Source organism: Novosphingobium sp. AAP93, from assembly GCF_001296055.1.
GTDB lineage: Bacteria > Pseudomonadota > Alphaproteobacteria > Sphingomonadales > Sphingomonadaceae > Novosphingobium.
Genome location: NZ_LJHZ01000092.1, coordinates 57,156 through 105,324, shown reverse-complemented (window position 1 = coordinate 105,324; position 48,169 = coordinate 57,156). Strand labels below are relative to the sequence as shown.

Annotated in this window: 40 protein-coding genes, 1 tRNA gene and 2 pseudogenes (1 of these 43 running past the window's edge); 18 read left to right on the top strand and 25 right to left on the bottom strand. The window is 66.0% G+C overall.

What is annotated here, in order from left to right:
* Positions 1–7: 7 nt before the first annotated feature.
* The gene (locus IP83_RS14165) at positions 8–460 is read right to left on the bottom strand and encodes a GatB/YqeY domain-containing protein (protein WP_054122872.1); all 453 of its coding nucleotides are present in this window, start codon (positions 458–460) and stop codon (positions 8–10) included.
* Between the two features lie 160 nt (positions 461–620).
* On the opposite strand from IP83_RS14165, the gene carA reads away from it, so the two are divergent.
* A complete protein-coding gene (gene carA, locus IP83_RS14160; RefSeq protein WP_054122871.1) occupies positions 621–1,790 on the top strand; it encodes a glutamine-hydrolyzing carbamoyl-phosphate synthase small subunit in 1,170 nt (389 codons plus the stop codon).
* Positions 1,787–2,119, top strand: a complete 333-nt coding sequence (locus IP83_RS20325; RefSeq protein WP_156309731.1) for a hypothetical protein — start codon at positions 1,787–1,789, stop codon at positions 2,117–2,119. Before carA ends, IP83_RS20325 begins: the two co-directional genes overlap by 4 nt.
* Positions 2,120–2,321: 202 nt before the next feature.
* Here the strand turns inward: IP83_RS20325 and IP83_RS14155 are convergent, their stop codons facing one another.
* Entirely contained in the window at positions 2,322–2,687 is a 366-nt protein-coding gene (locus IP83_RS14155; RefSeq protein ID WP_054122870.1) for an endonuclease domain-containing protein, read from the bottom strand.
* Positions 2,688–2,752: 65 nt separating this feature from the next.
* On the opposite strand from IP83_RS14155, the gene carB reads away from it, so the two are divergent.
* Entirely contained in the window at positions 2,753–6,112 is a 3,360-nt protein-coding gene (gene carB / locus IP83_RS14150) for a carbamoyl-phosphate synthase large subunit (protein WP_054122869.1), read from the top strand.
* Positions 6,113–6,223: 111 nt separating this feature from the next.
* Positions 6,224–6,700: a transcription elongation factor GreA gene (gene greA / locus IP83_RS14145; RefSeq protein ID WP_054122868.1), complete on the top strand. Its 477-nt coding sequence runs from the start codon at positions 6,224–6,226 to the stop codon at positions 6,698–6,700.
* A gap of 104 nt (positions 6,701–6,804) precedes the next feature.
* On the opposite strand, the gene IP83_RS14140 is transcribed toward greA, so the two are convergent.
* The 5 genes from IP83_RS14140 to IP83_RS14120 form a co-directional block, all read right to left on the bottom strand.
* Positions 6,805–7,029, bottom strand: a complete 225-nt coding sequence (locus tag IP83_RS14140) for a DUF4170 domain-containing protein (RefSeq protein ID WP_054122867.1) — start codon at positions 7,027–7,029, stop codon at positions 6,805–6,807.
* A gap of 88 nt (positions 7,030–7,117) precedes the next feature.
* Positions 7,118–7,555 carry a hypothetical protein gene (locus IP83_RS14135; RefSeq protein WP_054122866.1) on the bottom strand — a complete coding sequence of 146 codons (438 nt, stop codon included), beginning with the start codon at positions 7,553–7,555 and terminating at the stop codon, positions 7,118–7,120.
* A complete protein-coding gene (locus tag IP83_RS14130; RefSeq protein WP_054122865.1) occupies positions 7,552–7,854 on the bottom strand; it encodes a hypothetical protein in 303 nt (100 codons plus the stop codon). Before IP83_RS14130 ends, IP83_RS14135 begins: the two co-directional genes overlap by 4 nt.
* Complete coding sequence (locus tag IP83_RS14125; RefSeq protein ID WP_054122864.1) at positions 7,851–8,231, bottom strand: phage holin family protein; 381 nt, start codon at positions 8,229–8,231, stop codon at positions 7,851–7,853. Before IP83_RS14125 ends, IP83_RS14130 begins: the two co-directional genes overlap by 4 nt.
* A gap of 9 nt (positions 8,232–8,240) precedes the next feature.
* The gene (locus IP83_RS14120) at positions 8,241–8,906 is read right to left on the bottom strand and encodes a hypothetical protein (RefSeq protein ID WP_054122863.1); all 666 of its coding nucleotides are present in this window, start codon (positions 8,904–8,906) and stop codon (positions 8,241–8,243) included.
* 202 nt (positions 8,907–9,108) lie between these two features.
* Here IP83_RS14120 and eno point away from each other — a divergent pair, with 202 nt between their 5' ends.
* From eno to IP83_RS14105, 3 genes are all read left to right on the top strand, one after another.
* Complete coding sequence (gene eno / locus IP83_RS14115) at positions 9,109–10,392, top strand: phosphopyruvate hydratase (protein ID WP_054122862.1); 1,284 nt, start codon at positions 9,109–9,111, stop codon at positions 10,390–10,392.
* Between the two features lie 197 nt (positions 10,393–10,589).
* A complete protein-coding gene (locus tag IP83_RS14110) occupies positions 10,590–11,684 on the top strand; it encodes a phosphotransferase family protein (RefSeq protein WP_054122861.1) in 1,095 nt (364 codons plus the stop codon).
* A complete protein-coding gene (locus IP83_RS14105; RefSeq protein WP_054122860.1) occupies positions 11,678–12,742 on the top strand; it encodes a hypothetical protein in 1,065 nt (354 codons plus the stop codon). Before IP83_RS14110 ends, IP83_RS14105 begins: the two co-directional genes overlap by 7 nt.
* Before the next feature lie 145 nt (positions 12,743–12,887).
* On the opposite strand, the gene IP83_RS14100 is transcribed toward IP83_RS14105, so the two are convergent.
* Entirely contained in the window at positions 12,888–13,946 is a 1,059-nt protein-coding gene (locus IP83_RS14100) for a peptidylprolyl isomerase (RefSeq protein WP_054122859.1), read from the bottom strand.
* Positions 13,947–14,025: 79 nt separating this feature from the next.
* On the opposite strand from IP83_RS14100, the gene IP83_RS14095 reads away from it, so the two are divergent.
* The 6 genes and pseudogenes from IP83_RS14095 (at position 14,026) to IP83_RS14075 (ending at position 18,190) form a co-directional block, all read left to right on the top strand.
* Positions 14,026–14,116: transfer RNA gene (locus IP83_RS14095), tRNA-Ser, on the top strand.
* 157 nt (positions 14,117–14,273) lie between these two features.
* Positions 14,274–15,560: an integrase arm-type DNA-binding domain-containing protein gene (locus IP83_RS14090; RefSeq protein WP_054122858.1), complete on the top strand. Its 1,287-nt coding sequence runs from the start codon at positions 14,274–14,276 to the stop codon at positions 15,558–15,560.
* A gap of 52 nt (positions 15,561–15,612) precedes the next feature.
* A pseudogene (locus tag IP83_RS20320) lies at positions 15,613–15,786 on the top strand (chromosome segregation ATPase); the annotation flags it as partial.
* Positions 15,787–15,924: 138 nt separating this feature from the next.
* Positions 15,925–16,134: pseudogene (locus IP83_RS14085) on the top strand (integrase core domain-containing protein); the annotation flags it as partial.
* 408 nt (positions 16,135–16,542) lie between these two features.
* Positions 16,543–17,322 (top strand): SDR family NAD(P)-dependent oxidoreductase, encoded by a 780-nt coding sequence (locus IP83_RS14080; protein WP_054122856.1) that lies wholly within the window; start codon positions 16,543–16,545, stop codon positions 17,320–17,322.
* Between the two features lie 19 nt (positions 17,323–17,341).
* Positions 17,342–18,190 (top strand): enoyl-CoA hydratase/isomerase family protein, encoded by an 849-nt coding sequence (locus IP83_RS14075; protein WP_054122855.1) that lies wholly within the window; start codon positions 17,342–17,344, stop codon positions 18,188–18,190.
* Between the two features lie 27 nt (positions 18,191–18,217).
* Here the strand turns inward: IP83_RS14075 and IP83_RS14070 are convergent, their stop codons facing one another.
* The 7 genes from IP83_RS14070 to IP83_RS14040 form a co-directional block, all read right to left on the bottom strand.
* Positions 18,218–20,212: a DNA/RNA non-specific endonuclease gene (locus IP83_RS14070; protein ID WP_156309730.1), complete on the bottom strand. Its 1,995-nt coding sequence runs from the start codon at positions 20,210–20,212 to the stop codon at positions 18,218–18,220.
* Between the two features lie 41 nt (positions 20,213–20,253).
* Positions 20,254–21,591 (bottom strand): hypothetical protein, encoded by a 1,338-nt coding sequence (locus IP83_RS14065; protein ID WP_197274380.1) that lies wholly within the window; start codon positions 21,589–21,591, stop codon positions 20,254–20,256.
* 55 nt (positions 21,592–21,646) lie between these two features.
* Positions 21,647–23,404 (bottom strand): hypothetical protein, encoded by a 1,758-nt coding sequence (locus tag IP83_RS14060; RefSeq protein WP_054122854.1) that lies wholly within the window; start codon positions 23,402–23,404, stop codon positions 21,647–21,649.
* Entirely contained in the window at positions 23,401–24,765 is a 1,365-nt protein-coding gene (locus tag IP83_RS14055; protein ID WP_054122853.1) for a hypothetical protein, read from the bottom strand. The genes IP83_RS14060 and IP83_RS14055 overlap by 4 nt, the downstream gene beginning before the upstream one ends.
* A gap of 4 nt (positions 24,766–24,769) precedes the next feature.
* A complete protein-coding gene (locus tag IP83_RS14050; RefSeq protein WP_082364706.1) occupies positions 24,770–25,915 on the bottom strand; it encodes a trypsin-like peptidase domain-containing protein in 1,146 nt (381 codons plus the stop codon).
* 30 nt (positions 25,916–25,945) lie between these two features.
* Positions 25,946–26,698, bottom strand: coding sequence for a hypothetical protein (locus IP83_RS14045; RefSeq protein WP_054122851.1), 753 nt, complete (start codon positions 26,696–26,698; stop codon positions 25,946–25,948).
* Between the two features lie 368 nt (positions 26,699–27,066).
* Complete coding sequence (locus IP83_RS14040) at positions 27,067–28,152, bottom strand: nitronate monooxygenase family protein (RefSeq protein WP_054122880.1); 1,086 nt, start codon at positions 28,150–28,152, stop codon at positions 27,067–27,069.
* A 107-nt stretch (positions 28,153–28,259) separates the two neighbouring features.
* Between IP83_RS14040 and IP83_RS14035 the strand changes: the two genes are divergently transcribed.
* A complete protein-coding gene (locus IP83_RS14035; RefSeq protein WP_054122850.1) occupies positions 28,260–29,783 on the top strand; it encodes an acyl-CoA carboxylase subunit beta in 1,524 nt (507 codons plus the stop codon).
* A 19-nt stretch (positions 29,784–29,802) separates the two neighbouring features.
* On the opposite strand, the gene IP83_RS14030 is transcribed toward IP83_RS14035, so the two are convergent.
* The 6 genes from IP83_RS14030 to IP83_RS14005 form a co-directional block, all read right to left on the bottom strand.
* Positions 29,803–31,098: a TolC family protein gene (locus tag IP83_RS14030; RefSeq protein WP_082364705.1), complete on the bottom strand. Its 1,296-nt coding sequence runs from the start codon at positions 31,096–31,098 to the stop codon at positions 29,803–29,805.
* A complete protein-coding gene (locus tag IP83_RS14025; RefSeq protein WP_054122849.1) occupies positions 31,091–34,165 on the bottom strand; it encodes an efflux RND transporter permease subunit in 3,075 nt (1,024 codons plus the stop codon). Before IP83_RS14025 ends, IP83_RS14030 begins: the two co-directional genes overlap by 8 nt.
* Before the next feature lie 13 nt (positions 34,166–34,178).
* On the bottom strand, positions 34,179–35,291 hold the full coding sequence (locus tag IP83_RS14020; RefSeq protein WP_054122848.1) for an efflux RND transporter periplasmic adaptor subunit: 1,113 nt from the start codon (positions 35,289–35,291) through the stop codon (positions 34,179–34,181).
* A gap of 29 nt (positions 35,292–35,320) precedes the next feature.
* A complete protein-coding gene (locus IP83_RS14015; RefSeq protein WP_054122847.1) occupies positions 35,321–36,346 on the bottom strand; it encodes a cell wall metabolism sensor histidine kinase WalK in 1,026 nt (341 codons plus the stop codon).
* Positions 36,343–37,017 carry a response regulator transcription factor gene (locus tag IP83_RS14010; protein WP_054122846.1) on the bottom strand — a complete coding sequence of 225 codons (675 nt, stop codon included), beginning with the start codon at positions 37,015–37,017 and terminating at the stop codon, positions 36,343–36,345. The genes IP83_RS14015 and IP83_RS14010 overlap by 4 nt, the downstream gene beginning before the upstream one ends.
* Before the next feature lie 63 nt (positions 37,018–37,080).
* Complete coding sequence (locus tag IP83_RS14005; RefSeq protein WP_054122878.1) at positions 37,081–38,529, bottom strand: helicase HerA domain-containing protein; 1,449 nt, start codon at positions 38,527–38,529, stop codon at positions 37,081–37,083.
* 144 nt (positions 38,530–38,673) lie between these two features.
* Here IP83_RS14005 and IP83_RS14000 point away from each other — a divergent pair, with 144 nt between their 5' ends.
* From IP83_RS14000 to IP83_RS13990, 3 genes are all read left to right on the top strand, one after another.
* The gene (locus IP83_RS14000) at positions 38,674–40,233 is read left to right on the top strand and encodes an AMP-binding protein (RefSeq protein ID WP_197274379.1); all 1,560 of its coding nucleotides are present in this window, start codon (positions 38,674–38,676) and stop codon (positions 40,231–40,233) included.
* A 90-nt stretch (positions 40,234–40,323) separates the two neighbouring features.
* Positions 40,324–40,728: an MAPEG family protein gene (locus IP83_RS13995; protein WP_054122845.1), complete on the top strand. Its 405-nt coding sequence runs from the start codon at positions 40,324–40,326 to the stop codon at positions 40,726–40,728.
* A gap of 4 nt (positions 40,729–40,732) precedes the next feature.
* Positions 40,733–42,454, top strand: coding sequence for an amidohydrolase family protein (locus IP83_RS13990; protein WP_054122844.1), 1,722 nt, complete (start codon positions 40,733–40,735; stop codon positions 42,452–42,454).
* Here the strand turns inward: IP83_RS13990 and IP83_RS13985 are convergent.
* Entirely contained in the window at positions 42,451–43,239 is a 789-nt protein-coding gene (locus IP83_RS13985) for an SDR family oxidoreductase (RefSeq protein ID WP_054122843.1), read from the bottom strand. The two genes, IP83_RS13990 and IP83_RS13985, sit on opposite strands and share 4 nt — an antisense overlap.
* Before the next feature lie 80 nt (positions 43,240–43,319).
* Positions 43,320–44,240, bottom strand: coding sequence for an NAD-dependent epimerase/dehydratase family protein (locus IP83_RS13980; protein ID WP_054122842.1), 921 nt, complete (start codon positions 44,238–44,240; stop codon positions 43,320–43,322).
* A gap of 202 nt (positions 44,241–44,442) precedes the next feature.
* Between IP83_RS13980 and IP83_RS13975 the strand changes: the two genes are divergently transcribed.
* Entirely contained in the window at positions 44,443–45,303 is an 861-nt protein-coding gene (locus IP83_RS13975; RefSeq protein ID WP_054122841.1) for an enoyl-CoA hydratase, read from the top strand.
* Here IP83_RS13975 and IP83_RS13970 read toward each other — a convergent pair.
* Together IP83_RS13970 and IP83_RS13965 are read right to left on the bottom strand one after the other, a co-directional pair.
* Positions 45,300–47,474 (bottom strand): GH92 family glycosyl hydrolase, encoded by a 2,175-nt coding sequence (locus IP83_RS13970; RefSeq protein WP_054122840.1) that lies wholly within the window; start codon positions 47,472–47,474, stop codon positions 45,300–45,302. The two genes, IP83_RS13975 and IP83_RS13970, sit on opposite strands and share 4 nt — an antisense overlap.
* Positions 47,471–48,169, bottom strand: partial view of an alpha-amylase family glycosyl hydrolase gene (locus tag IP83_RS13965; protein WP_231625056.1) — the end only. 822 nt of this gene lie beyond the right edge of the window; the window shows 699 of its 1,521 coding nt (coding positions 823–1,521); its start codon lies off the right edge, out of view; its stop codon occupies positions 47,471–47,473. Before IP83_RS13965 ends, IP83_RS13970 begins: the two co-directional genes overlap by 4 nt.

Here is a 48,169-nt window from a genome sequence, read left to right as displayed (position 1 = left end):
GGGGAGCCTATGCCAGCGCCGCCTTCACGAGTCCGCTGGCTTTGCCCATGTCGAGTTGGCTGCCGTGGCGGGCCTTGAGCGTGGCGACGACTTTGCCCATGTCCTTCATGCTGGTTGCGCCGAGTTCGGCCTTGATGGCTTCGATTGCGGCCTTGGTGTCGTCCTCGCTCATCTGCTGGGGCAAGAACTCCTCGATCACCACGAGTTCGGCCTGTTCGATATCGGCGAGTTCCTGACGGCCACCCTCTAGATAGAGCGTGATCGATTCGCGGCGCTGCTTGGCCATCTTCTGGAGAACGTCGACGACGAGCACGTCGTCATCGGGCACGTTGGACGCCGTGCGCAGCTCGATATCCTTGTCCTTGAGCTTGGCGAGGATGAGGCGGACGGCGGCGAGGCGCGGCTTGTTGCCGGATTTCATGGCACTGATCTGGGCGGCCTTGATCGTATCGCGGATCATGGGATTCGTATTCCTGTGGATGGAGCGCGCACGAGGGCGCGAAGCAGTGTCACTTAGGCGAAACTTTCTGCCTTCGCTAGGTTGACGGGAGGGGGCGAGGGGCCTAGCGACCGAGCCTTAGCGACATCGCCAGAACCCTGCCAACGGAGCGCCCCCTATCATGGCCGACCCCGCCCACACGCATGCGCCGAAACCGGCTGGAGCGACCGGCGTTCTTGTCCTTGCCGATGGTTCGGTGGCGTGGGGCCGCGGCTTTGGCGCGGCGGGCAAGGCTGTGGGCGAAGTGTGCTTCAACACCGCGATGACCGGCTATCAGGAAGTGCTGACCGATCCCTCCTACGCGGGGCAGGTGGTGACCTTCACGTTCCCGCATATCGGCAATGTCGGCACAAACCCTGAGGACATGGAAAGCCACGATGTGCCAGGCGCCATCGGCCTCGTGGTGCGCGAGGATGTGACCGATCCGGCCAACTTCCGCAGCGTGGAGCCCTTGCAGGCGTGGCTCGCGGCACGGGGCAAGATCGGGCTTTCGGGCATCGACACCCGCGCGCTGACGCGGCGCATCCGCCTTGGCGGCGCGCCCAACGCGGTGATCGCGCATGATCCCGATGGCGATTTCGACATTCCGGCACTGCTCGCCGAGGCGCAGGTCTGGCCCGGCCTCGAAGGCATGGACCTCGCCCGCGTGGTGAGCCGCGAGGAGCAGGACGAGTGGGAAGGCGGCGTCTGGCGGCTGGGGCAGGGCTATGCCCGCTCGCCGCACGATCCGCGCCCGCATGTCGTGGCGATCGACTATGGCGCGAAGGACAACATCTTCCGCAATCTGGTGAGGGCCGGGGCGCAGGTGACGGTGGTGCCCGCCGAAACTTCGCTGGAGACGGTGCTGGCGCTCTCGCCCGCGGGCGTGTTCCTCTCGAACGGGCCGGGCGATCCGGCGGCGACGGGGGCTTACGCGGTGCCGGTGATCCAGGGCCTGCTGGAGCGCGACATTCCGGTCTTCGGCATTTGCCTTGGCCACCAGATGCTCGGCCTCGCGGCGGGGGCGAAGACGATCAAGATGCACCAGGGCCACCGCGGCGCGAACCACCCGGTGAAGCGCCATGCCGACGGCGTGGTCGAGATCACCTCGATGAACCACGGCTTTGCGGTGGACAACACCGCGCTGCCCGAGGGCGTGGAGGAGACGCATGTCTCGCTGTTCGATGGGTCTAACTGCGGGATTGCGGTGAAGGGCAAGCGGGCGTTTGGAGTGCAGTATCATCCCGAGGCGTCGCCGGGGCCGCAGGATAGTTTTTATCTGTTTGAGCGGTTTGTGGGGATGTTGGGGTGACCTTCGTCGCTGACCAATCATTGATGGAGACCCGCGACGTTGCCCTTGGGGCGAGCTTGCACGTGATTTCCGGGGGCAGTGACGGCTCAAAGGAGTTCGAGATTCGGTTCCCTGATAACATCATCAGATTTTCGGCCGAATTGGACGCTAATGTTTGGCGAGTCCGACTCAGTAAAATTGAGGAACGAGCGATCATTTCTAACGCGCTACTCGCTTTTGGTTATGGACACGGTCTCTGGGCGGATAAAATTTCAGACGTTCTTTTTCTTGAAGAACGCAGAAGACTTTTTAAAATTTCATACAGGTGGGTTAATGCCCAATCGCACTGACATACCCTCGATCCAATCCACCGCCGCCGGGACTTCCCTCCCGCGCGGCTGTGCTTGGGCTGGGCGGCGTCTGCGCTTTCGGGGGCGGTGCACCCCCACCCAACCCTCCCCCGAGCGGGGGAGGGCTTTTTCGGTTGTGCGGTGTTCTGGCGTATTGCGCGACCTGCCCCTCCCCCGGTCGGGGGAGGCCGGGTGGGGGTGCTCAGCGCTCGAATGGGTCAATCCGGTTTCGGGCCAAGGCGATTTCATGCGCTATGGTCAGCAGTACGCCATCGGTGTTGGCGAGGACATCGTTGTTCCAGAAGCGGATTACGCGGTAGCCATGCGCTTCGATCAGGCGCGTGCGCACCGCATCGGACTCGCTGTCAGCGTGCTGCCCACCATCCAGCTCGATGGCGAGGCGCAAGGATCGGCAGGCGAAATCGGCCACGGCGTTGCCGATGGGATATTGCCGGGTGAAGCGCGCGCCCAGTTGATCTCCTCTCAGCCGCGACCACAGCCGCTTTTCCGCTTCCGTAGGATCCTTGCGCAGTTTGCGCGCAACCGGCGTCAGGCGTTTGTTGCTCATACGTCTTGCACCCCCACCCAACCCTCCCCCGAACGGGGGAGGGCTTTTATAGCGAAGTCCGCATAATGCCCAAACGCACTGACATCTCCTCGATCCTGATCATCGGCGCCGGGCCGATCATCATCGGCCAGGCTTGCGAGTTCGATTATTCGGGCACGCAGGCGGTGAAGGCGCTCAAGGAAGAGGGGTACCGGATCATCCTGGTCAACTCGAACCCCGCGACGATCATGACCGATCCGGACATGGCGCACGCGACTTATGTCGAGCCGATCACGCCCGCGGTCGTCGCCAAGATCATCGAAAAGGAGCGCCCCGATGCGGTGCTGCCGACGATGGGCGGGCAGACCGCGCTCAATACCGCGCTGGCGCTGGCGCGCGATGGCACGCTGGAGAAGTTCGGCTGCGTGATGATCGGCGCGGATGCCGAGGCCATCGACAAGGCCGAGGACCGCATGAAGTTCCGCGATGCGATGGACAAGATCGGGCTGGAATCCGCCCGCTCCGGCATCGCGCATACGGTCGAGGAAGCGCTCGCGGTGCTGGAACGCACCGGGCTGCCCTCGATCATCCGGCCGAGCTTCACGATGGGCGGCACCGGCGGCGGCATTGCTTACAACCGCGAGGAATTCGTCAGCATCGTGCGCGGGGGCCTCGAAGCCTCGCCGACCACCGAAGTGCTGATCGAGGAATCGCTGCTGGGGTGGAAAGAGTACGAAATGGAAGTCGTCCGCGACCGGAACGACAATGCCATCATCATCTGCTCGATCGAGAACGTCGATCCGATGGGCGTGCACACGGGCGATTCCATCACCGTCGCCCCGGCGCTGACACTGACTGACAAGGAATACCAGATCATGCGCAATGCATCGATCGCGGTTCTGCGGGAAATCGGTGTCGAAACAGGCGGTTCGAACGTGCAGTTCGCGGTCAACCCGAAGGACGGGCGCCTCATCGTCATCGAGATGAACCCGCGCGTCTCGCGCTCCTCGGCGCTGGCGTCGAAGGCCACCGGCTTCCCGATCGCCAAGGTCGCGGCGAAGCTCGCCGTGGGCTACACGCTCGACGAGATCATGAACGACATCACCGGAGCGACCCCGGCGGCGTTCGAGCCGACGCTCGATTATGTCGTCACCAAGATCCCGCGCTTTGCCTTCGAGAAGTTCAAGGGCGCCGAGCCGCTGCTCGGAACCGCCATGAAGTCCGTCGGCGAAGTCATGGCAATTGGCCGCAATTTCCAGGAATCGATGCAGAAGGCGCTGCGCGGTTTGGAGACCGGGCTTGACGGGTTCAACCGTGTGGTCGAGCTGGAAGGCGCCACCCGCGACCAGATCGTCGCGGCGCTGAGCCGGGCGACGCCGGAGCGGCTGCTGGTGATCGGGCAGGCCTTCCGCGAGGGGCTGTCGGTCGAGGAAGTGCACGCCGTCACCAAGTACGAGCCGTGGTTCTTGCGGCAGATCGAGGCGATCATCGCCGAGGAAACGAAGATTGCAAGCGAAGGCCTGCCGATCGATGCGGCAGGGCTGCGGCGCCTCAAGGCCATGGGCTTTTCCGACAAGCGGCTGGCGACCCTGGCGGTTCGCTCGGTGGGGGTGGCCGGAGGGCTGGGCGAGACGACGGCGCGTCGCTCCGGGCTGCTCCATGACGTGCTGAACGCGATGGCGGGGGCGACGAGCGAGGAAGAAGTGCGCGCGCTGCGCCACAAGCTGGGTGTGCGCCCGGTGTTCAAGCGGATCGACAGCTGCGCGGCCGAGTTCGAGGCGGTGACACCCTACATGTACTCGACCTACGAAGGCGGCCTGTTCGGCGAACCTGAGAGCGAGGCTGCGCCGACCGACCGGAAGAAGATCGTGATCCTCGGTGGCGGGCCCAACCGCATCGGGCAGGGCATCGAGTTCGACTACTGCTGCTGCCACGCCTGCTTTGCGCTGGGCGAGACGGACGCCGCGAGCGGCGAGCCGGGCGCCGGGTTCGAGACGATCATGATCAACTGCAACCCCGAGACGGTCTCGACCGACTACGACACCTCGGACCGGCTCTATTTCGAACCGCTGACCGCCGAGGACGTACTCGAAGTGCTGGAGGCCGAGAAGGCCAACGGCACGCTGGTCGGCGTGATCGTGCAGTTCGGCGGGCAGACGCCACTGAAGCTCGCGCAGGCGCTCGAGGATGCGGGCATTCCGATCCTTGGCACGTCGCCCGATGCCATCGACCTGGCCGAGGACCGCGAGCGTTTCAACCGCCTCGTCGAGAAGCTGGGCTTGCGCCAGCCGGCGGGCGGCACTGCGCGGAGCCGCGACGAAGCGGTCGCGGTGGCGGCGCGCATCGGCTATCCGGTGCTGATCCGGCCTTCGTACGTGCTGGGTGGGCGGGCGATGGAGATCGTCGACAGCCAGGCGCAGCTCGATGACTACATCGCGACGGCGGTGAAGGTTTCGGGCGAGAGCCCGGTGCTGATCGACCAATACCTGCGCGATGCGATCGAGTGCGATGTCGATGCGCTGGCCGATGGCGACGATGTCGTCGTCGCGGGCGTGATGCAGCATATCGAGGAAGCCGGCATCCATTCGGGCGACAGCGCCTGCACGCTGCCGCCCTACAGCCTGCCCGCAGAAATCATCGCCGAGATGGAGCGGCAAGCGGTGGCGCTGGCCAAGGCGCTGGGCGTCAAGGGCCTGATGAACATTCAGTTCGCGGTGAAGGACGGGCTGGTTTACCTCATCGAGGTCAATCCGCGCGCCAGCCGCACGGTGCCGTTTGTGGCCAAGGCCATCGGGCAGCCGATCGCCAAGTATGCCGCGCGGATCATGGCGGGCGAGAAGATCCGCAACCTGCCGCCGATCAAGCGCGACGTGCCCTATATGGCGGTGAAGGAAGCGGTATTCCCGTTTGCGCGCTTCCCCGGCGTCGACCCGGTGCTTTCGCCCGAGATGAAATCGACCGGCGAGGTCATGGGCATCGACAGCGGCTTCCCGCTCGCCTTTGCCAAGGCGCAGCTGGGGGCGGGCATGGTGCTGCCGGTGGGCGGCACGGTGTTCGTTTCGGTCAAGGACAGCGACAAGCCGGTGATCCTGCCGGCGGTCCAGAAGCTCGATGCCATGGGCTTCCGCATCGTGGCGACAGGAGGGACGGCGACGTTCCTGACCGCAGCGGGGGTCAAGGTCGAGCGGGTCAACAAGGTGGCGGAAGGGCGGCCGCATATCGTCGACCGGATCATCGACGGCGAGATCGCGCTGATCTTCAACACCACCGAGGGCTGGCAGAGCCACAAGGACTCGCAGTCCATCCGCGCGTCGGCGCTCTATGGCAAGGTGCCCTACTTCACCACGGCGGCAGCCTCGGTCGCAGCTGTGGAGGCTATCGAGGCGCTGCGCAGCACCGACCTTGCGGTAAGGTCACTGCAGGATTATTATCAATCTTCCACGTGATCCCCATCATCGCGGCGACTGGGGCCCGGTTTGGCGCATTGCTGGCCGGGACGGAACGGTTTTCCCTTGGCGATGTTTGGTCAAGGGATTGAAAGGTAAGAAGGACTAAGGATGGCAAGTGTTGAGAAGCTGCCGATGCTGGCCGAGGGCTACGAGAAGCTGACGGCGGAGCTGAAGGCGCTGCGTGAGGAACGTCCGCTGATCGTCGACGCGATCGAGGAAGCCCGCGCGCACGGCGATCTTTCCGAAAATGCCGAATATCATGCCGCCAAGGAGCGTCAGGGCCAGGTCGAAGCGTCGATCGGTGATCTGGAAGACAAGATCAGCCGCGCGCAGATCATCGACCCGACGACGCTTTCGGGCGACCGCATCGTGTTTGGCGCGACCGTGACGCTGCTTGACGATGACGACAAGCCGGTGCGCTACCAGATCGTCGGGCAGGCCGAAGCGGATGCCAAGCGTGGCCGGATCAGCTACAATTCGCCGCTGGGCCGCGCGCTGATCGGCCGGCGCGTGGAAGACGAGATCGAAGTGACGGTGCCTTCGGGCGACCGGTTCTATGTGGTCGAGAAGATCGAGTTCATCTGAGACGGCTGCGTATTACCGCGGGACCCTTCGACAAGCTCAGGGTGAGCGTTCTTTGAGAAAATGCAAAAAAGGCTGCGGGTCTATTCCCGCAGCCCTTTTTGCATTCACTCTGGCTTGTGCAGCTCGGGCTCGAGCAGGCGGTGGAGGTGGACCACCACGTAGCGCATTTCCGCGTCATCCACCGTGCGCTGGGCGCAGCTGCGCCAGGCTTCTTCGGCGCTGGCATAATCGGGATAGACGCCGACGAGGTCGATCTTCGAGAGATCGGTAAATTCGAGGTGCTGCGGATCCTTGACCCGCCCGCCCATGACGAGGTGCAGCTTCTGCATGACTGGGTATCCATTCCTTGGGGAGGAAGCCCAGCCACTGGCAAAATGAAGAGGGGCGCGCAAGCCCCTGACCTTGCGGAAAAGCCCGTTATTCCGCCTTCTTGCCCGGCAGATGGCGGGTGATGACCGGCGCGAGGGTCCGCAGCGCCTTGTCGGCGAGAGCAGGAAGGCGTGCCTTCTCCGGCTTGGCGGGCGCATCTGCCTCTTCGCTCACGGCGGCGGCAGCCCTCTCACCGGCAGCGCCCGCAACATAGGCGGCCGCAATTTCCAGGCCCACGGCTGCAAGGTCCGCCGCGCGGCGGGGGAGGGACATGCGGGACAGGGTGCCCTTGCGCGTCGCCTTGTCGCCGGTAACACCGCTGCCGGCGCGGGACAGCGCTCCGGCGACCAGCGCCCCCAGAACGATCCCGCCCGCGACCATCGCTACCGGATGCTCCTCGACGAAGCCCTTCACCATGCCGAGCGGATCGGCGGGCTTTTCGGCTGTTGGCGCTTCGGTTTCCGGTGTGGGCGTTTCGTCGGTCATGTCACGTCCTCGTCCGCTTCGGACGGTGCGAAGCGGTTCCTGATGAGATTGATCAGCGGGCGGCGGAAGAACCACGCCGCAAGCAGCGCCAGCGTGCCGCCGATCACCGGGATATTGTCCTTGGCGACCGCCTTGGCCTCGTCGACCGTATCGATCACGCGGTCCACTGCCGCTTCCTTGATCCGCGTGGGGATCGACTTTTCGGCAAGGCCGGTCTGCAGCGCGTTTCTCTGGCCGTTGAAGCGGGCCCAGGCGGCATCGCGGCGGGCGCGGGCTTCCTGCAAGCTCTCGTCGCTCATGCCGCGCGGTCCTGTCCCTTGAGCGCGCGCAGGGTGCCTTTCACGCGGCGCAGGATGCCGAAGACGCTCAGGCCCGTCAGCGCGAGCAAGCCGAGGAACACGACTGCGAGCGCGCCCCACGGCCCGATCAGCGGGGCGAGGGCGAGCAGCAGGCCGACGACCAGCGCCATCAGCGCGAAGAACAGCAGCGCCAGCGCCAGCGCGGCGAGGGCGAGGATGCCTTTGGCGCGGCCAAGCAGGAAGCCGGCGCGGGCCTTCTGGAATTCGAGCTCGGCCGCGATCAGCGACTGGCCATCCTCGAGCAGCGCGCGCGCACCGCCGAGCAGGGACTCATCAGCCCCCGTGTCCTGCCCCGCTTCTGTCTTCGTCTCGGTCACGCGCTGAGATCAGGCTTCCGTGGTTTCGGCGCTCTCCGCAGCAGCCGGTGCGGGCTTGCGGCGCAGCATGCGCGAGAGGACGAAGCCGGTGACCGCCGCGATGCCGAGCGCCTTGACCGGGCTCTTCTTGACGAAGGTGACGATATCCTCGCCGATCTCGGGAATGTCCTTGGCCTCGAGGCTGGCGGCGGTGGACTGCAAAGTATGCGCGGCACCGCGGGCATAATCGCCATATTGCACGCCAAGCTTCTCGTCGATTACGCCGGCGTTGCTCTCGATTGTCTCGCCTAGGGTGGACAGCGCGGCAGTTGCCTTGCCCTTGCCCTGGCGGGCGAGATCGAGCGCGACGACCTTGGCTTGCTCGGCGTATTCGCTCGCCTTTTCGGTATATTCGCTGGCGGTCGAGGTCACCGTTTCCGTGAGCGCGGCGGTACGCTCGCGGGCTTCGCCGGTGAGGTTGGCGGCACTGGCCTTGGCGTCCTCGATCGCCTTGCCGAAACGAGTGGTGACGGCAGTGGCTGTGTCGCTGACCGTCTCTTCGATCTGCGCGATCTCGGCAGGCACGGCTTCGGCCACGGCCTCGACGGCGGTTTCGACAGCCTTGAGCGCGGCCTTCTTGCGGCTCTTGGGTTTGGTATCGGCTTCGGGAGCCGCGTTGTCAGGGGTATCGGCCATGGTGCGGGTCCTTTTTCGGGGCGATTCTGAATTGATTTCCGGTCCTAGCCCAAATGCCGCAAGTGCGAAAGCGTGGCGGGGCCGCATTTGCCTTATGCTTGGGACGGCCTAGCGGTTCCACGCATAGCTAGGCGCACTTGTCACTCTGGCCAACCGCCGATAGGGCGCGCGTCAGGATACGTCACCATACGAGGAAGCGCTCATGACCGCGATCATCGACATTCACGCCCGCGAGATCCTCGACAGCCGGGGCAACCCGACCGTCGAAGTCGATGTCCTGCTGGAGGACGGCTCGTTCGGCCGTGCTGCCGTGCCTTCGGGCGCTTCGACCGGTGCGCATGAAGCGGTCGAGCTGCGCGATGGCGACAAGGGGCGGTTCCTCGGCAAGGGCGTGCTGCAGGCGGTCGGCGCGGTGAACGGCGAGATCGCCGGTGCGCTTGTCGACATGGATGCCGAAGACCAGCGCGACATCGACATGGCGATGATCGCGCTCGACGGGACCGAGAACAAGGGCCGTCTTGGCGCCAACGCGATCCTCGGCACCAGCATGGCGGTGGCGAAGGCGGCGGCGGATGCGCGCGGCCTGCCGCTTTACAGCTATGTCGGCGGCGTCTCGGCGCACCTCCTGCCGGTGCCGATGATGAACATCATCAACGGCGGCGAGCATGCCGACAATCCGATCGACTTCCAGGAATTCATGATCATGCCGGTCGGCGCGCCGACGCTGGCCGAGGCCGTCCGCTGGGGCGCCGAAGTGTTCCACACGCTCAAGAAGGCGCTGCACCAGAAGGGCCTCGCCACCGGCGTGGGCGACGAGGGCGGCTTTGCGCCCAACATCGCCAGCACGCGCGATGCGCTCGATTTCGTGATGGCCTCGATCGAGCAGGCCGGGTTCAAGCCGGGCACCGACATCGTGCTCGCGCTCGATTGCGCGGCGACCGAGTTCTTCAAGGACGGCAAGTACGAGATCAGCGGCGAGGGGCTCTCGCTTTCGCCGGACGCGATGGCGGACTATCTCGCCGCGCTCACCGATGCCTATCCGATCCGCTCGATCGAGGACGGCATGAGCGAGGACGATTTCGAAGGCTGGGCCGCGCTGACCGCCAAGATCGGCAAGAAGGTGCAGCTGGTGGGCGACGATTTGTTCGTCACCAACCCCAAGCGCCTGACCATGGGCATCGCCAAGGGCCTCGCCAATTCGCTGCTCGTGAAGGTCAACCAGATCGGCACGCTGACCGAGACGCTGGAAGCGGTGAGCATCGCGCAGCGCAATGGCTACACGGCGGTCATGTCGCACCGTTCGGGCGAGACCGAGGATGCGACCATCGCCGACCTCGCGGTTGCCACCAACTGCGGCCAGATCAAGACGGGTTCGCTTGCCCGGTCCGACCGGCTTGCCAAGTACAACCAGCTCATCCGGATCGAGGAAGAGCTGGGCCAGTCGGCGCGCTATGCGGGTGCGGCGGCGTTCGGGCGGCTCGCGTAAGGCCTGTTCAACCGCCGTTCGTCCCGAGCGAAGTCGAGGGACTTGTTCGAGCGTAGCTGAGAACCAGCGCCGCGCCAGGTGTCTCGACTGCGCTCGACACGAACGGGTGGGTGGGAGGCGGCAGGATTTAAGCGGCCGCTTAAAGTCTCTTTCCAATGCAGCCGCTCTCTGCCAGTCTTGCTGGCGGAGAGTGATGCATGGGTGAGTTTCCAAGCACGGCTGCGGCGGTAACGCCGGGCTGGATCGAAGCGCAACTGGCGCGCGCGGGCCTGCTGGTCGATGCGCGGATAACCGGCCTCGAATGGAAGGCCATCGGCACCGGGCAGGTGGGTGATACTGCCCGCTTCACGATCACCTATGACCGGCCCACTGCCGCCCCTGCGACGCTGGCAGGCAAGTTTGCTTCCGCCGATCCGACCAGCCGCGGCACGGCGGCGGCGATGATGCTCTACGTAAAGGAAGTGGGTTTCTACCGCGAACTGGCGGGGATGCTCGCGGTGCGCACGCCCAAGGTCTACGCCGCCGAAATCAATGCCGAGGGCACCGATTTTGTGCTGCTGTTCGAGGATCTGGCGCCCGAGCGCGGCGGCAACCAGCTCGAAGGCTGCGGGCTGGCCGATGCCGAAGCGGCAATCCGGCAGGCAGCGGCGCTGCATTCCGCGACCATCGGGCATCCCAAGGTCTTGGGCGCGGACTGGCTGCATGGGCGCGAGGGACTGCTGGAGCAGATCGGGCAGCTTTACCATCAGGCCCACGCGATCTTCCGCGAGCGTTATGACGGCCAGTTGGCGGCGGATGCCCTGGCGCTGTGCGATGAGCTCGACAAGCGGGTGGAGCATTGGCTGGCACGACAGCCGGAGGAGCCCTGCCTGATCCACGGCGATTTCCGGCTCGACAACATGCTGTTCGGGGTCGGGTGGGGGGCGGAGCCCATCGCGATTGTCGACTGGCAGACCTGCGCGATCGGCTGCGCGATGACCGACGTCGGCTATTTCATGGGCTGCGGCATCGGCAGCGAGTTGCGGCGGCCCAACGAGGCGGCGCTGCTTGCGCTCTATGCCGAGGAAATGGCGCGTCACGGCGCGCCCATTTCGCACGACGTGATGATGCGGCGCTACCGGATCGGGGCGCTGCACGGGCTGTTCACCGCGGTGTTCAGCGCAGCCTTCGTGGTGCGCACGGAACGGGGCGACGCCAACTTCCTTTCGATGGCGCGGGGTGCAGCCGAACTCGCGCTCGATCACGACAGCATCGGCGCCCTGGACGCCATGATGGAGAGTGCACAATGCTGACCAATGGCGACGATTTCCCGCTGCACCAGACGCCCGAGCCGATCGCCTATTCCGGTACCGACCGCAATTTCTACGACCGCTATTTCTTCAACGGCTATGCGGCGGACGGGAGCGATTTCTTCGCTGCGGCTTTCGGCATCTATCCGCATCTCAACGTCGCGGACGCGCATTTCTGCTTCATCAAGGACGGGGTGCAGCATTCGCTCCACGCCTCGCGCGAGCTCAGGATGGAGCGGCTGGACCTGACCTGCGGCCCCATCGCCATCCGCGTGGAGGAGCCTTTGAAGCGCCTCTCGATCAGCGTGGAGGAGGAGGGGATCCGCGCGGAGATCGTCTTCACCGGGCGCGCCTTTCCCATCGAGGAGCCGCGCTTCATCCACCGTATCGGCCCGCGCACCTTCATGGACTACACGCGGCTGACGCAGAACGGACACTATACCGGCTGGGTCGAAATCGACGGAGTGCGCACGGTGCTGAAGCCCGGAACCGCTGGTACGCGCGATCGCAGCTGGGGCGTGCGCCCTGTCGGCACCAGCGACACGCAGCCGCACGGGCACGGCGTGGTTCCGCAGTTCTTCTGGCAATGGACGCCGATCAACCTGCCCAGCCGCAGCGTGTTTTTCCACATCAACGCCGATGCCAACGGGAGCCCATGGAACACCCGCGCGGTGATCGCGCCAGATGGGGCGGGGCATGACGGGTTTTTCGAGACACCGTCTGCCAAGCTCGATGCGCCGCTACAGCCGGGAACGCTGTGGCCAGCAGGCGGCGAGCTGGTGATCGGCGGGGATGATCCGCTAACGCTGACGTTCGAGCCGCTGCAGCGCTTCCAGATGCGCGGGCTGGGGTATACCTCGCCCACATGGGGACACGGCCTCTACCATGGCGTGCTGGAAGTGGAGCGCGAGGATATCGTGCTGGCCGACATCGACCCCAAGCGGATGGACAACTTTCACGTCCAGATCGTCAGCCGTGTGACGACGAGCGCGGGCGAGGTCGGCACCGGCGTGTTCGAACAGCTGATTTTCGGTGCCTACAAACCGCTGGGGCTGGGATAACTCTTCCCCAACGCCGTTCGTCCCGAGCGAAGTCGAGGGACCGGTTCGAGCGGAGCCGAAAACGAGGCGCACGCAACGGCCTCGGCTGCGCTCGGCCTTTATCCCTCGACTTCGCTCGGGACGAACGGGGTAAGGTGGTGCGGGCCTACTTTACCCGCCGCACTGGCACCGGCACGTTGCAGATATCCACTCCGCCTGCAGGCTTGATGTAGAACGCATCCCGCCGGTTCGCGCGGGCATCGGCATAGGCGGCAAAGCTCTTGCTCTCGGTTGATAGGTACTCGTAGCGCGGCAGGCCGGGCACATCGGTGCCGATGCGTATGCTGAGGATCGGTGTGCGCTCCTCAGCCGTCTTGTAGAAGCCGATATCGCCGGTGCCGCGCGGTAGGCTGGAGAGGTTCTCAATCCCCTCGATCACCCGGCCGACGACGGCGATGTTCCGGTCCAACTGGCGCGGGGCCTGCCCGATGACGGCATAGAGCTCCGCGCCCGAGCCGGTATCGGGCGGATAATCGCGGCCCACGCCGACGGTGCCGTAGCAGTGGATGGGCCATGCTTTCGTGAAGTCACTTGCGACCGGCCATCCACTTTCCCAGCCGACGTAGGCGGCGTAGCTGTCGCCAGCCGAGCCGACCGTGTGTGGCGGCGCGCTTTTGGCTTTTGACGACGCGCCTGGAATCTCAAGGTTGCGAAGCACCTGATATACGTAGGCTGCGCCCCCGCTACGGTCGCGATATCGCGCCGATTTGATGACGGCATCCGCCTGCTCGTAATCCTCCGCCGGCACAACCTTCAACCCCGCCGGCAGTGGCTTGGCCTTCGCCTTGTCCTCACCGTCCGGATCGCCCCATTGCACGACATAGCCATCCTGCACGCGATTGACGCTCGTGCCGTCCCACCACTTTGCGGCGGCGAGCTTGCGGATATTGCCGATCCATCCTTGCGAGAACGGCGCCGGTAGCAGCTGGATCACCACCCGCCGAGCGGCGCCCTTGGCATCGGGCGCAAGGTCCATGACGAGCAGATCGGACGGCGCAATCGCCGCCCAGTCCGCCGCCGGGGCCGCCGCAACGATTTCGGTCGGCGCCAGCGCTGACGTCTTTGCGGGAGAAGCGGCGGGTGCAGACTCCTTCGTGGGAGCAGGGGCGGGCGCGGGGTTGCAGCTGGCGAGCAGGGCGACGGAGAGCAGAAAGGGATGTTTCATCACAAACGACTTGTGCCAGCCTTCGCAGCCTTGCGGAAGTGGTTGCTTGCCGTTAGGGGCAACGCCTTCCAGTGCATGCGGAGCGGTGGCCGAGTGGTCGAAGGCGCTCGCCTGGAAAGTGAGTATACGCCAAAAGCGTATCGAGGGTTCGAATCCCTCCCGCTCCGCCAGCCACCCTGCCAAGTGGCTCCAAAAAACGCTGAAATTCCTTGATTTTCGGCCATTTTGCGCTAGAAAGCGTTCTCTATTTGTACCGATTTATCCGGGGGCATCCAAGCTGTTTGGGGGCATTCCTGGGGGCATCGGACAGCAAATCTGGGGGCATCGATGCTCAGTGATACGGCGGTCCGCCAAGCCAAGGCGCGAGACAAGGATTACAAGCTTTCCGACTCCGAGGGACTCTACCTTTATGTGACGAAGGCCGGCCATCGCAGTTGGCGTTTCAAATACCGATTTGACGGCAAGGAACGCCGGCTCATGCTCGGCTCTTACCCGGAGGTGTCCCTCAAGGTTGCCAGAGAGCGCAAGACCGAGGCGCGGCGTTTGCTCGTCGAGGGAAAGGACCCCGCGCTGGAGGCGAAGAAGGCGGCTATCGAGCGGAAGCTTGCGACATCAAACACCTTCGAGGTCGTGGCCCGCAACTGGTTCGAGCTACAGAAGGATCGGTGGACGCTTGTGCACGCAAACGACGTGATCACGAGCCTGGAGAACGATGTCTTTCCGACCGTCGGTGCTCTGCCGGTCACCGAGATCGATGAGCCGATGGTGCTGCTTGTTCTCCGAAAGATTGAAAAGCGGGGCGCCATCGAGACAGCGCATCGCACCCGGCAGAGGATGTCAGCCGTGTTCGTTCACGGCATTGCCGAAGGCGTGGCTGCTCGCGATCCTGCGGCTGTCGTCGGCAAGGCGCTGAAACCAGTGCCGCGCAGTCGCAAGCGACCGGCGATCCTTTCCATCGAAGGGCTGCAGGATCTCTTTCGGCGGACAGAGGTCGAGGGCGCGGCCGCCCTTACCAAGCTCGCCTCGCGCTTCATTGCCTTGACTGCGCAGCGGCCAGGGACTGTCCGAAGGATGGCATGGACCGAGCTGGAAGGGATCAACTGGTATGATGGTAGCGATGCACCTGACGCCCTTTGGAGAATTCCTGCGGATCATATGAAGCTTGCCAATGAGCTGAAGCAGGATGAGGAATTTGAACATCTGGTACCGCTTGCACCTGAAGCGGTTGCTGTTCTGCGCGCAACCTGGTGTCTGACCGGGGCTGGTCCGCTTGTTTACCCCAGCAATCGCAATGCCCGGGTTCCGATGAGTGAAAACACCTTGAGCTACTTCTACAATCGCTGCGGTTATCAAGGCCGGCATGTACCGCATGGCTGGCGCGCATCGTTCTCGACGATCATGAATGAGTGGGCGCTGCGCAATGGGACGCCTGGAGATCGAAACGTCATCGACATGATGTTGGCTCACATCCCGGAAGGAGTTTCGGGATCAGAGGGGGCCTACAATCGTGCGGCGTTTCTCGAGCGCAGGCGAGAAATTGCGAGTATTTGGGGAGCAATGCTCTTTGACTGTCTGCCGGCGCCGCACAAGCTTTTGAGTTACAGGCTGCGTTAGGCTGGACCGATCCAGTCGGCGCGAAGTCGATCTGTCGCGACCGTGATGCCCTCAGCGCAACGAGCGGATGCTCAGCCTTGATCCACGCTACGTCGTCGCATTCCCCGGCAACGGTGTTCTTGAGCGCCTTGTGATCGAGGCCAAGGTGCGGCGGATCACTGTTGTGGATCGCCGTGGGCCGCTGGGCACGTCCCCCAAGGCCGGGGCTGGTTTGGCTGCCACCTGACAGGGTGCCGCCGATCGCCAGCGCTGCTCTGCGGCGCTGGCGATGATCTCTTGTCGATGGCGCTCTGATGTTCGATCCTTGATGCCCATTTCGAGCGGAGTTGCTGTCTTGGCGGATCTCAATCAACTGGCGGCTGTCATGAGCCTTGCCCATGCTCGGGTCGAGATAGCGGCCTGGGTCGAGGATTATAACCGGGAGAGGCCGCACTCGTCACTTGGCTACGCAACCCCGGCGGCGTTCGCCGCCGAACTGGATAAGCAATGGCCTGGTTCGCTACGCCCTACGGGCTCCGCTACGCAGGCCATTGCTTCAACCGCGCTGATGCGCAAAACAACCACCCGGCTCTAATCCCAGCTGGGGGAAAGTTGGGGGTCACGTCACCGCACTGGTCGGGATCGTTACCCAGGCGATCTTCGACCCCGACAGCTGGCCCTCCGCTCGGCAGACCGAAGCCGTCGACGCGGCCATCGCGCTCCACGCGGCGCAAGGGAACCCATAGGCTCCACCGGGCCTGCCGGGGCCGACCGGTCAACCGCTCGCAGCACGATGAGGGAAGCCAGGCCCAGACGCTCGCCTCGTCAGGCAGCGGCGATGCCGATTTCGCACTCGAGGACAGCGAACAGGTTGCAGCGACGGGGGCGCAACCGGATGGCATCTCCCTTTGCCCTAGCATTTTGCACAAGTGGACTGGTTCGGGCATCTGGGGGACCTTGACGGGCAAGGCGCCCGCCGAGCGCCGCTTGAGGAACCCGTGCCATGCCCTACCAGCCTTTCGATCTTGGCGGAAAAGTCGCGCTCGTGACCGGGGGCAACGGCGGCATCGGCCTCGGCATGGCGGAAGCGCTGGCGCAGGCGGGCGCCTCGGTGATCATCTGGGGGATGAACCCCGCCAAGAATGCAGAGGCGAAAGCGCAGCTGGAAGCAACCGGGCAGCGCATCGCCAGCGAGATCGTCGACGTTGCGGACGAAGGCGCCGTGATCGCGGCGATGGACAAGGCGGTCGCCGAGTTTGGCCGCATCGATACGGTGATCGCCAATGCCGGAGTCGGCGGCGGTGCGCCCTTTGCGGAGTTCCCGACCGAGCAGTGGCGCAAGGTCATGGCGGTCAATCTCGACGGCGTGTTCTTCACGCTGCGCGAGGCTTGCAAGCACATGAAGACGCGGGCCGAAGCAGGCGATCCGGGTGGTTCGCTGGTCGCGATCTCGTCGACATCGGCGATCCACGGCGCGGCCCGCAACCAGGCCTATGGCGCCGCCAAGGGCGCGCTGTGCTCGCTGGTCCGGGCAACCGCCGTCGAGTTCGCCCGCTATGGCGTACGCTGCAATGCGGTGCTGCCGGGCTGGACGGTCAGCGAAATGACGCAAAGCGCGCAGGAGAACGAGAAGTTCAACCGGCAGGTGATCTCGCGCGTGCCGTTCCGGCAGTGGCTGGAGCCCAAGGACTTCGGCGGGATCGCGGTCTACCTCGCCTCCGATGCTGCGCGGTTCCACACCGGCGACAGCATCGTCCTCGATGGCGGTTACACGATCTTCTGAGCCTGCTGGAGCTGCGGTCATGGAACAGGCGTCCCCGTCACTCGTGCTGAGCGACACCCCGCTGGCAGGCATCCGCCGGTTGACGCTGAACCGGCCGGACAAGCGCAACGCGCTCTCGAACGATCTCAGGCGGCAGCTGTTTGCAGCGCTCGAGGCGGCAGACCGGGATCCGGAAGTTCGGGTCATCATCCTGCGCGGGGCCGGGCCCTGCTTTTCTGCGGGCTATGACCTCTCGCCCGAGGCCGGGACGCAGCCGCCCCCCTATTACACCGCTGATGGCCCGGGCTTCTGGCCGCGCCATGTCGTCGAGGGGGTGTTCCGGATCTGGGACCTGGCCAAGCCCGTCATTGCGCAAGTCCACGGCTGGTGCCTGGCCGGGGCGACCGAACTCGCGACCGCCTGCGATCTTGTCTACCTCGCCGACGATGCCCGGATCGGCTATCCGCCGGTGCGCGGGATGAGCCCGCCCGATACCCAGTTCCATCCGTGGCTGTGCGGCTTCCGCTCGGCGATGGAGCAGATGCTGACCGGGGATGCGCTGACAGCGGACGAGGCCGTCCGCGTGGGCTTTGCCAACCGTGCGTTCCCGGCGGGCGCGCTCGAACGCGAAGTTCTCGCCATTGCCGAGCGCGTCGCCAAAGTCCCGCCAGAAGTGCAGCAGATCAACAAGCGTTCCGTGCACCGGGCGATGGAAGCGATGGGGCTGCGCTCTGCCATTCGCGCCGGCACGGAAATGCAGGCGCTGGCCATGACGACGGAGGCGTCGCGGCAGACTTTCGCCGGTTTTCGCGCGGGCGACGTGCGCGGGGCGCTCGATGCGCGGGACGGGGCGTTTGGCGATTATCGCACCTCGGGCAAGGACAGCTAGCACCGCGCGCCGCGCAGCGGCCGGACGTCAGGTCACAATATCTTCCAGCGAATCCAGCGGCATATAGGTCACAGCGGAAACCGCCTCGTTGCCATGCGGAGCGAGCGGATCAGCGCCGTCAAGCGCGGGCCAGCGCAGCCCGGTTGCCTGCTCGATATGCTTGATGGCCAGCTGGAACGTGCGAAACTCGCCAAGCTGGAAGCCCTCGTTGGCGGATTCGTTTGCTGAGCTTTCCGTTTTGCGCTGTTCCAGCAGACTGCGGATCATGTCGCCCTGGCTGAGCAGATAGCCGGTGGCATGGAGCCCGCCGTCGGTGCGCGGCATGACCACGACCTTCCAGAACTCCATCGGTATCTGCACATTCTCGATCCCGAGCGCGGGATCGTTGTCCGTCAGGACAGGGCCGGTGAAGACACAGGCGCGGAAGCCCATCGTGCGGGAGCTGTCGAGAATGTAGTTTTCCAGCCCCTGCCACTGGGTTTTCGCCCGGTTCAGCAGGGCGTGCTGCAGCGCTGCGTTGGTGTAGTGGAACGTATCGTCATTCGCGAGCTGGGCATTCTCGCCCCAGTTCGGGTCCTCGCGCCGGACCATGTGGCCGCGGTCGAGATCGCCGACGTAGTAGTGCTTGCCGAGCTGAAGGCTGCGATCGATGCGCTCGTCGAAGAACCAGATGTCCGGCGAGACGCGCTTGATCCGCTTCGCCCGTTCGCCATCGATGTTGACTGCAGTGAACAACGGGGTCCGCCGCGAGCGGGAGTAATAGACCCCGAAATGCGTGTAGCGCAGCTCGCGCGGCTTGTCGGCTTGCTCGTCCGCCGGCGTCGCGAGGTCGCCGATCACGGCATCAAGGTCCGGGATCGGCACGGGCGGCGCATTGTCGAGGAACGCGGGTTCATAGCCGGCACGGCCGGCAAAGTGATCGGCCGTGTGCGATCCATCGGCGGCCTCGGCTTCCGGCGCCACATGCGCTTCACTGGGCGCATTGACAACAAACAGCCGCCCCGTCTGGAGCTGGCGCAGCGTCTCGACGCTGACCGCGCTGTTCGCTACCCCGAAACTCCCGGAGAAATGCAGGCCGACGACGGCGTCCTGATCGACGCTGAGCAGGCAGGAACCGGAATTGCCGCCAAGCGTCGTGCAATCATGCATCAGCAGCAGCCCTGAACCCGATTGCGTGACCAGCCCGGGCGAGAAGCGCTTCACATTGAAGAGATCGCCGAAATAGTGCCGCATCGCCGATTGCTCGTTGCGATCATCATAGGCGGGATAGCCGATGACACCGATGGTTTCGCCAACTTTGGCTCGGTGCTCTGCCAGCGGCAGCGGTGCAGGCTGGCACGTGGCGGTGACGCTGATCTCCAGCAGCGCGCAGTCGGCCTCTGAATCGTCGGCAAGATAGACGATCCGCTCGACCGGGCACTCGCGCTCCCCATTCTGCGGCGCACCCACTTCCTCGCGCGTGTCCAGCTTCATGCCGTAGAGCGGTCCAGCAACCGAGCGCAGGAACACGCCGCTGCCATCCCACTTGCGGCGGGCGACGAGCTTCGCGACATGGCGGTTGGTCACGACCCAGCGGCGATCCCCTTTTTCCTCGATCACCCAGCCGGTGCCGCCCCATTGCATCTGGTGGTTGAGGAACTCGACCCGCCCGATCGAGGGCAGGAACCGGTTCATCCGTACGATCGCGGCCGCATCGAGGGCTTTGAGATCCGTGTCCGGCGCCAAGGCGATCTCGGCAATCGGGTCGATCACGATGGCGTCGTTGCGCACGAGCAGCGGCGGCCTTCCGGTGCGCAGTATGATCGCTTCGAGACCGACCGCGCTGCCGACCATCTCGAGGTTTGGCCTTTGCTCGGTGATGCCGGCGGGATTGACCCCGAAGAAGCCGGGATCGATCAGCCCTGCATCGACAGCCCGCTGGGCGACGGCACGCATTCCTCCGGGCATCTGGTGGACGCGGCCAAGCGCGGCTTCTTCAAACGTGGTGCGCGGTGAAGCGGGCGGCAGTTCAGTTTCGGACATGACAGGCACTCCCGAAGAGGGATTTCAGGAAAGGATCAGGCTCAGATCGTGATGTCGCCGCTATCCAGCAGCGCGCGCAGCATCACCGCCGCACCGCATTGCTTGGATACCGCATTGGGATCGAACACACCGTCGCGGACATACTTGCCCTTGGTGTAATGGTTGGAGAAGCTCCACAGGTAGGGCGAGTTGATGTTCTTCGAATAATAGCCGTAGCCGTTGTAGCTTTCGAAACGGTACAGCGCACGTGGCACTTCCCAATCGGTCTTGCCGACGTAGCCTTTCATCTCGAGCGCGTCATAGGCGCTGGAGAGCCAGTCGCTTGGCGGGTTCCACTTCAGCGGCCGGTCCTTGGGGATCTGCACCGTGCGCGCCGTGAGCGGGTCGCCGTTGTGGAGATGGCCGCTGAAGCTGAAACCGGCTTCCATGGCGTGGACGATGCCAACGAACCACCATGGAACCTTGGTCTTGGCGGCCACTTCCTCATAGCGCGGGCGGCCAGTGCGGAGCCGTTTGAGGTACCACGCCACTTCGCCCTTGCGTGCGGACGCCACCTTGGCGGAGGCGAACAGCGCTTCGTAGTTGGCCTTGAGCTGATCGTAGGTGAAGGCCGCTTCCTCGGTGGATTCGGCGAGGGGCTGACGCAGCGCGTAAGCAGATATCTGGCCGAGCGCGTCTTGCAGATCGACGATCTGCTCAAGCAAGGGTGTGGTGTCTGATGGTGCAATGCCCAGCGCTGCAAGTGCGGCACGGGCATCTGCCTCGTCATCGGGCATCTCGGCCACGGCTTCCTCGGCCGAGCGGAACGACCAGTCGGCTTCGCTGTCGTACCGCGGCTTGTCGGATTTTACCGAGAGATGCACATGGTGGTCGTGCGGGTTCTTGCCGGTGTAAGTCCGCCATGTCCACGCCGGTACGCTGCCGATCGCCGAGGCGTTGCAGATGCGCTTGTTCCAGATGATGTACTTGATGCGGGCATCGGCGCTGGCGCGCAGGGCTGCCGAGAGCTGGTTGCCGTCGCAGCCGTGTGCGGGATCGTGGGTGATGTCCATGGCGGTGACCACGCCGGTCGCCCCGTCCACCACCCAGGGGTTGTGGTCCGAGGCGCGCGACTGGTGCGCCGCATCGCCGATCGTGCCGTCCCAGCCCTTGGCCCGGTTCGGATAGGCTGCATTCACCTGCGCCAGCAGACGCTTGAGCGACTTGGCCACACGCCACGGGCGTACCGCTTCCTCTCCGGCATCCGCGAACGCGGCGGCTTCGGCGGAGCCTGCATCGCTTTCATCGTTGTGTCCGTCGAGCGGGTCGAGCGAGGTCTGCCACTCCTGCTCTTCGGCGTCACGGCGGGTGGTGGGTGCTTGCGCTGCTTCCTCGGTCATGCTGGCTCTCCTCTCGATGGTCTGAATTGCGGGGTCGTCGGCTGTCCTTGATCACCTAGCGGCAGGTCGGATCGCGCCTTTCGCTGCGCAGCGGCGGATCGAACCAGAACTCGAGCTTGAAGTTGACTGGCGCGGTCGTGGCAGGGGCGATCTTCTGGCAAGTGATCGCACCGGCCGCATGGATGTCGGCGAGCTGCCCGAGCCTGTCTCGCAGCATGGCGGCGACTTCGCGGTCCTCCGGGCGCTGGTAGCGCACTTCGGAAAGCCCGCTGAAACCGGTGATCAACTGCGCGGCGGGCGTTTCGAACCCGGCTTCGGCAAGCGAGCGGCGGATCGCATCGACCTGCGCCTTGGGCAGGCTGTGGTACTGCACATAGACCTGCGGAATCACGCGCACGGGTGCCCAGAAGAAGCGGCTGCCCGCAAGCGTGACGATGCGCGGGACGGCTTGCAGCACGATCTGGCCGCCGGTCGGTATGGTCGCCTTTGCGTCAGGCGGATTGTACTTGTTCTTGCCCGCGGGCATTTCGGTGAACAGCGCGCTTGCGCCGCGCATTCGCAAGCGTGAGCCCTCGGCAAGGCCGCCAAGCCCGGGGATCGGGCTGCCCTTGAGGTCGCTGACGAGCATGCCCTTGTCGGTTCCGAGCAGGACGGCCCCGTTCACGATGGCAAGCTTGCCCAGCAGATCATCTTCCGGCTTCGGTGCGTCTGCGGTGGCTGTGGCGATCTGCTTCAGTTCGGCTTCGCTGTTGCCGAGCAAGACCTTGTTAAGATATTCAGCAGTCTGAGTGGTTTCCGCTGCGCGGTGCTCGTCGAATGCTGCCTTTGCCGACTGCCTCGCAGCGCGCGCGATTTCTGCTTTTGCCTCTTCCAGACGGTCGTTGGCCGTGTCGTACATGAACCAGAGGCCAACCAGCGCGGCGGCCTGGACGACGACTACAACTGAGACGATTGTCAGGATATTGCGGCGCTTCTGCCAGAATGTCCGCTCGCTTTCCTTGATATAGGCATCCAGCGTCTCGTCCTCGCCCATGAACCTGAGCGCATCGTGCGCAGCCTGTGGGGTCGACAGCAGCAGGGCCGGTTCTCGTCCGGATTGCCACCAGCCAATGGCGAACTGCACCAGCCGATCGCGCTCGGTGTTGTAGGCCGCAGCATCCTTCAGCCACCTGGCCAGATCGGGCCAGTTCTCCTGATCGGCCACATGAACGTCGGCTACTTCGAAACGGTCGTCGTCGGGCGTCTCGCCCGCCCGGCGTACGATCGAACCGGTTGCCACGAGCTTGGCGAGCAGCGCATCGAATGCGGCCTTGTCTTCGGCTTGCTCGCCCACGCCGGCGCTTCGGCGCAGGGCTTCCCGGTCCTGCGCGCGTCTGCGTTCGACGGTGCTGTCTTTAAGAACCAGAAGGTTTTCCATCACCTTGCGGGCGATCGGCTTCATCTCCGGCGGGTCGAGCGCTTCGTAGACCTGGCGGATCGACTGCGCCGCGGCGGCGGCGCGGAGGCCGCTGTAATCCGCCACGACCAGAAGCTTGGGATAGACGGCGCCCTTGAGGCCCGAAATGGCCGACGCCCAGTAGTCGATGATCCCCTGCGCCTCGTCGCGCTCGCCCGGGCTTTCGAGGTCTGTGCCGCAGGCGGCGACAGCTTCGCGAAAAGCACCCGCGCGGGCCGCGCGCACCGCGTCGTCGGGCAGTGACCGCCACTGCTGCATGAGCGCGAGGTGCTCGTCGCGGATCATGCCGATCGTCACCGGCCCGGAGCGGGGTTCACGCGACGCAAGAAGCGGCGGCGCAGGCATATCCTGTGTCATGACAGCAAGGCCTTCAGTGGGTCGTTCAATTGGCGCAGCAAGCCGCAGTCCTCGAGCAGGGCGGTATCGGCGCGCTGGAAGCGGACGCGGGCAAAGCTCGTGAACATGCTGAACGCGAGGCGGAAACTCTCGTCGCGCACTTGGGCGGGATCGATCTGGGCCGCCACATCGATGCCCGATTGCGAAAGGACGCTTGTCACATCCGGTTCAACGGGAAACCGCGCGATATCACCGATTAGCGACTGGATGTTTTGCCAGTGAAACTCGATCTCGATCTCGCGGCCGGAGCCCGCCAGCAGTTCCTCGACATTGAAGATCGTGGCGTCGATCTGCTGCCAGTAGCGGTGCACCGACTGGCGCATGACGAGGCGGTTGGCGACGTCCTGAAACCCGCTTTGGATGTTCGCGATCAGGACCGGGTCTTCCTTCAGATCCTTGTTCACCGGGATTGTCGCCGGCTGCGGAAGCCGGGCGATGGCGGACGCAAACGCGCCGAATGGGATCTGTTCGGAGGTGGTCACCAGCAGGCTGTCGAACTGCGCCATCTGCTGGCGCAGCAGGCTGCGCAGAACGCTCGCGGCAGTCTCTGCGCTTTTTGGGTTCTCGCGGTCGAGCCTCCCGATCAGGCTGATGATCTTCTCGATCTGATCGATCAGGACATTCCGCGCCTGCGCCGCCGCCGGACTGATGCCCGCAAAGCTCATCCTCGCCCGGATCGCATCGCCTGCCGTGCGCAGGTTTTCGAGCTGCAGCAGGATGCTCATCGCGCGGATTGCGGGAGGCGTTGTCCCAGCAGCCACACGCTGGAGTTCGGCAAGCGCCGTCATCTGCAACTGATGCAGCGCGTCGTGCGCGCCCTTGAATCCGTCGAGTTCCTGCAGGCGCTGGATGATATCGCGCGCCACCTGCTTGTCTGCTGCGTCGAGCGTGAGCGCCGTCCCGAACTTCTCGAAGTTGCGCTCGATCGACTGGACTCGCCGCTGCATCCGATCGGCTTCATAAGCCGGCCGCACGGTTTCGAATGTCGCTTGGGGCACCAGTGGCAGCAGATCCGGCACATGCTGCCCTGTCCATGTGCGCAGTTCGCTGTTGCCCGGCAGCTTGACGAACAGCGCCTCAAGCGTCTGGCGCTGCATTCCTTCGCTCGTGATCGTCTCGCGGACTTTGTAGATGACAGTCCGCATCGGCAGATCGTAGGCGCCGATTTCCTCGAAGAGGTTGAGCCGGATCGCCTCGAAAATCGTGTTCAGCTCAAGATATCCGCCGAGAATGCCGAACGCGCGCGCGAGAATGGCATCAAGGCCATTGTTGCCGCCATCATCCCATGCGGCGATGGCTGGATCGGGCGGCGCACTGGCCATCGCGCTACATCGCCCCGAAGTCGAATGCAGCATCGATCAGCGCGCGGCGGATACGGCTGATCGGAATGCCCTGGTTGAACCGGGGGTTGGTGCCCGGGTCCGCCGCGTGATGCAGGCCGACGAGACGGAGCGCAAAGTCGAGGACCGGCGAGCCGGAGCTGCCGGGCTCGGTGGTGACGTCGTAGCGATAGCGCAGCCCTGAGCCCGGGATGTCGACCACCTGACCCACCGCGAGCTGGGCTTCTTCGCCATCGGGGTGCTGGGCGATATAGACAAAGTCGTGCATGCCGATGATCGGCGGGGTGAATGGCAACTCCAGCGCGACGCGGTCCGGCTCGACCGGCTGGTCAAGGTGAATGATCGCGAAATCGAGCTCGTCGGGGCCGGGCACGCCGACCCCCGTCAGGTCGCTCTGTGAATAGTGTTTGCACGGTCCGAGCCAGCCCGTTCCGCCACGGCCGAACCGGCGGACGGGCACGCTGTTGCGCTCGAAAAAGTCGAACTCGCAGACAATGTCGGCGCCGGCACGCTGCTCCTCGACAGCTTTTTCCACCACATGGAAGTTCGTGAGCACGGTCCTCCGCCCGATCAGGAAGCCGGTACCGGCAACCGCAGGCGTGCAGATCCGGCACAAGGCGTGCCGAACGCGGTCGATGCCTCTGAAGAAATCGCCGAGATTGACCGGCTTGGAACTGGCGTTGACCAGCCGCTGCAAGGCCGATCTGGACAGGCCCGTGGCTTCGGTTCCAGCAGCAGGAGCGATCCCTGCTCCCTTGAAGATCTGCGGCGGCGGCGCAGGCGGTGCATAGCGCGCGATCACGCCCGTCTGGTCGGTCAGCCAGGCATCGGCCAGCGCCTTCAGCTTCCGGTTGCCCGGCTTGTCGCTCCACGCGAGCCCGAGCAGATCGAGCAGGCGTCCCTCAGAGCGGGCATACTCCACGATGCGGCGGACGATGAGCCGGCCCGGACCATCGGTGCCGACGATGTCGTCCGCCACCCGCACGGCCCATTTGTCGGCCAGGCGGATATAGAGAAAGTCCTTGTCCGGATAGGCCGAGAGCAGCGCGTCGACGAGTTCGGGCACTTGCGCATCGGCGACCTCCACCTCGCGCGGATAAAGCTCGTCCAGCAATTGTGTCGTGTCCGCCATGCCCCGCCCCCGCGATACCCGGCTCCCTGATCAGATCTCCGCGCCCGCGATCGTGTCGTCGATGATGCTCAGCAGCTTTGTCCTGAGCTTTGGCTCGATCGACGCCAGCAGCCCGTTGTCGGCGGTGAGCGTGGTCGATGTGCTGTCGAAACGCGCGCCGGTCTCGGACAGCTTGAAGAAGAGGATCGTGGTCTCGCCGGTTTCGACATGCAGCCGGGCAATGGCATACTGGATCGTGGTATCGACCGCAGAGGCGTTGACGGCGGCGAAGTGCATCTCGCTGACATCGAAGCGGCGGGTCTGCCGGTCGAACAGGGTGATCCAGGGCGATTGCTCGTCCATCTCGTCGAGCGATTTCAGCGCCTGCAGAATGACCGGTCCGACCGCAGCCCCGCCGAATGCGAGGGTCAGCAGGGGCAGGATCGCCTTGTGCACCGAGACGTTCTTCTTCTTGATCTCCGAGTGCACGATATTCATGCCCGAGATGCGGAAGCCGATCCCGGTCAGCGCCTGCGTATACTGCGCCAGCCAATCGTCCTCATCACCATCCCCGGGCGTAACGGCCTTGGTCGCCACCCGGCTCGCAAAAAGCAGCGCGAGCGAGATCGAGGAGCGCAGGACCACGTCCGGGGTGTTCTTGAAGTCGATCAGGGCAGTGCCTGACACGACGAGGTCCGGCAGCTTGGTGAGATCGAGCTGGCTGCTCTGGAGCTCGACCCCCTCGAGCGTGGCATCGATGCCGACATCGGTCATCTCGATGGATTCAAGCGGATTGATGGCCATTGTGACTGCTCCTCTCCACACAGGTCCCCGTACGGCAGCCGATGAGCCGCGAAGCGGAAGTTGTTCTTGCGCGCACAGCACCATGATCGGCCGCGCCGGGCTGTGCTGCAAAGATGGTCGCCAATTGCGAGAAGTTGCTGGTCGCACCGCTGTCCCGAGCAAGCCCAAAGGCCGAAGGTGACATGCAGTTGCGCGAGCGCCGGGCCATTAAGCGTGGCCTTGAGGGCGTTTCGAATCTCAAAATGCATTGATTCTGACGCCGCAGACAAATCATGCCTCAAGCATAACTCGTGTCAAGGACTCAAAATTGCGAGATGCCATCGTAAACAAGGCAGTAAGGAGCGGACAGGATCTTGCCGGAAGCCGTGTCAGCCGGGCAGGTTCTCCGCTGCGATAGCTTGCGCCAGCTCCGCGACCAGGGTTCTGACCAGTTCCGCCGCAGTCATGCTGCGCAGCAGAGGCGCGCCTTGTCCGGCCCAGTGGGCGCCATAGCCCTGTTCGCCGCGTGCCTTGGCGGCGACATGGAGTGCTTTGCCGAGATCGTAGGCGATCGGATAGGCGGGGACCATTGCCTCTTCGCAGCTGCCGTTCTTCGCCGCGAAGCGGTTGGGCAGGATTCGCGCCGGGCGACCGGAGACCATGCGTGTCATCACGGTGCCTGCTCCGCCGCCTTGGACCAGCGCGGCGCGATACCCTGCGTCGGCCAGGCTTTCGTCGCAGGCGATAAACGCCGTGCCCAATTGTGCGGCCGAGGCCCCCAGCGCGAGCGCGGCGGCAATCCCGCGCCCGTCCATGATGCCACCCGCCGCGATCACCGGGATATCGAGCGCGGCGGATACAAGGCGGACAAGTGCGAACGTGCCGAGCATTTCATCTGGTACATCGGGATCGAAACTGCCGCGATGACCACCCGCTTCCCACCCCTGCGCGACAACTGCATCGATACCCGCGGCTGCAATCGCGCGGGCTTCAGCAAGGTTGGTTGCGCTTGCCAGCAGTACGATACCGGCCTCCTTGAGCGCCGCAACGGTCGCGGCCGGGGGCAGGCCGAAATGAAAGCTCACCACCGCCGGGCGCTCTTCCAGAAGAACGCACAGCATTGCATCATCCCCTTGAAAGCTGCGGTAGATTTCGCGCAGCTCTGCCGGGGGGCGCGCGCCATATTCAGGGAACAGCGGCGCAAATCGCCTGATCCACGCCGCTTCCTTCGCCGGATCGGCCTGTGCGGGGGCATGGCAGAACAGATTGACGTTGAATGGCCGCTCCGTCCGTGCCCGCACTGACCGGATCATCCCCCGTGCAGCCTCTGCGTTGCCAGCGCCAGCCGCGATAGAGCCGAGTGCGCCTGCATCGGATACGGCAGCGGCCATGTCGGGCGACGAGACGCCTGCCATCGGGGCCTGGATCAGCGGCACGCTGATGCCGAGCAGCGGAAGAAGGCGGTTCGCGGGCATTGCCGCATACTCGTAGGCGCCGCCGGGCCAGACAGCAATGACCGGCAGACAGCCCCTTTCACCGCGCCGCCGGACATGGCACATCGCTTGGCGGGAGAGCGTAAACAATGACATGGCAAGCCGAGATCGATGAACTGCGCCGCCGCGAGGCGCTCGCCGAAAAGATGGGCGGGCCGGACAAAGTCGCGCGTCAGCATGCGCGCGGCAAGCTCGATGCGCGGGCGCGGATCGCAGGGCTCGTCGATGCAGGATCGTTTCGCGAGATCGGCAAGATCGCGGGCAAGGGGCACTATGACGCCGCGGGTGATCTCGCGGACCTCAGCGCCTCGAACCTGATTTTCGGCCGCGCCGATATCGAGGGCCGACCGGTCGTGGCCTCCGCCGACGACTTCACCGTGCGGGGCGGTGCCGCCGATGCGGCGATCCACCGCAAGTTCGTCCAGTGCGAGAAGATGGCGCACACTCTGGGCATCCCCATGATCCGCATGATCGACGGCACCGGCGGCGGCGGCTCGGTGCGTACGCTGGAGGACATCGGCGCGACGTATGTGCCGGCCGTTCCCGGCTGGTCGGACGTGATCCGCAATCTCGATACCGTGCCGGTCGTCGCGCTGGCGCTCGGGCCGACGGCGGGGCTGGGCGCTGCACGGGTGGTGGCGAGCCATTATTCCGTGATGGTGAAGGGCCTCTCGCAACTCTTCGCCGCCGGGCCAGCCGTGGTCGAGGCACTGGGCGAGGCGAGCGACAAGGAAAGCCTCGGCGGCAGCGCGATCCACACCCGCAACGGCGTGGTGGATGACGAAGTCGCCAGCGAAGCCGAAGCCTTCCAGCGCGCGCGCCGGTTCCTCTCCTACCTGCCGTGCCGCGTCGGCCAGCCCGCGCCGCGCACCAGGCCGCGCGACCCGGTTGACCGCCGCGAGGAATTCCTGCTGTCCGCCGTCCCGCGCGATCCCAAGCAGGTCTATTCGATGCGCCGCGTGGCCGAGGCCGTGGCCGACAAGGGCAGCGTGTTCGAAATGGGCCGCCAGTGGGGGCGCGCCGCGATCACCGCGTTCGCCCGGCTGGACGGCTGGCCGGTCGCGCTGCTCGCCAGCGACCCGTCATTCCTCGGCGGATCGTGGGAAGCGCGCACCTCTGAAAAGGTCGAGCGTTTTGTCAAGCTCGCCGACCAGTTCCGCCTGCCGATCGTGCACCTTGTCGACAACCCGGGCTTCATGATCGGCCTCGCTGCCGAGACCAGCGGCACGATCCGCTACGGGGTGCAGGCGATGAACGCGATCTACCGCGCCACCGTCCCGCTCGCCTCGGTGATCGTGCGCCGCGCCTATGGCATTGCCGGCAGCGCGATGAGCAATGCGGACGATTTTCAGTACCGCTTCGCCTGGCCTTCGGGCGATTGGGGCAGCCTGCCCATCGAAGGCGGGATCGAAGTGGCCTACAAGTCCGAACTGGAACAGGCGGAGGACCCGGCAGCGCATCTCGCATTGATCCGCGACCGCCTCAACCGGGTCCGCTCGCCCTTCCGCACTGCAGAGCGCTATGCGGTGGAAGACATCATCGATCCGCGCGATACGCGCCCGCTGCTGTGCGAGTTCGCCGAGCTCGCGTGGCGCAAGCTGGGCGCGGCCTGAAGTTCAGGGCGGGCCGGGCTCACCGTGCCGACTCACCGTGATCATCCGCATCGATCCACACGACGTGGGAGTCGATCTCGAGCTTGAGGATCGCGCGCAGCGCCGCCATGCGCGCGGCGATTTCCTCGCGCCGCGCGTCGCCTGCCTGCCGCTGGGCGAGCAGCACGTCGGCCAGATCGATGGCGCCCAGTTTGCCGCCAGCAATGGTGCGCTCCGCGACGGCATTGGCCGCATCGGCGGACTGCGCCAGCGCTTGCCAGCCCGCCAGCCGCGTTTCGGCCAGCGCCTTGTCTGCGGCCGCCATGGCAGCCACGGAGCGCTGCACCCCGGCCAGGTCCTGCGCAGCCGCGCGGGCATTGGCAGCGGCTTCCTCGGCCTGATAACGCCGGTAGCCACCGCCCAGCGGCATCGTTGCGACGACGCCGAGACCCTTCTCCATCCCGCCGCGCTCGCTGAAGGCGCGCACGCCGAACGAGGGATCGGCGCGGCGTTCGGCGCGGGCGCGGTCGGCGGCAAAGCCTTCGCGGTCGGCCATCGCCTGCGCCGCGCCGATCTCGTGGCTGCGTTCGATGACCAGTTTAGCCAGCATATCGAAGCCGATAGCCGGTTCGGCCGGCGCGGTCGGGGCAGGGGGAGCCGGGGGCAGGGGAATACCGGGAAATGTTGCTGCCAACCGCGCGCGGGCCTCTGCGGCGCGGGCCAGTGCATCAGCCCGCTGGCCCTTGGCGCGGGACAGCGCGGCCCGCGCCTGATCGACATCCAGCGCCGCCGCATCGCGCAGCGCGGCCCGCCGCTCGACCGCACCGAGCGCGCGTTCAAGGTAGGCGATATTGGCGGCATCGCTGGCGGCCAATGCGCCAGCCTCGACCCAGTCGAACCACTGCTGGGATAGCGCCAGCGCGGCCTGGTGGCGGGCATCGGCCATTTCGTTCTGCGCGAACCTGATTCCCGCAGCGCCCGTCTTGCGATCAAGCGAAGCCTTGCCGGGGAGGCGGAAGGGCCGCGAGAGGGTGGCGTCGAACTCGGCGAAGTTGCCTTCCCGATCGACTGCTCGGCGCAGCGCAGTCGCCTGGATCGAGATTTCCTGCGGCCCGCGCGCCAGGGCTCCCGCTTGTGCCCGCGCCGCATCGATGCGGGCAGCAGCTGAAAGCACGCCCGGGTAGCTGTCGAGCGCTTCGCTGACGAGGGGCGCGGGCGGCAGATCCGCGCGCTGATCAAGCGCAGGGCCGGGCTGTGCGGCAGCTACGGCGGGGAGGGCCACCGCGAGCCATGCTGCAGCACGCAGCCCGCGCAACGAGTGCAGCACATCAGCCATCGGCACGTTCCTCGGGGCTTTCGCCAAAGCGTTCGAACAGGATCGGCAGCAGCACCAGGGTCAGCAGGGTCGAGCTGACCAGTCCGCCGATCACGACGATGGCGAGCGGCTGCTGGATTTCGGAGCCGGGGCCAGTGGCAAAAAGCAGCGGCACGAGCCCGAAGGCGGTGATGCTCGCGGTCATCAGTACCGGGCGCAGACGGCGCTCGGCACCAAGGCGCACCGCTTCGGCCATCGGCACCCCCTCCGCGCGCAGCTGGCGGAAGTACGAGACTAGAACGAGGCCGTTGAGCACAGCGATGCCGAGCAGAGCAATGAAGCCGACCGACGCGGGCACCGAGAGGTATTGCCCCGCCGCCCAGAGCGCGACGATCCCACCGACCATAGCGAAGGGAATGTTGACGAGGATCAGCAGCGCCGCACGCAGCGAGCGCAGCGTGGCAAGGAGCACGAAAAAGATCAGCAGCAGCGCCGCCGGAACCACCAGCGAAAGCCGCGCGGCGGCCCGCTGCTGGTTCTCGAACTGGCCGCCCCACACCACGCGGTAGCCCGCTGGCATCGGCACCTTCGCGGTCACCGATGCCTTGGCTTCCTCGACGTAGCCCACCAGATCGCGGCCCGAGACAAAGGCTTGCACGAGGGCATAGCGAGAGCCGTTTTCGTGATCGATCTTCACCGGGCCCGCGACGGGACGGACATGCGCGACATCGCTCAGCCGCACCGTCTGGCCATCGGAACCGCGCAGCAGTGTATCGGCAAAGGCGGCGGGATTGGCCTCCACCCCCCCGCGAGCGCGCATCACGATGGGAATGCGCCGGTTGCCTTCCGCCACCACGCCCGCGCGCACGCCTTCCAGCTGGCCGCGCAAGGTGTCCTCGATCATGTCGACCGAGAGCCCCGCGCGCCCGGCGGCGAGGCGGTCGATATCGATCTGGAGATAGTCGACCCGGTCGTTGGCAACGGTCATCACCTCGGTCGCGCCGCGCGTGCCCTTGAGGATCGCCTCGACCTGACCCGCCAGCTTGCCCAGCGTCGCGCCGTCAGGCCCGAAGATCTTGACCGCAAGGTCCCCGCGCGATCCGGTCAGCATTTCGGAGACGCGCATTTCGATCGGCTGGGTGAAGCTGGAACCAATGCCCGGCAGCAGCGTCATCGCGTGGCGCATGTCCTCGATGATCGCTTCCTTGCTGCCGCGCCATTCGCTCTGGGGCTTGAGCGTCACGAACGTGTCCGTCTCGTTGAGGCCCATCGGATCGAGCCCCAGTTCGTCCGCACCGACGCGCGAGATCACACGGTCGACTTCGGGCACCTTGGCCTTGAGGATGCGCTGCGCCGCCATGTCCCCGGCGACCGAATGCGGCAGGCCGATGGAGGGGCTTTTGACCAGCTGGACGATCACGCTGCCCTCGTCCATCTGCGGCATGAAGGTCTTGCCCACCGCGCCATAGGCAACGACGGCGGCGGCAAGGCCCAGGCCCGCAAGGCCATAGACCAGCTTCTGCCGCGCGAACGCCGCACCGAGCAGCGCGCTGTAGCGCGGCGCGAGCTGGCGCATCAGCCACGGCTCACCATGTGCGCCTGACTTGAGGCCGAGCGAGGCCAGCGCTGGAACCAATGTGAGCGCCAGCAACAGCGCCGCCACCAGCGCGAAGATGATCGTGAGCGCGACGGGCGCGAAGAGCTTGCCTTCAAGGCCCTCGAGCGAAACCAGCGGCAGGAACACCAGCGCGATGATCAGCAGCCCTGCGGAGACCGGCACGATCACGTCGCTGGTGGCGCGGAACACGTGGTGGAGCCGCGGCGATATGTCGTCGTGCGTCTGCGCCAGCCGTTCGACCACGTTCTCGACCACCACGACCGCCCCGTCCACCAGCATGCCGATGGCGATGGCGAGGCCGCCAAGGCTCATCAGATTGGCGGTAAGGCCCCAGCCGCGCATGAGGATGAAGCAGATGAGGGCCGCCATCGGCAGCGTCGTCGCGACAATCGCGGCAGCGCGCCAATTGCCGAGGAACACCATCAGCAGCACCACGACGAGGATCGTCGCCTCGAGGAGCGCTTCCTCGACGGTGCCCACCGCGCGGGCGATCAGGTCTGACCGGTCATAGAAGACACGGATCTTCATGCCCGGCGGCAGGCTGTGCTGCAGCTCGGCAAGCCGCGCTTTCACGCCGGTGACCACCTTGCGCGCATCTGCCCCGCGCAGTGCGATGACGAGGCCTTCGACGGTCTCGCCATGCCCGTCCGCGCTGACCGCGCCGTAGCGAGTCAGGCTGCCATTGCTGATGGTCGCGACATCACCCAGCCGAAGCACGCGTGCGCCCGGGGCATGGAGCACCAGCGCGCGCAGGTCATCGAGCGTCTTGATTGCCCCCACCGCGCGCACGATCAGCGCGTTCTCGCCATTGGCCAGCCGCCCCGCGCCATCGTTGCGGTTGCCGCTTTCGACCGCGGCCTTCACATCCGCCATCGTCAGCCCCGCCGCGCCCAGCGCGAGCGGATCGGGCCGCACCTCGAAGGTGCGCACATAACCGCCCAGCGCATTGACGTCCGCGACGCCGGGCACGGTGCGCAGGGCCGGACGGATCGTCCAGTCGAGCACGGTCCGGCGCTCCTCCAGGCTCTGCGGCCCGTCGATGGTGAACATGAAGAGTTCGGAGAGCGGCGTTGAAATCGGCGCGAGGCCCCCGTTCACGCCTGCGGGCAGATCGCCCATCACCCCGGCAAGTCGCTCGCTCACCTGCTGGCGTGCCCAGTAGATGTCGGTGCCGTCGGTGAAGTCGATGGTGATGTCGGCGATGGCATACTTGGCCGTCGCGCGCAGGACGGCCTGCTTGGGCAGGCCCAGCATTTCCTGCTCGATGGGCGCAAGGATGCGCGTCTCGACCTCGTCGGGAGTCATCCCCGGCGCCTTGAGGATGATCTTCACCTGCGTCGGCGCGATATCCGGATAGGCGTCGATGGGCAGGTTGGCGAACGTCCAGCCGCCGATGCCCGCCACGACGAGCGCGGCAGCCAGCACGACGAGGCGGAAGGACAGCGCCTTGGCGAGAAGTTCGCGGAGCATGGCGGCGAGGCGATCAGTTGGCGCCGGCGAGCGTCGAGAGTTCGCTCACCCCGCTCGCCGCGACGCGTTCACCTGCGGCAAGGCCTTTCGCGATGACTGCGCTGTCGCCGGATACGCCGGCCACGGTTACCGGGCGCGCACGGACCCCGCCGCGCACCGCAACGAACACGACCTTGCCGCCGTTCACTTCGCCAAGTGCTGCGAGCGGAATCCGCACGGCGCCTGCGGGCGCGGGGCCTTCGATGCCGATCGAGGTCGCGCTGCCTGCCGCCGCGCTGCCTGCCGGTATGGTCGCGGTGACCGTGGCCGAACGGGTCGCAGGATCAAGCGACTGGCCGACCGCCGTAACCGTGCCGGAAACGGTGCCGATGCGTACGGACATGCCGGGCTTCACGGTCGCGAGCAGTCGCTCGGGCAGCTGCGCGGTGACTTGCAGCGGGCCGCCGCCGTCGATCACGAAGGGCGCCATGGCCGGATCGACCGCTTTGCCGGTCTCGGCGCTCATCGCGCTGATGCGGCCGCTGATCGGGGCGCTCAGCGTATAGCCTGCCCCGCCCGCGCGTCCGCCGGGGACAAGGCCGATAAGGCGCCCCTGTTCGCCCACATCGATATCCGCCTGACGCGCCAGCGAAGCCGCTTCATCGGCGCGGGCAGGGGCGATGATGCCCTCGCGCGCCAGTTGGCCGAGCCGCGCAGCCTGAGCACGTGCGACGCTCTGCCTCGCCCGGGCGCGGGCGAGTTCGGCGGTCAGGCTGACCATGTCGCGGCTCGCAACTGTGGCGAGCGGCTGGCCTGCGGTCACATCCTGTCCGTTCACCACGAAAATCCGGGTGATGACGCCCGGAAATTGCGCCGCGACCGCAACGCGCGCGTTGGGCTGGGGCATGATCTGCGCGGGGAGTTCGGCCACCGGCACCGTCTGCGCCGCCGATGCGGCCGCAAGCGTCAGCCCTAGCGCATGCATCTGTTCAGCGGACAGGGAGATCATGCCGTCCTTGGCGGCACCGGGCGCGGCAGCTGTGGCGGACGCAGCGTTGCTTGCCCCCTGCGAGGTCATCCACCACCAGCCGCCGCCGGCGAACAGCACGGCGGCCACGCCGCCCAGGATCAACGCATTCTGCTTCATGCTGCCCGCCCTAGTTGGTGAAGCTGACGTCAGTCTGACGCGCTGGCCGAGGGAAACCGCAGCTGCAGTTCCCGTGCCTCGGCACTCGTTTCCAGCGTCCCGCTATGCGCCCGCATGATCCGCTCGACGATGGCGAGGCCAAGCCCCGCACCATGTTTGCTCGCGTGATCGGCGCGGCGGTGGCGCTGCGTCAATGTGGCCAGTTGGTCCGCCGAAAGCCCCGGGCCTTCATCGCGCACCGCCAGCAAGCCGCCCGTCTCGGTGCGGACGGTCACGCAGCCGCCCGCCGGGCTCGCCCGCAGCGCATTCTCGATCAGGTTGCGCAGTGCCGCGCCGATCGCCTCGCGCCGCCCGGTCACGACGACCGGCACGTCCGCCTCCAGCGCCAGCCGCAGTCCCCGGTCGAGCGCGATGGGGGCAAGCTGGGCAAGAACGTCGCCCGCCACATCGCTGAGGTCGACCGGCATCGGCGCGATCTGCGCGGCATGATCGGCGTCGATCTGCGCAAGCAGCATCAACTGGTCGATCAGCCGCCGCATCCGCGCGACATCGCCGCGCATGCGTTCGGCATCGGGATGGTTGAGCCGGTCGAGCTCGAGCGACAGGAGGGTCAAAGGCGTGCGCAGTTCATGCGCGATATCGGCGGCAAAGGCCTCATGCAGCGCCGCGGCGCCATCGACGCGCCCCAGCACGCGGTTGATCGCATCGGCAAACGGGCGGGCTTCGACGGGAAAGTCGGTCGTGTCCACGCGGACACCGCGCGTCTCACCGGCCCGCGCATCGATCTGCGCCGCTGCGTCGAGCAGCGGGCGCACCCCGCTCTTGATCGCCCAGCGCCCCGCCAGCGCCATCGGCAGGATGAGCACGGCCATCGGCAGCAGCACATGCTCGCTGAGTTCGTGGATCGCGCGGACGAAGGCATCGTGATCGCCCAGATTGCTGAACGATATACGGTATTCGATGCCGATCACGATCAGCAGCAGCAGCGCGCCGAGCCCGCCCACCCATGCAAGGCTCGCGGTCAGGCGGCGGATGATCGACGGCGGCCTGGTCATGCCCCGCGCACCCTTGCTATGTAGCCTACCCCGCGGATTGTGTGCAGTTCAAGCGCGGCGCCCGCCTCCTCCAGCTTGCGGCGCAGGCGCGAGATATTTGCCTCGACCGCATTGGGCGTCACCGCTTCGTCGAAGGTGTAGAGGCTGCTCTCGATCACCGCGCGGCGCACGACTTGTCCGGCGCGGCGCAGCAGGAGTTCGATCAGCGCGGCCTCGCGGCGCGTGAGGTCCAAAGGATGGGCATCGACCGTCACCTGCTGGCTCGCCGGATCGAACGCCACGTTGCCGAGGCTGAGCACCGCGTCTTGCCGCCCGCCGGGCCGACGCAGCAGAGCCCGCAGCCGGGCGGCAAGCTCGCTCATCGCGAAAGGCTTGGGGAGATAGTCGTCGGCACCCGCATCCAGCCCCTTGATGCGGTCCTCCAGCGCGTCGCGCGCGGTCAGCACAAGGATCGGTGGGCGCGGCCCATGCTGCGCGCGCATCCAGTCGACCCCGTCGCCATCGGGCAGGCCCAGATCGAGCACGATCCCGTCGAACGAGGTGGCGGCCAGCGCATCCTCCGCCGACGCCAGCGTATGCACCGCATCGCAGACATGGCCTTGCGCGGCGAGGCCATCGGCGATCAGCCCGGCCAGCCGCTCATTGTCCTCGATGATCAGAACCCGCGCCATTCGACCCCGCTATGGCCAACGGGAAGGCAATAGCAAGCAAGCCTGACGGGAGGCTGACGGGGATCACGGCTCGGTCGGCTGCGTTGTCCACCCCAGCGCCGGGATCGTGATCGAGCGGCGGCCGGAAAGGTCGGTGCGCGCGACGATGATGTCGCGCTCTTCCATGTAGCTCAGCACGCGCCTCGCCCGGCCGAGCGAACTCGTCCCATAGACCAGCGCGAGGTCCTGGTCGCTGGGGCAGGGCTGGCTCTCGCTCGCCGCCCGTGCGATGAGCAGGAACGCACCGAGCATGTCGTCCGGCACGCGGCGGCCCGCTTCGAGTGCGGGTGCCCATTCGTCCTCAAGCCCGTCGAAGATGCCCGCGCGCGCCGCCGCGAACCGGCGGGTGAAGCCTGCCAGATCGAGCGGTGCCTGCCGCAGCCCGTGCATGCGGCAGCGGACCTGAAAGTCCTGGAACAGCACCGCCGTCGTCTTGCCCGTCGCTTCCTCGTCACCGACAATGGCGCGCAGGGCGGCAACCATCACCGGTTCGGGATCGACTGGTTCGGGCAGCTCTTCCGCAACCGGTTCGATGGGCAGGCGGGCCAGCTCCTCCAGCACGAGTGTCGCCGGCTGCGGGCGCGGCGTGGGCACTGGAGCGGGGAGAGGCGCGGCATCCTCCAGCCCGGCGAGCAGGAATTCGCGCATGTCTCCGGCGGGCGCATTGGGAAGCGGCACGAGCACCGGGCTGCTGCTGCGCGCCGAGGTCTCGACCGGGCCGATCTTCAGCATCACAGGCCGCCGCGCGATGGCGGGGCCGAGACCGAGGAAGGTCCCGCGCGCCAGATCGCGGATGGATTCGGCCTGCCGCCGCTCCATGCCGAGCAGATCCGCCGCGCGCGCCATGTCGATGTCGAGGAAGGTGCGGCCCATCAGGAAGTTGCTCGCCTCGGCCGCCACGTTCTTCGAGAGCTTGGCAAGGCGCTGCGTCGCGATGATCCCGGCGAGCCCGCGCTTGCGCCCGCGCGACATCAGGTTGGTCATTGCGCCCAGCGAGGCGCGGCGGACTTCCTCGCTGACTTCCGCGCCCGCCGCAGGAGCAAAGATCTGCGCCTCGTCGACCACCACCAGCGCCGGGAACCAGTGCTCGCGCGGAGCATCGAACAGTCCCATCAGGAAAGCGGCCGCGCAGCGCATCTGGCCTTCCATCTCCAGCCCTTCGAGGCTGAGGACGACCGAAGTCCGATGCTCGCGGCAGCGGCGGGCAAAGTGCGTGATCTCGCTGACCGAGTAGTCGACCGCCTCGATCGAAACGTGGCCATAAGGCCCCGATAGGGTCACGAAATCGCCCTCGGGATCGATGATCACCTGCTGGACTTGCCCGGCGCTTTTCTCGAGCAACCGCCGCAGCAGATGCGATTTGCCCGAGCCGGAATTGCCCTGGACGAGCAGCCGCGTCGCTAGCAGCTCCTCCAGATCGACCAGCGCCGTACCCCCGGCACCATCGAATCCCATGTCAACTTTGAGCGTCATCACTTGGCGCATGGCCGGTTTGCGCTGCTCTGGGCAAGACCCGCACACAGCCTTATGCGGTGAAAACCCGGCGCTGCCATATTGAACAGCTCCTGCTGTTGCAGCCAAGCGCGTAGACCGGGGCAAAACAGGGAGAGTCGCCGCGTGAACAAGTCGGTCAGTCTGGGTCAGGCCCTGCGTCGCGCGGTCCATCTGCGCGGTGAAGGCGTGGCCGTGATAGACGGCGACAAATCCTTCACATGGAACGCTTTTGCTGATCGTGTCGCGCGTCTGGCAGAGGCTTTCAAGGCGCTCGGACTGAGCACGAACGGGCGCGTTGTGCTGCTTTCGCTCAACAGCCACCGTTCGCTCGAATGCTTTTTCGCGGCGATGCACGCGGGCGGCGCGATCACGCCGCTGAACCACCGTCTCTCGCAGATCGAACTGCGCGATCAGGTGGCGGACTGCGCGCCGGACGTGATCGTGCTGAGCGATGACTTCTGCGCGATGCGCGGCGAACTGCTGGCAGCGGCGGGCGACAAGGCGGCGCTGGTCCATGCGGGCGACAGCGCCGCGCCGGATGGGATGCACGCCTACGAAGCGCTGATCGAAGAAGCGTACCCGCTCCCCGATCAGGGGCGCTGCGGCGATGATCTGGCCGTCCTGATGTATACCAGCGGCACGACGAGCGCAGCCAAGGGCGTGATGATCAGCCACGCCAACTTCGTCGCCAATACCGCGAACACCTATGGTGAACTCGGCTTCGGGCCCGATATTGTCCACCTTCACCACGGACCGCTGTTCCATGTGGCTGCCGCCGCGCGGGTGTTTTCGGTGACGCATGCTGCGGGCACCCACGTTCTCCTGCCGAGGTTTGTCGCCAGCGAGGTCATCGCGGCCATTGAATGGACCGGCGTCACCCACGCGACCTTCGTGCCGACAATGCTGCGCGCGATGCTCGATGATCCGGCGCTGATCGAAGCGGACCTCTCCTCGCTGCGCGTCCTCTCCTACGGCTCGGCGCCGATGCCGGAACCGTTGCTGCGGGAAATCATGGCCGCGCTGCCCCATGTCGGCTTCCTGCAATCCTACGGTATGACCGAGCTCTCGCCGGTGGTGACGATCCTCAATTGCGACGATCACCTGCCCGAAAACTGGCCCAGCGGCCGCCTGCGTTCAGCAGGGCGGTGCGTGCTCTTTGCCGAAATCGGCGTGGTGGATGCGCAGGACCGCCTGCTTCCTCCGGGCGAGCCGGGCGAGATCGTCGCGCGCGGGCCGAATGTGATGCTGGGATACTGGAACCGGCCCGACCTCACCGCCGAGGCGCTTCGCGGCGGCTGGATGCACACGGGCGATATCGGCTACATCGACGCGGATGGCTACCTCTTCGTCATCGACCGGCTGAAGGACATGATCATCTCGGGCGGGGAGAACGTCTATTCGCTCGAAGTGGAGAACGCGCTCGCGGCCCATCCCGCTGTCTCCCAGTGCGCGGTCTTCGGGCGGCCGCACGAGCATTGGGGCGAGGCGGTCCATGCTGTCGTGACGCTCAAGCCCGGCATGAAAGCCGGCGAGCGCGAACTCATCGACCACTGCCGCGCGCTGCTGGCGCACTACAAATGCCCGCGCACGCTGGAGATCCGCGACCAGCCGATGCCGCTGAGCGGTGCCAACAAGATCTCCAAGGCCGCGCTCAAGGAGGAATTGCGCACGCGCGGCGGTTGACGATGCGATTGCCTCAAAATTGCGAGTTGCCCCGCCGCCTGCCCGGCGTCAGCCTCTCTCCCAAGGGATGGGAAGAGGCGCGCCAGAACAATGATCGACCCTTACGTCTACGTCGTGATCGTCAGCGCGCTGGCGCTCCTGGCTTATTACTTCACCCTGCTGATGGCCGGCCTCGCGCGCGGGCGGTTCAAGATCCCGGTGCCCTCGCACAGCGGCCCTGAGGAATACGAGCGCTATGTCCGCGCGCACCAGAACACGCTGGAGCATCTGGTGCTGTTCCTGCCCGGCCTATGGCTGTTTGCCTATGTGGTGAGCCCCTACTGGGCCGCCGGCATCGGCGTGATCTGGCCCCCGATGCGCGTCCTTTATGCGCGCGGCTATCACAAGGCGGCGGAAAAGCGGCTGATCCCGCTCTATATCTCGATGCCGCCTATCTACACTTTCGTGCTCGGCTCGCTGATCGGCGGGATCGTGCGCGTGGTTCAGGGAGCCTGACGCAATGGTGGTTGACTATGATCTGGTGATCCGCGGCGGCACCATCGCCGATGGCAGCGGCGGCGATCTGATCGACGGCGATCTTGCCATCGCGGGCGGACGCATTACCGCGATCGGTGCCATCAGCGGTCGCGGCAAGGAGGAAATCGACGCCAAGGGCCGGGTCGTCACGCCCGGCTTCATCGACGTCCACACCCACTACGACGGCCAATGCATCTGGGCGGAGGAGCTTTCGCCCTCGTCCGCGCATGGCGTGACGGCGGCGGTCATGGGCAATTGCGGCGTCGGCTTCGCGCCCTGCCGCAAGGCCGATCATGAGATGCTGATCAACGTGATGGAAGGCGTCGAGGACATTCCGGGCGTGGTGATGACCGAGGGCCTGTCATGGGATTGGGAGACTTTCCCCGAGTATCTCGACACCGTTGCCGCCGGAAAGCGCGACATCGATATCGCCGCCTACCTCCCGCACTCGCCCTTGCGGGTCTACGCAATGGGTGAACGCGGCGCGGCCCGCGAACCGGCGACCGAGGCGGACCTTGCCCTGATGCGCCACCTGACGGCAGAGGCCATGCGTGCCGGGGCCATCGGCTTTGCCACCTCGCGCCTCTCGATCCACAAGACCGCCGATGGCGGCGCGATCCCCACCTTCGATGCCGATATTGCCGAACTTGAGGCGATCACGCGCGGCATGGGCGATGTCGGCGCGGGGACGTTTCAGGTCGTGCTCGATGCCTTCGTCGGCTGGGACAAGGAATACCGCGTGATCGAGCGGGTGATCGAGGCCAGCGGGCGGCCCGCGACCTTCACGCTCGCTTCGGGCAACGATGCCCCGCCGCGCTGGCGCCGCGTGCTCGAAAAGCTGGAGGCCACCAATGCAGCAGGCGGCATGGCCCACGCGCAGGTCATGCCGCGCCCCATCGGCCTGATTGCCGGGCTCGAACTCACCGTGCACCCGTTCGTGCTGTGCCCCAGCTGGAGCAAGATCGCGCACCTCTCGATCCCCGAGCAAGTCGCCGCCATGCGCGATCCCGACTTGCGCGATGCGTTGCTCACCGAGGACTTTGCGCCCGGTCATCCCTTCAACGCGCTAGCTCGTAACTGGCGCTGGCTGTTCCCGCTCGACAATCCGCCCGACTACGCCCCGCCAGCGCATATGAGCATGGCGGGTCAGGCAGCGGCGCGTGGCTGCACCCCGCAGGAAGTGGCCTACGACCGCATTCTGGAGACCAACGGGTACGGCCTGTTCCTCGCCGCGCTCGGCAACTACGAAAACGCGACGCTCGACAGCGCCCATGAGATGCTGAAGCACCCCTATTGCGTCCCCGGCCTCGGCGATGGCGGTGCGCATTACGGCGCAATCTGCGATGCGAGCTATTCGACCTACCTGCTTACCCAGTTCGTGAAGGGTGACGGACCGCTCAAGCTCGAGCTGGCCGAAGCCGTCCACATGCTCAGCCGCAAAGCCGCCCGGGCCGTCGGCCTCGATGATCGCGGATTGCTGAAGGTGGGCGAACGGGCCGATCTCAACGTGATCGACCTCGATGGCCTCTCGCTGCACCTCCCCGAGGTGGTGCGCGATTTGCCTGCTGGCGGTCGCCGCCTCCACCAGCGCGCAACCGGCTATGAAGCGACCATCGTCGCGGGCGAAGTGATCCGCCGGTTCGATCGGTCGACCGGTGCGCGGCCGGGCAAGCTGATCCGGGGCGCGGGATACCGCCTCAACTAGAAGATCGAGGTCCCCATCCCGCCGTCGACCACCAGCGACTGCCCGGTGACGAAACTCGCCTGCGCACTGCAGAGCAAGGCGACCATCGCGCCAAGGTCCTCCGCATCGCCGAAGCGCCCGGCGGGGATGCGTACGGCTTTCACGAAAGCGGCGACTTCCTCGTCATATGTGCGGCCGTTCTTCGCCGCGCGCGGCCCCATCATCTCCTCGATGCCCGGGGTGTGGTGCATCCCGGGGAGCACGGAATTCACCGTCACGTTGTAGCGCGCGAGTTCCTTCGATATCGCGTGGCAGTAATTCGCCAGCGCGGCGCGGGGCGGGCCGGAGAGCACGCGCATCGCCGCCGGATACTTTGCGGCGCCGGTGCTGATGTTGACGATGCGGCCCCAACGGCGCTCCACCATCGGGCCGGAGACGGCCTTGATGTAGTCGATCGGGCTCAGCAGTGCGGTGGCTACCGACTTCTCGAACTCCTCGCGCGAGACGTCGCGGAAATCATCGGTGAACGGCGGCGGAGCGCACGTCGCGACGAAGATGTCGGGATCAGGGCATGCGGCCAGGATTGCAGCACGGCCTTCATCGCTCGCATGATCGGCGGCAATGGGATGCACCTTGGCGCCTGTCTCGGCAGCAATCGCGGCGCAGGTTGCCTCCAGCCGCTCCACACCGCGCGCCGAGATGAACACCTCCGCGCCTTCCCGCGCCAGCGCAAGTGCCGAGCCGCGCCCCATGCCTGCGCTTCCGCCGTTGACCAGCGCTTTGCGGCCCCTGATTCCCAAGTCCATAATGCATCCTCACCAGTGATTGGCTGCGATCATCAGCCTATCTCTGTCGCGGTAAACTGGCGATAGTGGGGACGTATAGGTCAGCGCAACGTTGACAGCGCCGACGCGACAAGCGCCGCAAGGTCCCCGTCATGGGCAAAGCCCGCGCGGTCGGCAGCGGGTGTCACAAGCGGAGGCTGCGCGGCAAAGGTGGCTTGCAGGGCGGCATCGGGTGCATAGCGAACCAGATCTGGCGACGTGTCGCACTGGCGCGCAATCTCGGCGACGAGATCCCCGACCGTCACGCGAAGCGCAGGCAGCGTCACCGCCCGGGTCGGCGGCAGCTGTGCGGTATCGAGCTTGGCAGCATGCAGCAGATTGGCGGCGGCGCAGCTGACGGACTGGGCCCAAATCGTGCCTTGCTCCGCTACCGGACAGGTAAAGGCGTTCCCGGCTCGCAGCGCATGGAACAGATCGGAGAGGAAAGCGGACTTGAGCCCCGAAGGCCCCTGTGGCCGGGCCAGCAGACCCGGCAAGCGCACCGATACGCCGTCGATCATGCCGCGCTGCGAAAACAGGGCAACAGCGGCCTCCATCATCGCCTTGTGTCCGCCGTAGATCAGCTTCGGCGCCAGCGGCGTGTGATCGTCGACGAGCGGCGGCAGGGGATCGCCGAAGACGGCAATCGAACTGGCGAACACCACGCGCAGGCCGGGCGAAGCGGCAGCGGCTTCCAGCAGCAGGTCGTACATCGCATCGACATTGATTCGGCGGCTTTCCGCCGGATCGGCCTCTGCTGCACCGCCGGGGACGGTCGCGAGATGGATCAGCACGTCAAGGCCGTCGGCTGTCAGGGCGGCGCGGATCGCCGGATCGCCGAGGTCACCTTCGACCGGTTCGACGTCCGCCGGCAGTCCATCAAGCCTCCTGTCGGTCGCGACGACGCTGCGGCCGGATCCCGCGAGTTCCGCGACGAGGGCCTGTCCGACGAACCCGCCGGCACCGGTTACGCCAATTCTCATCCGCATCTGTCTCCCTTCATGCGCCACGATACGCAAGCCGCGGCGGCAGATCGCTTCCAAAGTATGGATGGTGCAGCATTTGTCCGGCGGATCGGCCGCATTGCCGGGGCAGCGGCGAAGGCCTGTCAGAAACGGGCATTTTCTAATGTCGGGAGGCGTTGCATGCCTTGCTCTGTTCGCGCGCAGCAGAGGGAATGCCAGAATGAGCGAAGTGCCGGCTTTCGAGGATATCCGTTACGACAGGCCCGCATCGCGCGTGGCTCGCATTACCCTCGCGAGGCCAGAGAAGCACAACGCGCAAGGCCTGCGCATGCTCTACGAGATCAACGAGGCGCTCGACATCGCGATGGATGACGACGAGGTGAACGTCGTCATCGTCGCGTCGGAGGGCAAGAACTTCTCCTCCGGCCACGATCTCAGCGACCGCGTGAAGATCGGCGAGCTGCGTCCGCCGGTGCTCGGCTTCGGGGGTTATCGCCAAAAGGGGCCGCAGGGCCACATGTCGCGCGAGCAGGAGGTCTACCTCGGGTTCTGCCGGCGCTGGCGCAATCTGCCCAAGCCGATCATCGTGGCGGTGCAGGGCAAGGCAATCGCCGGCGGGCTGATGCTGATCTGGCCGTTCGACCTGATCATCGCCTCTGACGATGCCGAGTTCTCCGATCCCGTCGTCGCCTTCGGCATGAACGGTCACGAGTTCTTCGTCCACGCCTTCGAAATTGGCCACCGCCGCGCCAAGCAGATGCTGTTCACCGGCGAGCCCATCGGCGCCGAAGAAGCCAGGACGCTTGGCATGGTCAGCGAAGTCGTCCCGCGCGCCGAGCTCGAAAGCCGCACGCTGGCGATTGCGGAGAAGATCGCCTCGCGCCCCGCGATCGGGCTCAAGACCGCGAAGATGAGCGTCAACCAGTCGATGGACGCGATGGGCCTGTGGAATGCGGTGCAGTCCGCCTTCAACCTCCACCAGTTCGGCCACGCCAACAACTTCGCGCTGCATGGCCAATTGGTCGATCCCGATGGCATGGACATCATCAGGCGTGAGGCGCGGGCGAGCCGGAAGGACTAGGTTTCGAACACCAGCCGTCCGCCCGCCGCCAGCGCGCCGTGCGGCATGCGGGTGGGCGGCACGGCATGGCCCTGAAGTCGCAGGGCCTTGAGCCGGTCGCCTGCACCCCGGCGTTCGATCACCAGCGCGTGATGGCCGGGGACCGCGATGGTTGCGCGGTCCACAAGCGGAACGGCGGCGACATAAGTCCCGCTCGACGGATCGACCGGGTAGAACCCGAGCGCGGCAAAGACATACCATGCGCTCATTTGCCCGGCGTCCTCGTTGCCCAGGATCCCGGCGGGACTGTCGCGGTAGAAATCGTGCGCGATCCGCGCGACCAGGCGGTGGCCGACCTCGGGGGTGTCGGTGAAGGCATAGAGCCAGGCGATGTGGTGGCTCGGCTCGTTGCCGTGCGCATACTGCCCGATCATCGCTTCCTGCCCGAGAAACTCGGCGCCCTTGGTGGCGGGGAGGCCGAAGAAGAAGCGATCGAGCATGGCCTTGAGGCCCGCCTTGCCGCCCCATGCCGCGATCAGCCCATAAACATCATGCAGCGCGGGCGTCCACGTGTATTGCCACGCATTGGCTTCGGTATAGTCGCCTGGGTTGTTGAGCGGCGATGTCGGCACCAGCGGATCGAACGGCGCGCGCCACTGGCCCTTGCTGTCACGCCCACGGGCGAGGCGGGTTTCCGGATCGATCAGCATGCGCCAGCCCCCGGCGCGGGTCGCAAAACGGCGGGCCATGGCGGGCTTGCCCAGCATCGCCGCCATCCGCGCGGTCGCCGCATCGCCGATCCCGGCCTCGAGCGAGCGCGATACGGCCTCGCCTCTGACGAGATCGAAGGGATAATAGCCGTAGCGGTCATGGAGCGACCAGACCGATAGGGAATCGTCACCGGGATAGAGCGGCCCCGCATCGCGCGTCGAGGTCGCGACCATCGCCGCCAGCGCGCGGCGGCCGTCGAACCCGCGAAAACCCTTCGCCCAGGCATCGGCGATCACCGGCAGCGCGGGCTCGCCGATCATCGTGCCGGTCTCACCGCCCCAGATCGGCCATTTCGGCAGCCTGCCCGCCGCATCGCAGTGATCGAGCAGCGTGTTGACGAAGTCGTCGACGCGTTCCGGCACCAGCAGCGTGTAGAGCGGATTGGCCGCCCGGAAGCTGTCCCACAGCGACAATGTCGAGTAGCGCAGCCCCTTTGCCGCTTGCCGCACGCTGCCGTCCGGTCCGCGCCACCGGCCATCGACATCGCTCACCACGGACGGGTGCAGGAACAGGTGATAGAGCGCGGTCGCAAAGATGTGTTGCTGCTCCTCCTGTGCCTCGATCCGCACCCGGCCCAGCAGCGTGTTCCACTCGCTGCGACTCTCCGCGGCGACCGCATCGAAATCCCAGCCGCCCCGCTCGTCCCGGTTGCGCCGGGCGCCGTCGCGGTCGGTTGTCGAAAGCCCGATGCGCGCCTGAAGCACGGCATCTGCTCCCAGATCGAAGCCCAGCAGATAGCGCGGCGCGGCATCTCCGGCGCGCGGCGGCAGCGTTTCAACCGCTGCAATCGCCTGATCAAACTGCACCGACCATGCCACGTGCCGGCTCGTCCAGTTCTGCCGCACGGCCTCACCCTCGAAGGCGTTCGCGCTGAAGCTGTTGCCGACCGATTGCACCGGCTGCCGGTCGGTCCGGAAGGTCAGGCCGTGCTGCAGGTCGACCAGCAGCCACACCCGCCCGCCGCGCGCGAAGCGGTAGCGATGGAAGGCGCTGCGCAAGGTCGAGGTCAGTTCCACCCGAACGCCATTGTCCGCCAGCGTGACGGCATAGTACCCCGGCCGCGCAACTTCGCTGGCCTTGGCATATGTGCTGGACAAGTCCTCGCGCCGCTCGATGCCCGGTTGCAGCAGCACATCGCCGAGTTCGGGTATGCCCGTGCCGCTCGCCCGGTTTTGCGAGAAGCCCAGAATGCGCGGCGCGCGATACTGGTAGCCGGAGGTGAAATCCCACCCGGAAGCTGCATTGTCCGGCCCCGGCTGGATCATGCCGAACGGGCGGCTCGGCCCCGGGAACGTGTGCCCGGTGCCGTCGGTGCCGATGAAGGGATCGACCAGGCCCGCGCGGTCCTCCTCCGCTCGGCCGAACAGGGGCGATGCACAGGCAGCGGCAGCCATGGCGAGCAAGGTCCGGCGGTCGATCATGGCTTCATGGTCCAGACAGTGGCGGAAAAGGCGGGAGCCGTTGTCAGCCCGCTGTTGCCACGGCGCGCCGAACCGTATTGGCGAACGGCATCGCGTGCTATCGGGAGTCTTGCACTGGCTGCCAAATCGGCAAAGTTGAACAGTACCAGCGCCTCGTTCCCTGCCGTGCGGCGCTCGATCAGCACCAGACTGCCTTCTTGCCTCACCACCCGCGTCGTACCTTCGCCCAAGGCCGGCCAGCGGGCGCGCAAGGCGGCGAGGGACCGATAGGTGTTCAGCAGGGAGCTGCGTGCCTTGTCCTGCTCAGCCACCGAAACGCCGTCGCCGGGCCCATTGCTGTCGGGCGTATTGTACGCATCCCGGAACTGCCGATACCATGCCGCGTTCCCCGCAGCCAACGGATCAGGCACCCAACGCATAGCCTGCCGCAGCGGAATGTCGCGCGCATCGGCACTGCCCGGATAGGCGTCGGTCTGTCTGCCGGACATGCCGATTTCCTGTCCGTAGTAGATACTTGGCACCCATCCGGTCAGCATGGTGATGGCCGCACCGAGCCGGAGGATCTCTCCCCGCCGTGCGGCGCCATCGGCAAAGCGCTGCGTATCGTGGTTCTCGATGAAAACGAGCTGGCTGCGGCCTGCGGGCACCACGACGTTCGACCAGGTGATGGCGCCGGCAAAGGCTGCAGGGTCAAG

Coding starts and splice junctions, on each gene's coding strand:
- IP83_RS14165 (WP_054122872.1), bottom strand. CDS start 460: ATGATCCGCGATACGATCAAGGCCGCCCAGATCAGTGCCATGAAATCC.
- carA (WP_054122871.1), top strand. CDS start 621: ATGGCCGACCCCGCCCACACGCATGCGCCGAAACCGGCTGGAGCGACC.
- IP83_RS14155 (WP_054122870.1), bottom strand. CDS start 2,687: ATGAGCAACAAACGCCTGACGCCGGTTGCGCGCAAACTGCGCAAGGAT.
- carB (WP_054122869.1), top strand. CDS start 2,753: ATGCCCAAACGCACTGACATCTCCTCGATCCTGATCATCGGCGCCGGG.
- greA (WP_054122868.1), top strand. CDS start 6,224: ATGGCAAGTGTTGAGAAGCTGCCGATGCTGGCCGAGGGCTACGAGAAG.
- IP83_RS14140 (WP_054122867.1), bottom strand. CDS start 7,029: ATGCAGAAGCTGCACCTCGTCATGGGCGGGCGGGTCAAGGATCCGCAG.
- IP83_RS14135 (WP_054122866.1), bottom strand. CDS start 7,555: ATGACCGACGAAACGCCCACACCGGAAACCGAAGCGCCAACAGCCGAA.
- IP83_RS14130 (WP_054122865.1), bottom strand. CDS start 7,854: ATGAGCGACGAGAGCTTGCAGGAAGCCCGCGCCCGCCGCGATGCCGCC.
- IP83_RS14120 (WP_054122863.1), bottom strand. CDS start 8,906: ATGGCCGATACCCCTGACAACGCGGCTCCCGAAGCCGATACCAAACCC.
- eno (WP_054122862.1), top strand. CDS start 9,109: ATGACCGCGATCATCGACATTCACGCCCGCGAGATCCTCGACAGCCGG.
- IP83_RS14110 (WP_054122861.1), top strand. CDS start 10,590: ATGGGTGAGTTTCCAAGCACGGCTGCGGCGGTAACGCCGGGCTGGATC.
- IP83_RS14105 (WP_054122860.1), top strand. CDS start 11,678: ATGCTGACCAATGGCGACGATTTCCCGCTGCACCAGACGCCCGAGCCG.
- IP83_RS14100 (WP_054122859.1), bottom strand. CDS start 13,946: ATGAAACATCCCTTTCTGCTCTCCGTCGCCCTGCTCGCCAGCTGCAAC.
- IP83_RS14090 (WP_054122858.1), top strand. CDS start 14,274: ATGCTCAGTGATACGGCGGTCCGCCAAGCCAAGGCGCGAGACAAGGAT.
- IP83_RS14080 (WP_054122856.1), top strand. CDS start 16,543: ATGCCCTACCAGCCTTTCGATCTTGGCGGAAAAGTCGCGCTCGTGACC.
- IP83_RS14075 (WP_054122855.1), top strand. CDS start 17,342: ATGGAACAGGCGTCCCCGTCACTCGTGCTGAGCGACACCCCGCTGGCA.
- IP83_RS14070 (WP_156309730.1), bottom strand. CDS start 20,212: ATGTCCGAAACTGAACTGCCGCCCGCTTCACCGCGCACCACGTTTGAA.
- IP83_RS14065 (WP_197274380.1), bottom strand. CDS start 21,591: ATGACCGAGGAAGCAGCGCAAGCACCCACCACCCGCCGTGACGCCGAA.
- IP83_RS14060 (WP_054122854.1), bottom strand. CDS start 23,404: ATGACACAGGATATGCCTGCGCCGCCGCTTCTTGCGTCGCGTGAACCC.
- IP83_RS14055 (WP_054122853.1), bottom strand. CDS start 24,765: ATGGCCAGTGCGCCGCCCGATCCAGCCATCGCCGCATGGGATGATGGC.
- IP83_RS14050 (WP_082364706.1), bottom strand. CDS start 25,915: ATGGCGGACACGACACAATTGCTGGACGAGCTTTATCCGCGCGAGGTG.
- IP83_RS14045 (WP_054122851.1), bottom strand. CDS start 26,698: ATGGCCATCAATCCGCTTGAATCCATCGAGATGACCGATGTCGGCATC.
- IP83_RS14040 (WP_054122880.1), bottom strand. CDS start 28,152: ATGCCCGCGAACCGCCTTCTTCCGCTGCTCGGCATCAGCGTGCCGCTG.
- IP83_RS14035 (WP_054122850.1), top strand. CDS start 28,260: ATGACATGGCAAGCCGAGATCGATGAACTGCGCCGCCGCGAGGCGCTC.
- IP83_RS14030 (WP_082364705.1), bottom strand. CDS start 31,098: ATGGCTGATGTGCTGCACTCGTTGCGCGGGCTGCGTGCTGCAGCATGG.
- IP83_RS14025 (WP_054122849.1), bottom strand. CDS start 34,165: ATGCTCCGCGAACTTCTCGCCAAGGCGCTGTCCTTCCGCCTCGTCGTG.
- IP83_RS14020 (WP_054122848.1), bottom strand. CDS start 35,291: ATGAAGCAGAATGCGTTGATCCTGGGCGGCGTGGCCGCCGTGCTGTTC.
- IP83_RS14015 (WP_054122847.1), bottom strand. CDS start 36,346: ATGACCAGGCCGCCGTCGATCATCCGCCGCCTGACCGCGAGCCTTGCA.
- IP83_RS14010 (WP_054122846.1), bottom strand. CDS start 37,017: ATGGCGCGGGTTCTGATCATCGAGGACAATGAGCGGCTGGCCGGGCTG.
- IP83_RS14005 (WP_054122878.1), bottom strand. CDS start 38,529: ATGACGCTCAAAGTTGACATGGGATTCGATGGTGCCGGGGGTACGGCG.
- IP83_RS13995 (WP_054122845.1), top strand. CDS start 40,324: ATGATCGACCCTTACGTCTACGTCGTGATCGTCAGCGCGCTGGCGCTC.
- IP83_RS13990 (WP_054122844.1), top strand. CDS start 40,733: ATGGTGGTTGACTATGATCTGGTGATCCGCGGCGGCACCATCGCCGAT.
- IP83_RS13985 (WP_054122843.1), bottom strand. CDS start 43,239: ATGGACTTGGGAATCAGGGGCCGCAAAGCGCTGGTCAACGGCGGAAGC.
- IP83_RS13980 (WP_054122842.1), bottom strand. CDS start 44,240: ATGAGAATTGGCGTAACCGGTGCCGGCGGGTTCGTCGGACAGGCCCTC.
- IP83_RS13975 (WP_054122841.1), top strand. CDS start 44,443: ATGAGCGAAGTGCCGGCTTTCGAGGATATCCGTTACGACAGGCCCGCA.
- IP83_RS13970 (WP_054122840.1), bottom strand. CDS start 47,474: ATGATCGACCGCCGGACCTTGCTCGCCATGGCTGCCGCTGCCTGTGCA.